The 52866-nt window shown below is 64.8% G+C and carries 50 protein-coding genes and 1 tRNA gene; 34 read left to right on the forward strand and 17 right to left on the reverse strand.

Translation table 11 applies throughout. The features are described from left to right. Positions 1 to 75: 75 nt before the first annotated feature. From panC to pcnB, 4 genes are read right to left on the reverse strand one after another with little or no spacing between them, the layout of a single operon-like run. Positions 76 to 921: a pantoate--beta-alanine ligase gene (gene panC / locus VGM61_RS02325; protein WP_331521095.1), complete on the reverse strand. Its 846-nt coding sequence runs from the start codon at positions 919 to 921 to the stop codon at positions 76 to 78. 9 nt (positions 922 to 930) lie between these two features. Beyond that, positions 931 to 1770, reverse strand: coding sequence for a 3-methyl-2-oxobutanoate hydroxymethyltransferase (gene panB / locus VGM61_RS02330; protein ID WP_331521097.1), 840 nt, complete (start codon positions 1768 to 1770; stop codon positions 931 to 933). Positions 1771 to 1828: 58 nt separating this feature from the next. Next, entirely contained in the window at positions 1829 to 2320 is a 492-nt protein-coding gene (gene folK / locus VGM61_RS02335) for a 2-amino-4-hydroxy-6-hydroxymethyldihydropteridine diphosphokinase (RefSeq protein ID WP_331521098.1), read from the reverse strand. Between the two features lie 2 nt (positions 2321 to 2322). Then, on the reverse strand, positions 2323 to 3684 hold the full coding sequence (pcnB, locus tag VGM61_RS02340) for a polynucleotide adenylyltransferase PcnB (protein WP_331521099.1): 1362 nt from the start codon (positions 3682 to 3684) through the stop codon (positions 2323 to 2325). A 138-nt stretch (positions 3685 to 3822) separates the two neighbouring features. Between pcnB and VGM61_RS02345 the strand changes: the two genes are divergently transcribed. Both VGM61_RS02345 and fdxA read left to right on the forward strand, forming a co-directional pair. Then, positions 3823 to 3898, forward strand: a tRNA-Glu gene (locus tag VGM61_RS02345). A gap of 22 nt (positions 3899 to 3920) precedes the next feature. Next, on the forward strand, positions 3921 to 4244 hold the full coding sequence (gene fdxA / locus VGM61_RS02350; protein ID WP_331521100.1) for a ferredoxin FdxA: 324 nt from the start codon (positions 3921 to 3923) through the stop codon (positions 4242 to 4244). Between the two features lie 110 nt (positions 4245 to 4354). On the opposite strand, the gene VGM61_RS02355 is transcribed toward fdxA, so the two are convergent. Beyond that, on the reverse strand, positions 4355 to 4912 hold the full coding sequence (locus tag VGM61_RS02355; protein WP_331521101.1) for a hypothetical protein: 558 nt from the start codon (positions 4910 to 4912) through the stop codon (positions 4355 to 4357). 37 nt (positions 4913 to 4949) lie between these two features. Next, a complete protein-coding gene (dapA, locus tag VGM61_RS02360; protein ID WP_331521141.1) occupies positions 4950 to 5834 on the reverse strand; it encodes a 4-hydroxy-tetrahydrodipicolinate synthase in 885 nt (294 codons plus the stop codon). 124 nt (positions 5835 to 5958) lie between these two features. Here dapA and VGM61_RS02365 point away from each other — a divergent pair, with 124 nt between their 5' ends. The 8 genes from VGM61_RS02365 to VGM61_RS02400 all read left to right on the forward strand — a co-directional run bounded on the left by VGM61_RS02365 (position 5959) and on the right by VGM61_RS02400 (position 14421). After that, complete coding sequence (locus tag VGM61_RS02365) at positions 5959 to 6522, forward strand: glycine cleavage system protein R (protein WP_331521142.1); 564 nt, start codon at positions 5959 to 5961, stop codon at positions 6520 to 6522. Between the two features lie 43 nt (positions 6523 to 6565). Then, positions 6566 to 7027 (forward strand): peroxiredoxin, encoded by a 462-nt coding sequence (locus tag VGM61_RS02370; protein WP_331521102.1) that lies wholly within the window; start codon positions 6566 to 6568, stop codon positions 7025 to 7027. Between the two features lie 40 nt (positions 7028 to 7067). Next, complete coding sequence (locus VGM61_RS02375; protein WP_331521103.1) at positions 7068 to 8447, forward strand: PhoH family protein; 1380 nt, start codon at positions 7068 to 7070, stop codon at positions 8445 to 8447. A gap of 219 nt (positions 8448 to 8666) precedes the next feature. Next, the gene (locus tag VGM61_RS02380) at positions 8667 to 9593 is read left to right on the forward strand and encodes an aspartyl/asparaginyl beta-hydroxylase domain-containing protein (protein WP_331521143.1); all 927 of its coding nucleotides are present in this window, start codon (positions 8667 to 8669) and stop codon (positions 9591 to 9593) included. A 103-nt stretch (positions 9594 to 9696) separates the two neighbouring features. Continuing rightward, positions 9697 to 10704, forward strand: coding sequence for a glutathione S-transferase family protein (locus tag VGM61_RS02385; RefSeq protein WP_331521104.1), 1008 nt, complete (start codon positions 9697 to 9699; stop codon positions 10702 to 10704). Positions 10705 to 10779: 75 nt separating this feature from the next. Next, positions 10780 to 11784, forward strand: a complete 1005-nt coding sequence (gnd, locus tag VGM61_RS02390; RefSeq protein ID WP_331521105.1) for a phosphogluconate dehydrogenase (NAD(+)-dependent, decarboxylating) — start codon at positions 10780 to 10782, stop codon at positions 11782 to 11784. Between the two features lie 97 nt (positions 11785 to 11881). After that, positions 11882 to 14122 carry a DNA topoisomerase IV subunit A gene (gene parC / locus VGM61_RS02395; protein WP_331521144.1) on the forward strand — a complete coding sequence of 747 codons (2241 nt, stop codon included), beginning with the start codon at positions 11882 to 11884 and terminating at the stop codon, positions 14120 to 14122. Continuing rightward, the gene (locus VGM61_RS02400) at positions 14122 to 14421 is read left to right on the forward strand and encodes an acyl carrier protein (RefSeq protein WP_331521106.1); all 300 of its coding nucleotides are present in this window, start codon (positions 14122 to 14124) and stop codon (positions 14419 to 14421) included. Before parC ends, VGM61_RS02400 begins: the two co-directional genes overlap by 1 nt. On the opposite strand, the gene VGM61_RS02405 is transcribed toward VGM61_RS02400, so the two are convergent. Next, positions 14408 to 14896: an 8-oxo-dGTP diphosphatase gene (locus VGM61_RS02405; protein WP_331521107.1), complete on the reverse strand. Its 489-nt coding sequence runs from the start codon at positions 14894 to 14896 to the stop codon at positions 14408 to 14410. The two genes, VGM61_RS02400 and VGM61_RS02405, sit on opposite strands and share 14 nt — an antisense overlap. 79 nt (positions 14897 to 14975) lie before the next feature. Between VGM61_RS02405 and VGM61_RS02410 the strand changes: the two genes are divergently transcribed. After that, on the forward strand, positions 14976 to 15779 hold the full coding sequence (locus VGM61_RS02410; protein WP_414694783.1) for a phosphodiester glycosidase family protein: 804 nt from the start codon (positions 14976 to 14978) through the stop codon (positions 15777 to 15779). Beyond that, positions 15776 to 18160 (forward strand): penicillin acylase family protein, encoded by a 2385-nt coding sequence (locus VGM61_RS02415; RefSeq protein ID WP_331521108.1) that lies wholly within the window; start codon positions 15776 to 15778, stop codon positions 18158 to 18160. Before VGM61_RS02410 ends, VGM61_RS02415 begins: the two co-directional genes overlap by 4 nt. Here VGM61_RS02415 and dapE read toward each other — a convergent pair. Genes dapE through map form a run of 6 tightly spaced genes read right to left on the reverse strand, consistent with a single transcriptional unit; the run spans position 18157 to position 24157 of the window. After that, complete coding sequence (gene dapE, locus VGM61_RS02420; protein WP_331521109.1) at positions 18157 to 19287, reverse strand: succinyl-diaminopimelate desuccinylase; 1131 nt, start codon at positions 19285 to 19287, stop codon at positions 18157 to 18159. The genes VGM61_RS02415 and dapE overlap by 4 nt on opposite strands. 46 nt (positions 19288 to 19333) lie before the next feature. Further along, entirely contained in the window at positions 19334 to 19468 is a 135-nt protein-coding gene (locus VGM61_RS02425) for a DUF2165 family protein (protein WP_331521110.1), read from the reverse strand. Positions 19469 to 19486: 18 nt separating this feature from the next. Continuing rightward, positions 19487 to 19849, reverse strand: coding sequence for a Spx/MgsR family RNA polymerase-binding regulatory protein (locus VGM61_RS02430; protein ID WP_331521111.1), 363 nt, complete (start codon positions 19847 to 19849; stop codon positions 19487 to 19489). Then, positions 19849 to 20679: a 2,3,4,5-tetrahydropyridine-2,6-dicarboxylate N-succinyltransferase gene (dapD, locus tag VGM61_RS02435; protein WP_331521146.1), complete on the reverse strand. Its 831-nt coding sequence runs from the start codon at positions 20677 to 20679 to the stop codon at positions 19849 to 19851. Before dapD ends, VGM61_RS02430 begins: the two co-directional genes overlap by 1 nt. Beyond that, positions 20666 to 23332 carry a [protein-PII] uridylyltransferase gene (gene glnD / locus VGM61_RS02440; protein ID WP_331521112.1) on the reverse strand — a complete coding sequence of 889 codons (2667 nt, stop codon included), beginning with the start codon at positions 23330 to 23332 and terminating at the stop codon, positions 20666 to 20668. Before glnD ends, dapD begins: the two co-directional genes overlap by 14 nt. Positions 23333 to 23389: 57 nt before the next feature. After that, a complete protein-coding gene (gene map, locus VGM61_RS02445) occupies positions 23390 to 24157 on the reverse strand; it encodes a type I methionyl aminopeptidase (RefSeq protein ID WP_331521113.1) in 768 nt (255 codons plus the stop codon). A 338-nt stretch (positions 24158 to 24495) separates the two neighbouring features. Here map and rpsB point away from each other — a divergent pair, with 338 nt between their 5' ends. Beyond that, positions 24496 to 25365, forward strand: coding sequence for a 30S ribosomal protein S2 (rpsB, locus tag VGM61_RS02450; RefSeq protein WP_331521114.1), 870 nt, complete (start codon positions 24496 to 24498; stop codon positions 25363 to 25365). Positions 25366 to 25445: 80 nt separating this feature from the next. Continuing rightward, positions 25446 to 26324, forward strand: a complete 879-nt coding sequence (gene tsf, locus VGM61_RS02455) for a translation elongation factor Ts (RefSeq protein WP_331521115.1) — start codon at positions 25446 to 25448, stop codon at positions 26322 to 26324. Positions 26325 to 26407: 83 nt separating this feature from the next. Here tsf and VGM61_RS02460 read toward each other — a convergent pair whose 3' ends face one another. Next, positions 26408 to 28126, reverse strand: a complete 1719-nt coding sequence (locus tag VGM61_RS02460; RefSeq protein ID WP_331521116.1) for an alpha/beta fold hydrolase — start codon at positions 28124 to 28126, stop codon at positions 26408 to 26410. Between the two features lie 234 nt (positions 28127 to 28360). Here VGM61_RS02460 and pyrH point away from each other — a divergent pair, with 234 nt between their 5' ends. From pyrH to VGM61_RS02550, 18 genes are all read left to right on the forward strand, one after another. Further along, positions 28361 to 29083, forward strand: coding sequence for a UMP kinase (gene pyrH, locus VGM61_RS02465; protein WP_331521117.1), 723 nt, complete (start codon positions 28361 to 28363; stop codon positions 29081 to 29083). 60 nt (positions 29084 to 29143) lie between these two features. Beyond that, a complete protein-coding gene (frr, locus tag VGM61_RS02470; RefSeq protein WP_331521118.1) occupies positions 29144 to 29701 on the forward strand; it encodes a ribosome recycling factor in 558 nt (185 codons plus the stop codon). Between the two features lie 26 nt (positions 29702 to 29727). Continuing rightward, entirely contained in the window at positions 29728 to 30483 is a 756-nt protein-coding gene (gene uppS / locus VGM61_RS02475) for a polyprenyl diphosphate synthase (RefSeq protein WP_331521119.1), read from the forward strand. Beyond that, complete coding sequence (locus VGM61_RS02480) at positions 30476 to 31294, forward strand: phosphatidate cytidylyltransferase (RefSeq protein WP_331521120.1); 819 nt, start codon at positions 30476 to 30478, stop codon at positions 31292 to 31294. Before uppS ends, VGM61_RS02480 begins: the two co-directional genes overlap by 8 nt. A 5-nt stretch (positions 31295 to 31299) precedes the next feature. Continuing rightward, entirely contained in the window at positions 31300 to 32478 is a 1179-nt protein-coding gene (locus tag VGM61_RS02485; RefSeq protein ID WP_331521121.1) for a 1-deoxy-D-xylulose-5-phosphate reductoisomerase, read from the forward strand. 32 nt (positions 32479 to 32510) lie between these two features. Beyond that, positions 32511 to 33851, forward strand: a complete 1341-nt coding sequence (gene rseP / locus VGM61_RS02490) for an RIP metalloprotease RseP (RefSeq protein ID WP_331521122.1) — start codon at positions 32511 to 32513, stop codon at positions 33849 to 33851. A 147-nt stretch (positions 33852 to 33998) separates the two neighbouring features. Then, positions 33999 to 36392: an outer membrane protein assembly factor BamA gene (bamA, locus tag VGM61_RS02495; protein WP_331521123.1), complete on the forward strand. Its 2394-nt coding sequence runs from the start codon at positions 33999 to 34001 to the stop codon at positions 36390 to 36392. Between the two features lie 95 nt (positions 36393 to 36487). Next, positions 36488 to 37519, forward strand: coding sequence for a UDP-3-O-(3-hydroxymyristoyl)glucosamine N-acyltransferase (gene lpxD / locus VGM61_RS02500; protein WP_331521124.1), 1032 nt, complete (start codon positions 36488 to 36490; stop codon positions 37517 to 37519). Next, entirely contained in the window at positions 37512 to 37982 is a 471-nt protein-coding gene (gene fabZ, locus VGM61_RS02505) for a 3-hydroxyacyl-ACP dehydratase FabZ (protein ID WP_331521126.1), read from the forward strand. Before lpxD ends, fabZ begins: the two co-directional genes overlap by 8 nt. Before the next feature lie 21 nt (positions 37983 to 38003). Beyond that, the gene (lpxA, locus tag VGM61_RS02510) at positions 38004 to 38777 is read left to right on the forward strand and encodes an acyl-ACP--UDP-N-acetylglucosamine O-acyltransferase (protein ID WP_331521127.1); all 774 of its coding nucleotides are present in this window, start codon (positions 38004 to 38006) and stop codon (positions 38775 to 38777) included. A 3-nt stretch (positions 38778 to 38780) separates the two neighbouring features. Then, positions 38781 to 39992 (forward strand): lipid-A-disaccharide synthase, encoded by a 1212-nt coding sequence (gene lpxB / locus VGM61_RS02515; RefSeq protein WP_331521128.1) that lies wholly within the window; start codon positions 38781 to 38783, stop codon positions 39990 to 39992. Beyond that, complete coding sequence (gene rnhB, locus VGM61_RS02520) at positions 39979 to 40614, forward strand: ribonuclease HII (RefSeq protein ID WP_331521129.1); 636 nt, start codon at positions 39979 to 39981, stop codon at positions 40612 to 40614. The genes lpxB and rnhB overlap by 14 nt, the downstream gene beginning before the upstream one ends. Before the next feature lie 8 nt (positions 40615 to 40622). Then, on the forward strand, positions 40623 to 44162 hold the full coding sequence (dnaE, locus tag VGM61_RS02525) for a DNA polymerase III subunit alpha (protein WP_331521130.1): 3540 nt from the start codon (positions 40623 to 40625) through the stop codon (positions 44160 to 44162). Between the two features lie 115 nt (positions 44163 to 44277). Then, complete coding sequence (locus tag VGM61_RS02530; RefSeq protein ID WP_331521131.1) at positions 44278 to 45234, forward strand: acetyl-CoA carboxylase carboxyltransferase subunit alpha; 957 nt, start codon at positions 44278 to 44280, stop codon at positions 45232 to 45234. 41 nt (positions 45235 to 45275) lie between these two features. Next, the gene (locus VGM61_RS02535; RefSeq protein WP_331521132.1) at positions 45276 to 46010 is read left to right on the forward strand and encodes an NYN domain-containing protein; all 735 of its coding nucleotides are present in this window, start codon (positions 45276 to 45278) and stop codon (positions 46008 to 46010) included. Beyond that, positions 46007 to 47266 carry a tRNA lysidine(34) synthetase TilS gene (gene tilS / locus VGM61_RS02540; protein ID WP_331521133.1) on the forward strand — a complete coding sequence of 420 codons (1260 nt, stop codon included), beginning with the start codon at positions 46007 to 46009 and terminating at the stop codon, positions 47264 to 47266. The genes VGM61_RS02535 and tilS overlap by 4 nt, the downstream gene beginning before the upstream one ends. A 32-nt stretch (positions 47267 to 47298) precedes the next feature. Further along, positions 47299 to 47544: an exodeoxyribonuclease VII small subunit gene (locus VGM61_RS02545; protein WP_250625526.1), complete on the forward strand. Its 246-nt coding sequence runs from the start codon at positions 47299 to 47301 to the stop codon at positions 47542 to 47544. Then, a complete protein-coding gene (locus VGM61_RS02550; protein ID WP_331521134.1) occupies positions 47528 to 48427 on the forward strand; it encodes a farnesyl diphosphate synthase in 900 nt (299 codons plus the stop codon). Before VGM61_RS02545 ends, VGM61_RS02550 begins: the two co-directional genes overlap by 17 nt. Here the strand turns inward: VGM61_RS02550 and VGM61_RS02555 are convergent. Together VGM61_RS02555 and pmbA are read right to left on the reverse strand one after the other, a co-directional pair. Then, positions 48420 to 48815, reverse strand: coding sequence for a DUF4870 domain-containing protein (locus VGM61_RS02555; RefSeq protein WP_331521135.1), 396 nt, complete (start codon positions 48813 to 48815; stop codon positions 48420 to 48422). The two genes, VGM61_RS02550 and VGM61_RS02555, sit on opposite strands and share 8 nt — an antisense overlap. Positions 48816 to 48886: 71 nt before the next feature. After that, entirely contained in the window at positions 48887 to 50239 is a 1353-nt protein-coding gene (gene pmbA, locus VGM61_RS02560; RefSeq protein WP_331521136.1) for a metalloprotease PmbA, read from the reverse strand. A 118-nt stretch (positions 50240 to 50357) separates the two neighbouring features. Between pmbA and VGM61_RS02565 the strand changes: the two genes are divergently transcribed. Both VGM61_RS02565 and yjgA read left to right on the forward strand, forming a co-directional pair. Continuing rightward, on the forward strand, positions 50358 to 50588 hold the full coding sequence (locus tag VGM61_RS02565) for a DUF1653 domain-containing protein (protein ID WP_331521137.1): 231 nt from the start codon (positions 50358 to 50360) through the stop codon (positions 50586 to 50588). Between the two features lie 14 nt (positions 50589 to 50602). Further along, complete coding sequence (gene yjgA, locus VGM61_RS02570) at positions 50603 to 51172, forward strand: ribosome biogenesis factor YjgA (protein ID WP_331521147.1); 570 nt, start codon at positions 50603 to 50605, stop codon at positions 51170 to 51172. A gap of 14 nt (positions 51173 to 51186) precedes the next feature. On the opposite strand, the gene tldD is transcribed toward yjgA, so the two are convergent. Beyond that, complete coding sequence (gene tldD / locus VGM61_RS02575) at positions 51187 to 52626, reverse strand: metalloprotease TldD (RefSeq protein ID WP_331521139.1); 1440 nt, start codon at positions 52624 to 52626, stop codon at positions 51187 to 51189. Between the last annotated feature and the right edge of the window lie 240 nt (positions 52627 to 52866).

Here is a 52866-nt window from a genome sequence, read left to right on the forward strand (position 1 = left end):
CATGCGCTGGCGAAAGGTTAAGCAGCGCCAGTCGGGCCAGAAGATGGGGACCGGGCCTTGTCGATCAAGGGGATATCAGTCAAATGGCAGGTTGTCGATCAGGCGGGTGCTGCCCAGCCTGGCGGCGGCCAGGGCCACCAGACCCGTGCGTTCGTCATCAGCGGGCTCGGCTAAGTCTTCTTCCCGGCGGATCACGATGTAGTCGGGCACGAATCCGGCCCGCTGCAGGCGGGCGGACGCGGCCTGCTCGATGGCCAGGCGGGCGTGGCCCTGACCGAACAGCGCCTTCATCTGCTTCAGCGCCGCCGCCAGCTGGGGCGCGCGGGTCTGCTCGGCGGGGGTGAGGTACTGGTTGCGCGAGCTCAGTGCCAGACCATCGGCATCGCGCAGGGTAGCTCCTGCCATCACCTTCACCGGCAGGGCCAGGTCGCGCACCATCCGCTCGATCACCTTCAGTTGCTGGAAATCCTTCTGACCGAACACCGCGATGTCGGGCTGGACCAGGCTGAAGAGCTTGTTCACCACGGTGGCCACGCCATCAAAATGCCCCGGCCGGTGGGCGCCTTCGAGTGTTTCGCTCACACCAGGCACATGGATGCTGACGCTGTTTTCAGCGCCGAACGGATAGAGCGTGGACACTTCCGGTGCGAACAGCAGGTCGATATCCAGTTCCGCCAGGCCGGCCTGGTCTTGCGCCATGGTGCGCGGGTAGCGCTCGAAATCCTCACCCGGCCCGAACTGGGTGGGATTGACGAAAATGCTCGCTACCACGCGATCGGTGCGGGCGCGGGCCAGCTTCAGCAGCGAGTGGTGGCCCGCGTGCAGGTTACCCATGGTCGGCACGAAGCCGATGGTCTGGCCCGCCTGGCGCCAGCCGCGGACCATGGCCCGCAGGGCGGCGGCGTCTTGCACGGTTTGCATAAGACTCTTCTAGAAGCTGTGTTCGGGAGCAGGGAAGGCGCCGCTGCGCACATCCTTCGCATAGGCGTCGATCGCCGCTGCCACACTGTCACGCCCGGCAAGGAAATCCTTGCTGAACCGGGGTCGCTTGCCGGGAGTAAGGCCCAGCATGTCGTAGACCACCAGCACCTGGCCATCACAGCCGGCGCCCGCGCCGATGCCGATCACCGGGATATCCAGCTCCGCGGTGATGCGCCCGGCCAAGGCCGAAGGAACGCACTCCAGGACAAGCATGTCGGCTCCGGCGCGTTGCACCGCGTGAGCATCGGCCATAAGACGTGCCGCGGCTTCTTCACCCTTGCCCTGCACCCTGTAGCCGCCGAACTTGTGTACCGACTGCGGGGTAAGGCCCAGGTGCGCGCATACCGGAATGGCCCGGTCGGCCAGGGCGGCGATCACTTCGCAGATGTGCCCGGCGCCCTCGATCTTCACCATCGCAGCGCCTCCCTCGGCCACCAGGCGCGTGGCCGTGGCCATGGCCGTTGCCACGTCGCGGTCGCTCATGAAGGGAAGGTCCGCCACCAGCAAGGTGGACTTCAACCCCCGGGACACCGCAGCCGTGTGGTAGACCATGTGATCGACCGTTACCGGCAACGTGCTGCCATGCCCCTGCACCACCATGCCCAACGAATCGCCCACCAGGGCGACGTCGATCCCGGCCGCCTCCAGTTGCGCGGCAAAGCTCGCGTCGTAGGCGGTCAACATGGTGATGCGGGTTTTCTCCTGCTTCATGGCCCGCAGGGCGGGCACCGTCACGGCCTTGCGCGCGGGGACATTCGAATCTTGCGCGTACACGTGGCGCTCCGTCATGAAGTTGAAACGAAGGATTATCCTGCCGCAACGCAGCAAAGCTCAAGGACGGCGTGCGTCAGCCCAGGCGCTCACAACCGGTAGCATCTACCCGGGCCATTAGCGACGCCACCGTCCCCTGCCCCGGGACCTCAAGCTCCGGATCGATGTCGGCCAGCGGCAGCAGCACGAAGGCGCGGCTTCCGATGCGCGGGTGCGGGAGCTGCAGATGCGGCACGTCGCATACCGTATCGCCGTAAAGCAGCAAGTCCAGGTCGAGCGTGCGCGGGCCCCAGCGCACGCCTGGCCGGATCCGGCCAAAGGCGCGTTCGGTGGCCAGCAAGGCTTCGAGAAGGTCCGGGGCGGTAAGCCGGGTGCGCAGGCGCACCGCGGCGTTGACGTAATCGGGTTGGGGTACCGGCCCCCAGGGCGGAGACCGGTAATCAGCCGAGCGGATGAGCAGCTCGCATCCGGGCAGACCCCCCAGGGCCTGGATGGCCTGGGCAATGGTGGCGCGGGAATCACCCAGGTTACTGCCCAGTCCCACATGGGCAAGCACGGCCACCGGCATGGTCAGGATTCTGCCTTGCCACCCTTGGGTCGACGCGTACGCCGGCGGCGGCGCACGGGCGGACGTTCAGGCGTGAGTGGCTTGTCGTCCGGTGACGGTGGCAGCGGGCCACCCCCGAGGGCTGCAGCCAGCATCTCCTGCGGCAATGCCTGGGCGTGCTGCCACCACGCCCCCAACTGCGCCATGGCAGCGGATTCCGGTGCCCTGAGCACCAGGAAATCAAAGGCCGCGCGAAAACGCGGGTGGGCCATCAGGCGGAACACCCGCTTACGCTGCACCTGCTCGAAACGCGGCTGCAAGGCCCAGATTTCTTCCATGGTCAGGGTGAAGCGGCGCGGTATCGCCACGCGCTGGCACTGCTCGCCCACCACCCGCACCGCCGCCCGTTGCCAGGCTTCGGTGGGCTCGATGCCACGGGCTATCCAGTCGACGGCCTGGTCGCGCACCTCGCCCCATAGCAACACGGCGAACAGGAAGGCCGGGGTAACCGACTTGCCTTCGATCACGCGTACGTCGGTATTGGCCAGGCCCTGCTCCACCAGCGAACGAAGGGCCTGGTCGCCGCGCTGGAGCGCGCGGGCGGTAGCCGGGAACAGGAACTTCAGCAGGCCGCAGGCCTCGAGCATGCGGAAGCTCTTCAGGCCGTGCCCGGACAGGAACAACTTCAGCGATTCATCGTAAAGGCGTGCAGATGCCGCCCCGGCCAGCAGGTAGCCCAAGTCCTCGAACGGCGCGGCGGCGGCCGGGTCGATCCTGAAATCGAGTTTCGCCGCCAGCCGGGCCGCGCGGAGCATACGCACCGGATCCTCGCGGTAGCGCAGCACCGGATCGCCGATCAGGCGCATGCTGCGGTCGGCGAGGTCCTGCATGCCGCCGACATAATCGCGCACGGAAAAATCGGCGATATCGTAGTAGAGCGCATTGACGCGGAAGTCGCGGCGGACGGCGTCTTCCTCGATGCTGCCCCAGATGTTGTCGCGCACGATGCGGCCGTCGACGATATGGCGGTCGCCGCCCTCGGCGCCTTCCTCGCCCAGGCCGCGGAAGGTCGCCACCTCGATGATCTCGGGGCCGAACACCACGTGCGCCAGGCGGAAACGCCGCCCGATAAGCCGGCAGTTACGGAAGAGCTTCTTGACCTCATCCGGCGTGGCATTGGTGGCCACGTCGAAATCCTTCGGGTGTCCACCGAGCAGCAGGTCGCGCACCGCGCCGCCCACCAGGAACGCGGAGTAGCCTGATTCATGGAGCCGGTAAAGCACCCGCAGCGCGGCCTTGGAGATGTTCTTGCGCGAAATGGAGTGCTGCTCGCGCGGGATGATCCGTGGCGCGGTGGCGGCGTCGTTCCTTGGGTCGGAGTTCAAGCGTTGGTAGTCCTTGCGGGCGCCCCGCGCCCGACATTTTCTTAATGTAACCAAACTTTCCGCCGCTTACGATGGTGAGTGGTAGCGCCATTGCCGGGCGGATGATTTCCGTTATACTACCGCGCTTCGTCGTACCCCGCTCCCTTCGTCTAGTGGCCCAGGACACCGCCCTCTCAAGGCGGGAACACGAGTTCGAGTCTCGTAGGGAGCACCACTTACCGCTGCTTGGCGCCCGCATGACCTTTGTCGTCACCGACAACTGCATCAAGTGCAAATACACCGATTGCGTCGAAGTCTGCCCAGTCGATGCCTTCCATGAAGGCCCGAACTTCCTCGTTATCAATCCGGACGAGTGCATTGATTGCACCCTTTGCGAACCGGAATGCCCGATCAATGCCATCTACCCCGAGGACGACGTCCCCGGCGGCCAGGAAGGCTTCGTCGCGCTCAACGCGGAACTTGCCAAATCCTGGCCGGTGATCACCGAGCGCAAGGACGGCCTGCCCGACGCCAAGGACTGGGAAGGCAAGCCCGGCAAGCTCGACCTGCTGGAAAAATAAGCTGCGGCGGGTGTCATTGAACGCCTGGCGCGTTGAATGTCCCGGTATCGTACCGTCAAGAAAACCCCGCTCATCAAGGCGGGGTTTTCTTTTACCAGTGGTCCGCTGACTTACTTGGCGAGGCGGCCGCGCAGCGACTCGATCACCTTGGTGACGGCGGCGCCATCACCCTGGGCGCTCACCTGGCTGCCCGTGCCGCTGGCCACTACCGAAACGGTGAGCTTGCGGGCATCGGGCGAAGACGCGTCGGAGGATTGCTTCGACTTGCCGTTGAACATGCGCTTGAACATACCCGGCTTCTTCGCATCGATGGTCTGCTGCGACACGGCCAGATCGTAGGTATGGGCGTTGTCGTCGTGTGCCGTGACCTGGCCCAGGTCGCCGGTGTTGAAAGCCTCGCCCACGCGCTTGTAGACGTCATCAACCGTGCCGGGCATGACGAAGCTGTCGGTGGTTTCACGTGGCCGGTTGGCCTGGCCCGCACCCGGTTCCGGGACCACCAGGGCAGCGCTGGTCGAGGGCGTATCCAGGCCCGGCGGAATCTCCAGCGGGCTCTCCTGCTGCGCCTTGTCCCAGGCCTTGTGCGAACGGAACATGCCGCAGCCGGTCAGCAGGACGGCGGACATGGCCACGGCGGGCACGGCCAGGAGGAGCGAATTTTTCTTCATGAAGAGGTTCCGTAAGGGGAAAAACGCCTGCGTTGAATCAGGCCGCAGTCGCCAATGGTGCCAGAGAGCCAAGCTTTTCGCGCAAACGGGCCCGGTCAGGGCCCTCCACCAGCGCTACCAAGGGCAGCCGCGGGGTATCCAGCCCCAGCCCCAGCTCCGCCAGCCCGGCCTTGACCGCGATGGGGTTGGGAGCGCAGTTGAGCGCCTGGACCAGCGACGCCAGCGGAGCGCCGTAGGCCCCGGTGTCGCCGGCCCGCGAAGCATCGCAGAACGCCCGGAAGGCCCGAGGCACAAGGTTGGCGACGACCGAGATCACCCCGGCGGCGCCCGACAGCATGGCCTGGTGGGCCGTGCCGTCGTCGCCGGACAGATAGACGAAATCCGCGCGCACAAGTTCCGCAAGGGCTGAAATACGTGCTGCATCGCCCTGCGCTTCCTTGATGCCGACGATGGCCGGATGGTCGCGCAGCAGCGCCACGGTGGCAGGCTCGATGTCGCAGCCGGTGCGCGGGGGGACGTTGTAGAGCAGCACCGGCAGGCCGCCCTGGTCGGCCACTTCGGTAAAATGGCGGCGCATGCCTTCCTGGGTGGGACGCACGTAAAACGGTGCCACCACCAGGGCAGCGTCCGCGCCCAGGGACTTCGCCCGTCGGGTCAGCGCGATGGTTTTCGTGGTGCCCGCCTCGCCCGTACCTGCGATCACCGGCACACGACCGGCAACGCGGTCGACCGCGAACGAGAGCAGCAGGTCGAATTCCCCGTGCTCGAGGAAATGCGATTCACCGGTGGATCCGGCCACCACCACACCCTGCGTGCCGCCCTCGAGCTGGTATTCCAGCAGGCGTCCAAAGGCGTCGAGGTCGAGTTCGCCGGACGCCGAGAAAGGCGTCGCCAGCGCGCAGATGCTTCCGGAAATGGTCAACGTGGAGCCCAACGGGAAAGGAGAAACGTACATCGTGCATGTTACTTGCGGGGTCCTCGCGCGGGCAAGTAAGCTGGCCCGAGGCCAAGGCCGCGCGTCGCACGGCCCCTTCTCCAGGTAGTACATTTTGAATCCTTCCGCGCAGCGCGCAGCCCCTTCGGACAACCACCTGCTGATCCAGACCCTGTCCCCCGCGCAGCGCGCCCCCCTGCTGGCCCTGACCCGGCGCATTGCCGATTCCGGCTGCAACCTGGCCGACGCGCGGGTTTCGACCATCGGCAACGACACATCGGTGATGCTGCTAGCGTCCGGCGCCTGGGACGCGGTGGCCAAGCTGGAAACGGCACTGGGCAAATTCGCCCGGGACGAAGATGTCCAGCTGATCCACTATCGCACCACACCGCGCGAGCCCACCGCGCACCTGTTGCCCTACCTGGTGGAAGTGATCGCCGCCGACCGCCCGGGGATCCTGGTGAAGATCGTGGAATTCTTTTCACGGCGCGATATCAGCATCGAGCAACTCACTTCCATGCGGTACCAGGCCATGCAAACGGGCGCGGATATGTTCCAGGCTCAGATCACCATTGGTATTCCCGCCGAAACTCACATCGCCGCGCTGCGCGATGATTTCCTCGAGCTATGCGATGGGCTCAACCTCGATGCGATCATGGATCCGGTCAAGTTCTGAAAAACCCCTTGCCAAGAACCCGCGTTAGGGGTATCCAAGCAACATGGTCGAAGTAGGCAAGAAAGTCGGGGCGTTGAAGGGTCACACGGGAAGCGGGCAGACGCTTTCCCTGTCGTCGCTGAAGGGCAAGTGGGTGGTGGTTTATTTCTACCCGAAGGACAGCACGCCCGGATGCACCACCGAGGCCCAGGGCTTCCGCGATGCCTACGACGAATTTCGCGAACGCAACGCCGAAGTCATCGGCGTGTCACGTGATTCTGAGAAATCACATGCGAACTTCGCCTCAAAGCAGTCACTGCCATTTCCCCTTATCGCCGATACCGACGAAACCTGGTGCAACGCCTTCGGCGTGATTGCCGAAAAAGTGCTGTACGGCAAGCGCCACATGGGCGTGGTGCGCTCCACCTTCCTCATCGACCCCGACGGCAAGCTCGTCCAGGAATGGCGCAACATCAAGGTTGCCGGCCACGTCGATGCCGTGCTGGAAAGGATTCCGCCACGCTAATCCATCCGCACTACATCCCAACGCACGAGGTCAACCACGCATGACCGTAGCTAAGCGTATCTATGCCCTGGATACCAATGTGCTGCTGCACGATCCGACCTCCCTGTACCGCTTCGAGGAACACGACGTCTTCATCCCGATGACGGTGCTTGAAGAACTCGACGAAAAAAAGAAAGGCTCATCGGAAGTTTCGCGCAACGGGCGGCAAGTCAGCCGCTTCCTCAACGAACTGATCGAGCAAGGTAACGGCCACGGCATCGCCGATGGCATTCCACTGCAAAGCCCCGGTGGGCTGAACCTCAAACGCGGCATGGCCGTGGGCCGGCTGCACTTCCAGCAGCGCATCACCGCCACCAACGGCAAGGCCGACAACCAGATCCTGGCGTCGGTGATCGACCTGCGCGATGAGAACCCCGACGCATTGGTGATCCTGGTCACCAAGGACATCAACCTTCGCATCAAGGCCACCATCTTCGGCATCCATGCCGAGGACTACGAAAACGACCGCGCGCTGGACGACTTCGCGCTGCTGTTCACAGGCTCGGAGGAAACCGGCGAGGACTTCTGGGACCGCCACCCCGAGGTTCGTTCCTGGACCGAGCGCGGCCGCACGTATTACGAGCTCACCAAACGCGAAGACGAAGACTGGTACCCGAATGAGTGCCTGTATCTTCCCGGCGAGAATTCCGTCGAACTGCGCGTGCTCACCCTCGACGGCGACCGCGCCACGCTGGTGCTGCTGGACGACCACTCCCACGCCAACCACGCGGTATGGGGCATCGCCGCGCGCAATCGCGAACAGAATTTCGCCCTGAACCTGCTGATGGATCCGGACGTCGATTTCGTCACCCTGCTGGGTACCGCCGGCACCGGCAAGACATTGCTGGCGCTAGCGGCGGGACTGGCCCAGGTAATGGACCAGCAGCGCTACCGCGAGATCATCATGACCCGCGCCACGGTGTCGGTAGGCGAGGACATCGGCTTCCTTCCCGGCACCGAGGAAGAAAAGATGACGCCGTGGATGGGGGCGCTCACCGACAACCTCGAAGTGCTTGCCAACCCCGAGGAAGGTGGTTCCTGGGGCCGCCAGGCCACCAATGACCTGCTTGCCTCGCGGGTGAAGATCCGCTCGCTGAACTTCATGCGCGGCCGCACTTTTCTGTCGCGCTACCTGATCATCGACGAGGCGCAGAATCTCACGCCCAAGCAGATGAAGACGCTGATCACCCGGGCTGGCCCAGGCACCAAGATCGTCTGCCTGGGCAACGTGGAGCAGATCGACACGCCGTACCTCACCGAAACGACATCGGGCCTGACCTACGCAGTAGACCGCTTCAAGCAGTGGGCGCATTCGGGCCACATCACCTTGCGCCGCGGTGAACGCTCGCGCCTGGCCGACTTCGCCTCCGAAGCGCTGTAGATCCCGGTCGAAGGGGTTTCCCGTGTAACGCCCCGCGGTCCCGCAAGGGACGCGGGGCTGCCTGCGTCTATCCGGGATGCCGGTCCGGGCCCAGGCGGCGTTATCATGGACACTCGCCGCTGGGCCCGGCCCGGTTGAACCGGGGCCCAGTCGCCCTGACCTCCCCTATCGTCACCCAGGTACCCAAGCGCCCCGATGAACCTGCTAGGCCCCCGTTTCATCATCCTGTACGTGTTGCTGGCCTTCGCCCTTTGCGTGCTGCTGGTGCACCTGCGCGGGCGCTCACGGCTGCGCTTCGACCGCCAGCTGGTGGACCACTCGGCTATCTTCGCGCCGTACAACCTTTTGATGTACGCCTTCTCCGCGGTGCCGGCACGACCGATCCTTGACCGCCGCGGTTTTCCGCAGCTCGATCCGCTGCAGCAGAACTGGCAGGTGATCCGAGCCGAAGCGATGCACCTCTTCGACGAAGGTTTCATCAAAGCGGCGGAGAAGCACGCCGATGCCAGCTTCAATTCGTTCTTCAAGCAGGGCTGGAAGCGCTTTTACCTGAAGTGGTACGGCGAGCCTCTGGCCTCGGCCGAAGCGCTATGCCCGAACACGGTAAAGCTGCTCAATTCGATCCCCAACGTGAAGGCGGCGATGTTCGCCCTGCTGCCGCCGGGCTCGAAGCTCAATCCGCATCGCGATCCGTTCGCAGGATCGCTTCGCTACCATCTGGGTCTTATCACGCCCAACTCCGACGATTGCCGTATTTTCGTCGATGGCCAGATGCACAGCTGGCGCGACGGCGAGGACATCGTCTTCGACGAAACCTATGTGCATTGGGCCGAGAACCGCACCGACCAGACACGCGTGATCCTGTTCGCCGACGTCGAGCGCCCTTTGCGCACGAAGCTGATGAGCGCGATCAATCATCGCGTCGGTGCCTTCATGGGTTCCATCACCGCCTCGCCCAATGCCGACGACGGCAAGGAAGACGTGGGCTTGGTCAACCGCATGTTCGCGCTCAACGCCCGTGGCCGCGAACGCAGCAAGCGCTTCAAGAAGAAGAACCCGAAACTGTTCCGCGCCATCAAGTACGTAGGCATCGTGTTGGCGCTATGGGTGATCTTCCTTGCACCCTACCCGTTCTATAAAGGCTAGCGTTCTACAAGAGCCAGGTTCGGCGCCATAGGCCGTCAAGCCTAGATGTCAAATTCATCGTCGTGGCCACACCATCGCTAGACCAGACGATGAGATCACCGCGATGGGCTACCTGAACGAAGGACACTGGACCCGGCAGGTCCTGGTCCAGGAGAAGAACTCCGGCCGCTTCGTTCGGGAGGAAAGCCAGTTCCGCCACTGGGTGACCGCCGATGGCAGCCCCGGCCCGACCGGCGAGGGTGGCTTCCGTGCCGAACCCGGCCGCTACCACCTGTATATCGCCCGTGCCTGTCCCTGGGCCCACCGCGCGATGATCTTCCGGACATTGAAAGGGCTGGACGGCCTCATCGATTACTCCGTGCTGCACTGGCTGATGGGCGAGGACGGCTGGACCTTCGAGCCCGCACCCGGGGTCACCGGGGACAAGCTGCATGGCTCACGCTTCCTCTACCAGCTTTACCAGCGGGCGATCCCGGACATCACCGGCCGCTCCACGGTGCCCGTGCTATGGGATGTTCAGCGCGAGACCATCGTCAGCAATGAATCGGCCGACATCATCCGCATGTTCAACAGCGCCTTCGACAGCGTTGGCGCGAAGCTGGGCGACTATTACCCCGGTCCCCTGCACGAGGAGATCGACGCGGTGAATGCGCGCGTGTACGACACGCTCAACAATGGCGTGTACAAGGCAGGCTTCGCCACCACGCAGGAAGCGTATGAACTTGCGATTGGCCCATTGTTCGACACCATGGACTGGCTCGAGGAACACTTGGCCGACCGGCCCTGGCTGTGCGGCGAGGTTCAAACCGAGGCCGACTGGCGCCTGTTCACCACCCTGTTGCGTTTCGACCTGGTCTACCACGGCCATTTCAAGTGCAATGTGCGGCGCCTGGTGGACTACCCGCGCCTGTGGCAATACACCTGCGCGATGTACCAGCAGCCGGGCATCGCCGACACGGTGGATATCGACCACATCAAGAAGCACTACTACATGAGCCATCGCCAGATAAACCCCAGCGGCATCGTTCCGGTGGGTCCGGATATCGATTTCAACGCGGCGACCGAATGGGGCCGCCCGCGCGTGGTGGTGGATTTCGGCCAGCCCGCGTAAACGGCGGCTTGACCCTTCGACCGCTATGCTGGGGGCCTTTGCCTCTCCCTACCCCACATCATAAGGATCGACACGATGGAACTTGGACTGATTGGGCTCGGCCGCATGGGCGGCAATATCGTGCGCCGCTTGCTCCGCGACGGCCACCAGTGCGTGGTGTATGACGTCAGCGCCGAGGCCCGCGAGGCCGTGGCCAAAGACGGCGCCACCGCGGTCAATTCCGTCGAGGCCCTGGTGCAGACGCTCAAGGGGCCGCGCGCGGTGTGGGTGATGCTCCCCGCCGGCGAGATCACCGAGAAAACCGTCGCCCAGCTGGGTGGACTGCTGTCCGAAGGCGACACCGTGATCGACGGCGGCAACACGTTCTATCGCGATGACGTGCGCCGTACGAAGCAATTGAAGACCCGGGGCATCGACTACATCGACGTGGGTACGTCCGGCGGCGTCTGGGGCCTGGAGCGCGGCTATTGCATGATGATCGGCGGCGACAAGGCCCAGGTGGACCGCCTTGACCCGATCTTCGCAACGTTAGCCCCGGGTAACGGCGACATTCCCCGGACCGCTGGCCGCGAAGGCCGCGATACGCGGGTGGAACAGGGCTACATGCACACCGGCCCGGCGGGCTCGGGGCATTTCGTCAAGATGGTCCACAACGGCATCGAGTACGGCCTGATGCAGGCTTACGCCGAGGGCTTCGATATCCTGCGCAACCGCAACAAGACCACCCTGGCCGAGGACGACCGCTTCGATCTGGACGTGGCCGACATTTCCGAGGTGTGGCGCCGCGGCAGCGTGGTGTCCTCGTGGCTTCTGGACCTCTGCGCCAGCGCCCTGGCCAGGGCGCCGGAGCTGGACGGGTTCTCCGGCTTCGTCGACGACTCCGGCGAAGGCCGCTGGACCATCAACGCCGCCATCGAGGAAGCGGTGCCCGCGGAGGTCCTCAGCTCCGCGCTGTACGCCCGCTTCCGCTCGCGCCAGGAGCACACCTTCGCCGAGCGGATGTTGTCGGCCATGCGACTGGGCTTCGGCGGCCACGTGGAAGGCCGGGGCGCCCCGCCAAAGCAGGGCGAGGCTTCCTGATCAAGGCGTTAGCAGGGGCAGGCCGGCCGATCTCACCCCTTAAGACGTAGCCATGGCACCATTCGGGGCTTGAGCATCACGGATTGCCATGCCCCCGATGACCCTGCAAGCCAACTACGAACAGATCCCGCTTCGCGAATATGCCGAGCGCGCGTACCTGGATTACTCCATGTACGTGGTACTGGACCGTGCCCTGCCCTTCGTCGGCGATGGGCTCAAGCCCGTCCAGCGCCGCATCATTTACGCCATGAGCGAGCTGGGCCTTGCCGCCACGGCGAAGCCGAAGAAGTCCGCCCGTACCATCGGTGATGTGATCGGCAAGTTCCATCCCCACGGCGACAGCGCCTGCTACGAGGCGATGGTGCTGATGGCCCAGCCGTTCTCGTACCGGTATCCGCTGGTGGACGGCCAGGGCAATTTCGGATCGCCCGACGACCCAAAAAGCTTTGCCGCGATGCGCTATACCGAATCGCGCCTCACCCCGATCGCCGAGGTGCTGCTGTCGGAGCTTGGCCAGGGCACGGTGGAATGGGTGCCCAATTTCGACGGCACCATGGATGAGCCCTCGTGGCTTCCTGCGCGCGTGCCGCACGTGCTGCTCAACGGTTCCATGGGCATTGCCGTGGGCATGGCCACCGACATCCCGCCGCACAACCTGCGGGAAGTCGCCAGCGCCTGCATCCGCCTGCTGGATGATCCCGACGCCACGGTGGCGGACCTGTGCGAACACGTGCTGGCGCCGGATTACCCCACGCCCGCCGAGATCATTACCCCGCGCGCGGAATTGCTCTCGATGTACCAGACGGGCACGGGCTCCCTGCGCGCTCGGGCAATCTACCGCCGCGAGGAAAACAACATCGTCATCACGGCGCTGCCTCACCAGGTATCGCCCTCGAAGATCCTCGAGCAACTCGCAGCCCAAATGCGCGCGAAGAAGCTGCCGATGATCGAAGACCTTCGCGACGAGTCCGACCACGAGAATCCGATCCGCCTGGTGCTGGTGCCGCGTTCGACGCGCATCGATGCCGATGAGTTGATGCCGCACCTGTTCGCCACCACCGATCTTGAGAAGAGCTTCCGCGTCAACCTCAACATGATCGGGCTTGATGGCCGCCCGCAGGTGAAGGATCTGAAGATGATCCTTTCCGAGTGGCTGCGCTTTCGCACCGACACCGTCACCAAGCGCCTGAGCCATCGCCTGGCCAAGGTCGAGCGACGCCTGCACCTGCTCGAAGGCTTGCGCATCGCCTACCTCAATCTGGACGAAGTAATCCGTATCGTCCGCACCGAGGACGAACCCAAGCCGGTTCTAATCGCCCGCTTCCGTCTTTCCGAAGAACAGGCCGACTACATCCTCGAAACCCGCCTGCGCCAGCTGGCACGGCTCGAGGAGATGAAGATCACCGCCGAAGCGGACCAACTCGAGGAAGAACGCGCGCGCATCAACGTGCTGCTGAAATCGCCGGCCAAGCTGAAGGGCCTGATCAAGGAAGAACTCCGCCATGACGCTGAAAAACATGGCGACGAACGGCGCTCGCCACTGGTGTCGCGCAACGCTGCGCAGGCACTGGACGAAAGCGCCCTGGTAACGTCCGAACCCGTCACCGTGGTGCTATCGGCCAAGGGCTGGGCACGCGCGGCCAAGGGCCATGACATCGACGCCGAAGGGCTCTCCTACCGCGAAGGCGATAGCCTCCTGGCCGCGGTACGTGCGCGTACCACGCAACAGGTGGCCTTCATCGATTCCACCGGCCGCAGTTATTCCACGCCGGCCCACACGCTGCCTTCCGCGCGTGGCAACGGCGAACCCCTGACCGGCCGTTTCAGCCCGCCCTCGGGTGCGCGCATGGACGCCGTGGTTGCCGGCGACAACGACACGCGGCTGGTACTGGCCACCGATTTCGGCTACGGCTTCGTCACCCGCTTCGAGGCCCTCACCGGACGCAACAAGGCCGGCAAGCAGATCATCAGCCTGGCCGACGGTGCACGTGTGCTGCAGCCGGCGATCAGCGCCGATCCCTCGCGCGATCGCATCGTGGTGGTCACCACCGAAGGGCATCTGCTGATGTTCTCGGTAGCCGAATTGCCTGAACTGGACAAGGGCAAGGGCAACAAGCTGGTGGAAATTCCCAAGGCCAAACTGGTGTCGGGCGAGGAGCGCGTGGCCGGCGTGGCCGTGGTCACCGAGTCAAAGGGTGAGGTCACCCTGTACGCTGGCGCGCGCAAACTTACCCTGCGCTGGGCGGACCTCGTCGAATACGGCGGCAACCGTGCCGGTCGCGGCGGCTTGTTGCCCCGCGGGCTGCGCCGCGTTGAACGGATCGAGACCACCGGCTGATGGATCGCGCCACGCTCCAGGTCGAAATCGCCGCCATGATCGCGCGGGACATCGGCACCGATGTCGCCGTGGTCACGGCCGAATCGAGCCTGCGCGACCTGGGCGTGGATTCCCTCACCGCGGTATCGCTATGCATGGGCATCGAACGCCAGTACCAGGTGCAGATCTTCGAGCCTACGTTAAGCCGCGACCTGCGCGTAGGGGAGATAGTAGCTGTCACCCTGGCTGCACTCGAACGCCGCCACGTGGTGGATGACATGCGCCCGGCCGTCCAGGCACCGCGCCCTAGAACCGGCTGAATGCCCAACTCTGCATGCGGCCGTCCTTATAGGGCATCACACCATGGAAAGGACGCGGGTCGCCATCGAAGATCAACGGCAGGAAATGCCGGTCGCCTTCCCACATGGGAAGGTCGTACATCGCTTCCAGGGGCACCCATTCCAGGGTGCCCTCTTCGTTTTCGCTCCAGGCCTGTCCGGTGAAACCGTCGATCAGGAAGATGAAGCCGAGCCAGTCCTCGCCCTGCTTGCCAAAGCCCGGCCAGTTGATGGTGCCGCGCAACTGCATCGAGGTGCATTCGATGCCCGCTTCTTCGGCGATCTCGCGGCGCATGCACTCGGCAATGTCTTCGTTCAGCTCCATCTTGCCGCCCAGGCCGTTGTACTTGCCAAGGTGCTGGTCGTCCGGCCGGGCATTGCGATGTACCAGCAGCACGCGCTTGCCATCGGTGGAGAGTACATAGCCCAAAGTAGCGGCGATCGGGGTATAGGGCATCGTCTGGTCGAACGCGGGAAAACCGCGAGTTTACAACGCCCCCTTGCCAGCCGCCTGGCCACCCCGCCACAGTAGGCTCATGACGTTCCCGAAATTACCCGCGTCGACGCGACGCCTGCCCCGCCGCCTCGCCGCAGGCCTGCTTGTGCTGCTCACCGCTGTCCCCGCCGCCCATGCAGTGCAAAGCCAGCGCATGGTGTTCGAGGACCTCGGGTTCCGCATCGTCCGCGTGGACCTTCGCCGCGACCTGCTTGAGCTGCACTGGAAGGACAGCTCAGGCAAGCCTTTCGGTGACGTCGAAGCACTCAGGGCCTGGGGGCAGGTCCAGGGCCGGCGCCTGGCCTTTGCCACCAACGCGGGCATCTACGACCGCAATTTCGCCCCGCTGGGCCTGTACGTCGAGGACGGTCGTCAGCGCGTGCCGCTGAACCTGGCCCGCGGCAACCCGGCATCCGGGAATTTTTCCCTGCTGCCCAACGGTGTCTTCGCTGTCGATGCCCAGGGCAAGGCCCATGTGATGACCAGCCAGGCATGGAAGGCGGCGGCCCTGCCCACTCCTCGCCTGGCGACGCAATCAGGGCCGATGCTGCTGATCGACGGGTCGGTGAATCCAGCCTTCACCGATGCTTCGGAAAGCATGAAATGGCGCAGCGGCGTATGTGCGGTGTCTGGCGATGAAGTGGTATTCGCCGTATCGGAGTCGCCGGTGAATTTCCACGTCTTCGCCCGGCTGTTCCGCGACCGGCTGCAATGCCGTGACGCCTTGTTCCTCGATGGCACCATCTCGCAGGCCTATGTCGACGGCCAGGGCTACGTGGGTGCACCGCCCTTCATGCTTAAACCCTACGCCGGCATTTTCGCGGTGTTCGACAAGGCGCCATGAACCGCCGCGTCGCCCTGACCGCGCCGACCGCCTCCCGCCGACGGCGCTGGCCGAAGATCGTCGGCGGCCTGCTGGTGCTGGTATTGCTACTGGGGGCAGGCGTGGCCGGCTATGGCTGGTGGCAGTTGTCCGGCAGCCTGCCGCAGCTCGACGGCCATCGCCATGTCGCGGGCCTTGGTGCGCGCACCACCATCACCCGCGACGCCCTGGGCACGGTGACGGTGGAAGGCGCCAATCGCCGCGACGTGGCCTATGCGCTGGGCTTCGTCCACGGGCAGGAGCGCTATTTCCAGATGGACCTGCAACGACGGGCGGCAGCGGGTGAGTTATCCGAGCTCGTCGGTACCGGTGCCATCGACCGCGACCTCGACGTCCGTCGGCATCGCTTGCGCAGCGTCGCCGAAGCAGCGCTTGCCCAGCTTCCCGACGACCAACGCTCGATACTCGATGCCTACCGCGATGGCGTGAATGCCGGGCTCGCGGCGCTGCGCGTGCCGCCCTTCGAATACCTGCTACTGCGCCAGAAACCGGTGCCGTGGCGCAGCGAGGACAGCCTGCTGAGCACGGCGGCGATGTACCTGGACCTCAACGCCAACGGCGAGAACAAACGCGAACTGGCACTGGCACAGTTACACGCCACCTTTCCGCGCGTGGTGGTCCATTTTCTCACCGCGCCTGACGGCCGCTGGGAATCGCCGCTGCAGGGCGTGGCCTCGCCGCCACCCTATATTCCCGAAAGTACGGATATGGACTTCCGACACGCCGACATGAAAGCAACGCCTGTGTCGGCAAGCAGCGTGCCGCCGGAAGCGGGCAAGCCAGGAAGCAACAGTTTCGCAGTGTCGGGCAAGCTCACCGGCACCGGGGCTGCCATCGTCGCTGGTGACATGCACCTGGGCCTGCGTACGCCCGACATCTGGTTCCGTGCGCGGCTGCGCTACCCCGACTCCACCGCCCCTGGCGGCATCCGCGATCTCAACGGTGTCACCCTGCCCGGCACGCCGGCGCTGGTGGCCGGCTCCAATGGTCAGGTGGCCTGGGCCTTCACCAACAGCTACGGCGACTGGGCCGACTGGGTACGCGTACCCACCGAGCCTGTCACCCATCATGACGAAGTGATCCATGTGCACGGGGCGGCTGACCGCCACCTGGACGTCGCCCAGACCCGCTTCGGGCCGATTCTCGCACGGGACACCGACGGCGCTCCGCTGGCATTGTCGTGGATCGGCCAGTTGCCCCGCGCCTACAACATGGCGTTGATGAAGCTGGAGCAGGCCCCGAACGTCGACGCCGCGCTCACCGTCGCCCCACTCGCCGGTATCCCGCCGCAGAACGTCCTGGTTGGCGATACCCAGGGCCGCGTGGCATGGACCATCGTCGGCAACAGCATCCCCGTGCGCTCGGACTATAACGCCTTGCTGCCATCGGACTGGTCGGTGCCGGGCACCGGCTGGACAGGTTTCCTTGCACCTGCCGACTATCCCCGCATCACCGGCCGCGACCGCCTGTGGACGGCCAACAATCGCGTGGTCGCGGGCCACGACCTCGCCGTGCTGGGCAATGGCGGTCATGATGTCGGCGCCCGCGCACAGCAGATCGCCGACGACCTGGATGCACGCGCCAGCTTCGCGCCGGGCGACATGCTCTCGATCCAACTCGACGACCGCGCTGTATTCCTGACCCGCTGGCAACAGCTGTTGCAGGCAACGCTTGCGCGCAGCAACGACGAGGGCCTGTCGCAGTTGCGCGTACTCACTGAACGATGGAGCGCACGGGCAGACACCGGTAACGTCGACTACCGCCTGGTGCGCGCCTTCCGCGAAAACGTGCGCGCCGCCGTGCTTGCACCCTTCGTCGAACGGGTAGCCGCGCGATTCCCGGGCTTTGCGTGGCCTCACGACATCCAAACCGAAGGCGCGGTGTGGGCGATGGTGCAGCAACAGCCGCCGAACCTGCTCGACCCACGCTACGCCGACTGGAACGACTTGCTCCGGGCTGCCGCGCAAAAAGTGGTCGACGACCTCGGCAGCCAGCCCGGCGGGCTTGCCGCGCGCACCTGGGGAGAAGCCAATACGGCGGCCATCGTGCATCCGCTTTCGCGCGCGCTGCCGGCGTTCGTGGCTAGGTTCATCGACATGCCGCGCGAACCGCTGCCCGGCGACCGCGACATGCCACGCGTGCAGGCGCCAGCCTTCGGCGCCTCGGAGCGGTTCGGCATCATGCCCGGCCACGAGGACATCAGTTACCTGCAGATGCCCGGCGGACAATCGGACCATCCACTCTCGCCGTTCCATGGCAGCGGGCACCATGATTGGGTCGTAGGGCGCGCTACGCCGCTGCTGCCGGGGCCAGCGGTGTATACGCTTGAGCTCATACCCTAAGCGAACATCCGCAGCATGATGTCGCTGTACAGGCTGGGCAGGCGTTCGAGGTCGGCCACGGATACGCATTCGTCGACTTTGTGGATCGTCGCGTTCACTGGGCCTACTTCCACTACCTCCGCACCCATTGGCGCAATGAAGCGTCCATCGGACGTGCCGCCACCGGTGCTCTGCTCGGGCTCTTCGCCGCGCAAGGCGCGGCAGGCATCCACGACCACTTCGCGCAGGCGGCCGCCCACGGGTGTCAGGAACGGTGCACCTGAAGTGGACCACTCGATGGATGCATCGACACCATGACGAGCCAGGATGGCTTGGACCCGAGCCTGCAGGTCGGCCGCCGCGCTCACCGTGCCATAGCGGAAATTCACCAGCGCCACCAGCTCACCCGGGATCACATTGTTGGCGCCGGTGCCTGAGTTGATGTTCGATACCTGGAACGAGGTGGGTGGGAAATCTTCGTTGCCTTCGTCCCAGCATTGGGCCGCAAGTTCAGTCAGGGCCGGTGCGAAGGCATGGATCGGATTCAGGGCCTTGTCCGGATAGGCCACATGGCCCTGCATCCCACGTACGTGCAGCGTCCCTGACAGTGATCCGCGTCGGCCAACGCGTATGAGGTCGCCAAGCGTGGTCTTCGCCGACGGCTCGCCCACCACGCAATGGTCGATGCGCACGCCTTCGGCCAGGAAAGTCTCCACCACGCGCTTGACACCGTCGGTGGCCACGCCTTCCTCGTCGCTGGTGATGAGGAGCGCCACCGTGCCGGGATGGTCCGGATGCGCACGGACGAAATCTTCCAGCGCCACCACCATCGCCGCGACCGAGCCCTTCATGTCCGCCGCACCGCGACCGAAAAGCCTTCCCCCACGTAACGCAGGTTCGAATGGCGGACTGGTCCAGCTGCCTTCGGGACCCGTGGGGACCACGTCGGTATGGCCCAGGAATGCGAGCACCGGCCCACCCGCGCCGTGCGTGGCCCACAGGTTGTCGACCTCACCGAAACGCATGTGTCTGCAGGTAAAACCTGCCGCGGCGAGCCGTGCCGAAATGAGTGCCTGGCAGCCTTTGTCGCTGGGTGTCACGGACGGGCGGCGGATCAATTCGCAGGCTAGATCGAGGACATCGGACATGGCAAGCATCGTTCGCGGGGCAATCGTCACAGCCTACCGGCTGGTGTCAGCGATGCAAGCTGTCGTCTTCGCCTATGCCAAGGAAGGCCAGCATGCCTCCCAGGCATATCAGGAAACGAAACGCGCTCGAAATGCCATTCCATTGCGACGACATCCACATGCCGAACCATTCGCCACCCACCAGCTTCGAGCCTGGAGCCTAGCCCTCGGCAAAAAGTCCCTTGAAACCGTTGTCGGTGAAACCCACGCTCACCGGCTCACCTTCACGCACAACCACCGGGCGCCGGATCAGCGCGGGGTATTCTTTCAGCAGTAATGTCCACTCAGGATCGCTGCGCGGATCTTTACGCTGAGGCAGAAGATTGCGCCAGGTGGTGCTGGACTTGTTCACCAGCTTCTCCCAGCCGCCGAGCTCGGCAGCCCAGGCCTTGAGCGTGGCCGCCGGCACCGGCTGCGCGCGATAGTCCACGAACGCATGGTCCACCTCGAAGCGACCGAGCCAGTTGCGTGCCTTCTTGCAGGTGTCGCAGTTGGGCAGGCCGTAGAGCGTGACCGTTGCCATCAGGCGTCGCCCGCGCGCAGCAGTTCGTTGATGCCGGTCTTGCTCCGCGTTTTCTCATCCACCTGCTTGACGATCACCGCGGCGTACAGGCTGTGGCTGCCGTCTTTGGCTGGCAGGGAACCCGCCACCACCACGCTGCCCGCGGGCACACGGCCATAGCTGACCTCGCCCGTGGCGCGGTTGTAGATGCGGGTGGACTGGCCCAGGAACACGCCCATGCCGATCACGCTGCCCTTCTCCACCACCACGCCTTCCACCACTTCCGAGCGAGCGCCGATGAAGCAGTTGTCTTCGATGATGGTGGGATTGGCCTGCAGCGGTTCAAGCACGCCGCCAATACCCACGCCGCCGGAAAGATGCACGCCCCTGCCGATCTGCGCGCATGAACCCACCGTGGCCCAGGTATCGATCATGCTGCCGGCGCCCACGTACGCGCCGATATTGGTATAGCTGGGCATCAGCACCGCGTCCCGCGCGATGTGCGCGCCACGCCGCACGATGGCACCAGGCACCACCCGTGCACCCACCTGGCCGAAGGTGGTGTCGTCCGCACCGCCGAAGCGCACCGGCACCTTGTCGAACGCCGCGGCCACACCGCCGTCCATCACCCGGTTGCCGTTGATGCGGAAGTACAGCAGCACCGCTTTCTTGATCCACGCGTTGACCTTCCAGCCGCCTTGCCCATCGGGTTCGGCCACGCGGTGTTCACCGGATTCGAGCAGGTCAAGTACCTGTTCCACCGCCGGGCGCAGGTGCGTATCGATTTCCGTCTGGGCCAGGTCGTTGCGGCGTTCGAAGGCGTCGTCGATCAGGGTCTCAAGCGTTTGCATCTGCATGGGGTACTTCGGTCCTCGGTGTATGTCCGACGTGCCGCAGCAGCGCCTGGCGCAGGATTTCCCGGCGGTTGGCGGACAGCGGTTTGTCGTGACGGTCGGTCAATTGGAAAAAGTCTTCGACGCGCTCGCCGAAGGTGGCGATCCGCGCATCATGCACGCGAACCTTCGCTTCGGCCAAGGCCTGTGCCACTGCGGCAAGCAATCCCGGGCGATCAGTGCATACCAATGCCAGCTGCGTGCGCTCCCCCATATCGGTGAATTCCACGCGCGGCGCCATCTGGAAATGCCGAAGGTGGCGTGATAGTCCACGCTTGGCAAGTTGTGCAACACGGGTGTCGCTGAGCGCCTTGCACATCCGCGTGCGTAATTCTTCGGCGCGCTGCAGGCTGGCCGGCGCCTGGGAATCGGATTCAAGCAAAAGGAAGGTATCCAGCGCCATGCCCGTTGGCGAGGAAAGGATCCGCGCCTCGACCACGGAAAAACGCAGGCGGTCCAGCACCGCCGTGACCGTGGCAAAAAGTCCATCGCGATCGGGCGTGTAAAGGAAAAGCTCCGTGCTGCCGCGGACGGAAAACGGGTGGACTTCCACCACCGGCCGTACCTTGCCTGCGCGCATGATCGCAGCCGTCTGCCAGGCGATCTGCTCGGGCCGGTGGCGCAGGAAGGAGAGCTCGAGAAAATCGGACCATATCCGCTCCACCGCGGCTGCGCCCACGTCAGGCGACACCAGCATCGCCATTGCGCGTTCGCGGCAATCGCGCGCGCGCGCATCGGCAAGCTGGCCCATGGCCTGGTCGCTGCGCAGTGCGTAACGCGTGGAAGTGTAGAGGTCGGCCATCAGGCGGTCCTTCCACGCGTTCCATAGCTTCGGACTGGTGCCGATGATGTCGGCGATGGTCAGCAGGTACAGGTTGTCCAGGTGTTCCCAGTCGCCCACGAGGCCAGCAAACCGCTGCACCACGTCAGCGTCGGTGATGTCCTGGCGCTGCGCCGTGGTGCTCATCAACAGGTGCCAGCGGACCAGCCAGCCCACCAGCGCGATGTCTTCGGCCGGCAGGCCCAGCCGCTTGCCGAAGGCATGGGCTTCTTCTTCGCCCAGCACCGAATGATCGCCGCCGCGGCCTTTGGCGATGTCGTGGAACAGGGCAGCCAGCAACAACAGCTCCGGCTTGTCGAGCGTCGGCCAGATCTCCACTGCAACGGGAAATTCGCCACGTGAGCCTGGATCGGCGAAACGAGCGACGTTGCGAAGCACGCGCAAGGTGTGTTCGTCCACGGTGAACATGTGGAAGAGGTCGTACTGCATGCGGCCGACGATCTTGCCGAAGGCCGGGATGATGGCGGCAAGCAGGCCATACCGGTTCATCCGCCATAACGCTTCCACGGCCGGCGCGCCGCGCCGCAGCAGCTTAAGGAAACTGGAAAGCACTGCGGGGTCGTCGGCCAGCTTGCCATCGTGCAACGAGACGGCATGCTGGATTCGCCGCATGGCCTGGGCGGTGAAGCCAGTGATGCCCGGCTCGTCCAGCCGCGTGATGAAGATGTCGACCAGGGCCGCGGGGTGGTTGACGAAGAGCTCTGCATCGCGCAAGGCGAGGCGGTTATCAAAGCGCACGTAGTCCTGCCCGACCGCGCGCGGCTCGGCGGCTGGCTCGAGCATTTCCTCGAACCGCTCGATCACCTGCACCCCGGCACGTTCGATCGTGCTGGCGGCGCGGTAGTAGCCCTGCATGAATTGTTCGACGCCGAGGTTTTTCTCGTGTTCGTCCTCGAAGCCCAGGCGCGCGGCGATCGCCCGCTGGTAATCGAAAAGCAGGCGCTCTTCGGCACGGCCAGCTTCCAGGTGCAGGGCGAAGCGATAGCGGCGGAGGGTTTGCTCCGCGCGCAGCAGCGCATCGCATTCGACCTGGTCGAGCAGGCCCTCGTGAACCATGGTGTCGAAGTCCGGCGCGTTGGCCAGGCGCCGGCCCAGCCAGCGCATGGCGTCGAGCGAGCGCAGGCCCCCGGGGCCATCCTTGAGGTTGGGTTCGAGGTTGTGCGCGGTATCGTCGAAGCGTGCGTGGCGGGCATCGCGCTCACGCAGGCGCACCGCCAGGTATTCCCGCGGGGGCCACACGGCGGGATCTTCAAGGATGCCGCGTAAGCTGGTTTCCAGGATGGGCTGGCCCACCAGGCGGCGGGCGTCGATCAGGCTGGTGAAGACGGTGGCGTCGCGCATCGCCAGCGCGCGGCATTCGTCGATCTCACGCACGGCATGGCCGGGCTTGATACCGATGTCCCACAGGCACGCGAAGAAATTCTCCAGCGCACGGTACAGCGGCGGCGAGGTTTCCCCGACGATGGCCAGCAAGTCGACGTCCGACCGGGGAAACAGCAGGCCGCGGCCGTAACCGCCCACGGCGAACAGGGCGGCGGCCGCAAGGTCGCCCAGGCAGGCCTTCCACGCATGCACCACGACCTTGTCGATGGCCTCGCTGCGGCGGCGGGACAGCGCCGTGGCGTCACCGCCCTCATCGAAGGCGGTGGCGATGGCCCGTTCGGTGTCCCCGAGCAGCTGCCTCAGGGCCTTGCGCGCTTCCGGCGACACGCCCGAACGCGGCACCACGGCCGGCAGGCGGGGCAAGGGCGGCAGCGCAGGTGCAGTCATGGGGCCTCGTCAGCGTGGAGCTTAGGTTGCCCTGCCCTTTCAAACGGCGGGGTTACGTTAGGCGGCGTCCGGCCAGGGGGTGAGGATTTCAAAGCCTGATTCGGTCACGGCCACCGTGTGCTCCCACTGGGCCGAGAGCGAGTGGTCCTTGGTAACCACTGTCCAGCCATCAGGCAGCTGCTTGGTCTGCGGCCTGCCGGCGTTGATCATCGGCTCGACGGTGAAGGTCATGCCCGGTTTCAGCTCCAGGCCCGTGCCGCTGCGGCCGTAATGCAGCACCTGCGGCTCGTCGTGGTAGACCTTGCCGATGCCGTGGCCACAGTACTCGCGGACCACCGAATAACCCGCGGCCTCGGCGTGCTTCTGGATGGCCGCGCCGACATCGCCCAGGGTGGCGCCGGGTTTGACCGCGCCGATACCGAGCATCATGGCCTCGTAGGTGGTGTCCACCAGCCGCTTGGCCAGTACCCCGGGGGTGCCGACGAAATACATCCGGCTGGTATCGCCATGCCAGCCGTCCTTGATCACGGTGACGTCGATATTGACGATATCGCCGTCCTTCAGGACCTTCGACTCGGTGGGAATACCGTGGCAGATCACATGGTTGACCGAGGTGCAGACGGTCTTGGGAAAGCCGCGGTAGCCGACATTGGCGGGAACCGCCTTCTGGACGTCCACGATGTAATCGTGGGCCAGGCGGTCCAGGTGCTCGGTGGTCACGCCGGGCTTGACGTGCTCCTTGAGCATGGCCAGGACATCAGCGGCAAGGGCTCCAGCCACACGCATGGCCTGGATTTCTTCGGGGGTTTTGGGGATGACTGCCATAATGAACCCAAATGTGGCCTACCGGCCGGCATTTCCAGCAACTTGCCGCGGATAACGCCGTCCAGCTATAATTAGCGAGTTATGCGCGTCGCACTACACCCGTGAAACGGGCCCGCGGGCGCATGGCGAAACACGATTGTAACCGCCCGGACGCTCCAATGGTCCGTGGCGTAAGCCATCGGCGGCGCAAGCCGCAAACCAACGCCACACACGTGCCGGCACCGTTTTCGGGGTGCCGCGGGCCTCCCGCCAGGGGGTACCGCGGTCGAAACCGGGGGCACGTGGAGGTCCCAACCCCCTTCGATCCCTTAGGGATCGAGCTTCAAAGGAATAACGAAATGCCCCAGGTCACCATGCGCCAGATGCTCGAAGCCGGCGTCCACTTCGGCCACCAGACCCGTTACTGGAACCCGAAGATGGCCCCGTATATCTTCGGCGCCCGCGGCAAGATCCACATCATCAACCTCGAGAAGACCCTCCCGCTCTTCACCGATGCGATGAACTATCTTTCGGGCCTGGCCCAGAAGCGCGGCACCATCCTCTTCGTCGGCACCAAGCGCTCGGCGCGCGAGACGCTGGCCGAAGAGGCCGCCCGCGCCGGCCAGCCCTTCGTCACCGCCCGCTGGCTCGGCGGCATGCTCACCAACTTCCGCACGGTCAAGCAGTCAGTGGCCCGCCTGAAGGAACTGGAAGCGGCCGAAACCGACGGTTCGTTCGAGAAGCTGGTCAAGCACGAAGTGCTGGCCCGCCGCCGCGAGCGCGACAAGCTGCAGAACTCGCTGGGCGGCATCAAGGACATGAACCGCCTCCCGGACGCCCTGTTCGTGATCGACATCGGCCACGAAGACATCGCCGTGCAGGAAGCGAAGAAGCTTGGTATCCCGGTGATCGCCGTGGTCGACACCAACTACGATCCGGGCCTGGTCGACTACGCCATCCCGGGTAACGACGACGCCATCCGCGCCATCCAGCTGTACGCCCGCGCCGCCGCCGACGCCATCCTGGAAGGCAAGGCCGCTGCGCCCAACGCCGGTGCCGGCGATGCCAACGACTTCGTCGAGCTCGACGAGGAAGGCAATCCGGTAGCCAAGGAAGACCGCAAGCCTGCTCCTCGCCGCAACGACCGTGACCGCAACGACCGTGGCCCGGCCCGCAAGGGTGCGCCGCGTGACGGCGGCCGTGGTTCGCGCGACGGCGCCAGCGCCTGATAGATAAGCACCACCCGCGCGCGGGGCGGCATTAACCAGCCGCTCCGCGCAGCGAAAGCATCTCCCAAGAGGATTTTTCCGTGACCCAGATTTCCGCACAGATGGTGAAGGAACTGCGCGAGCGTTCCGGCGCCGGCATGATGGAGTGCAAGAAGGCACTCGTCGAGAACAACGGCGACCTCGAAGTCTCTATCGAGTGGCTGCGCAAGAACGGCCTGGCCAAGGCCGACAAGAAGGCCGACCGCGTCGCCGCCGATGGCCGCGTAGTGGCCGCGCAGGGCAATGGCACGGCCGTGCTGGTCGAAGTCAACAGCGAGACCGACTTCGTCGCCAAGGCCCCCAACTTTGTCGCCTTCACCAACGAGATCGCGGACATTGCGCTGAAGTCCGGCGCAACCGACATCGCTGCCCTCAATGGCGCGGCCTCTCCCGCCGGCGGCACGGTGGAAGATTCCGTGAAGTCGCAGATCGCCACCATCGGCGAGAAGATCGAGCTGCGCCGCATGGTGCAGGTCAAGGCTGACGGCCCGCTGGCCACGTATTCGCACGGCGGCCGCATCGGCGTGATCGTGGCGCTGAAGGGCGGCTCGGAAGAGCTCGCCAAGGGCATCGCCATGCACGTGGCGGCGATGAACCCGGCGCACATCAAGCCCGAGGACGTCCCGGCCGAGTTCGTGGCCAAGGAAAAGGAAATCGCCCTCAGCCAGATGACCGACAAGGACAAGGCGAAGCCCGCCGAAATCCTCGAGAAGATCATCTCGGGCAAGATCAACAAGATCATTTCCGACGTCACCCTGGTCGGCCAGCCGTACGTGCTCGATACCAACATCACCGTGGGCGAGGCGCTGAAGAAGGAAGGCGCCGACGTCGTCTCCGTGGTACGCCTGGGTGTCGGCGAAGGCATCGAGAAAGTCCAGGAAGACTACCTGGCTGAAGTAGCCAAGGCGATGCAGGGTTAAACGCACGCCATGCTGGATAGAAAAAGGCCGCGCATGTCGCGGCCTTTTTTGTGACGCCTTCCTGGATCATCTCCTCAACGGAGCTAGAGCAGACCCTTCGAAGTACTCAATTCCCGCATCCGTTGACGTAGCAGATCAGCACGATCCGCATCTGCATAAGGCTGCGCGGATCTTTCAGCGACACTCATCTCGCCGGGCTGCGGTGTTTCACAATGAGTCATCCGCCCAGGAAACGTGCCCTCCAACAGGAAGTCCGCGACCTTCGCATCGACGCATTGAGTCAGCTGCGGAAAAAGTCCATGAGTAAGATTGTTCTCGACCTGGATCATTCTGGCATTCTGCGTGAAGTCAAATGCTTTCATGGCCCCGGATGATGATGTGATCGGATCATGGCTGGCCTGCAGCATCAACAAGCCCTCAGTTTGGGCTATGGCACCAAAATCCCGTGGTTCAACAACCGGTAATGCCCAATCGTGACACGGCTGCTGTAGACCATGGCCGCCTCGCAACGAATATTGCGCACTTCCGGCGAACATCTGGCTGCGCCAGAAATCCGGATCATTTTGGCTAGATGTATCGTTGCAAACTACTGCCCTGTAGACAGATTCCTCTTCCTCAAGCTCAAAAGGCTGCTCCGGCCGTGGAGGATTGTCAGAAAAATGCCACCTCGCTGCGTTCTTGGCGTAAATGCCAGCATTGGCATCGGTCTCTCCAAGCTCATCGAAATATCGATCTACATGCATCAACGTAGCATCCAGGTCGATGTCAGGATGTGCGGCCAGGATTCGCTCGACGAGCAAAACACCGGCAACGACACGTGCACTGAATTCCAGTTGTTTGTTATCGGCGGAAAGCGCCCAAAATCTGTTCTTGCTCCTCAACTGAGGTCGTACCTGGCGGTAGTCCTGAATGATCTTTACCGGATCCGAACCCAGGTGGAAACGTTCGGGATGAGACGCCATGAACGGAATCAGGGTTTCCTCAAAAGCACGCTGAAATGCTTCCGGCTGATCCAGTAGCGCTTCGTCGAAACTACCCGTCCAATTCATATTGCTGTCCAGCAACATCCTTCCAGTGTGCTCAGGAAACGTGGCCGCATACCAGGCGCCAAGCCATGTCCCATAGGAAACTCCGAAGTAGTTCAGCCGAGCGTCCCCCACCGCCGCCCGCGCCAGATCCATATCCCGTAGCGCCTGGTCGGTATTGATCAGCGCCGCATGTGGCTGGTTCTGGCAGGCAGAGGACTCAAGTCGCGCATTGAATTCAATATTGGCGAGGTTGGCCTCACCCGGATCGACGTCGAACGATTCCGTCGCTTTTCGAGCGATGTTGCTACGACACTTGAAGAGCCATTGGCCAGCCAACCCACGAGGTTCGATCGCCATGATGTCGTAGCGGTCGACGATGTCCCGCTGAAAGCGAGCGATGGGATGCGCCGGGTCGGCCATGCTGAAGAGGGCCCCCATACTTGCCGCAAAGCCCGTCGCACTGCCACCCGGGCCTCCCGGGTTAACGAACAGCGAACCTATGCGTTGATCCGGCTTCCCGGCCAGCACCCGAAGCATGGGTAGCGCCACTTTTCCCTTACCCGGATCGTGATGATCTCGCGGTACCCGAAGCGCAGCGCATTGCAGCCGATCACCCAACTCCGGGTACTTATCGACAAGGTCAGGAGAACATTGCCCCCATTCAAGGGCACCGCTTGCCCGGACGGCGTCCGGGCTGAGACCAAGCGACAATGCTGCAATCATAAGGCCCAAGACGGCGCGACCACTCGATGAAGCTCTACTTGCCTGGGACATTTTTCAAGTCTTCCATGACGAGGGTTCACCCTCAAACCTAAAGTCTCGTCGCGCCAAGGTTCACTGAAAAGCGGGATCTTCCTAGGATACGTGTAGGCGACGGCGGCCTCGACTTATAACAATTTGTGTTCGCTGATACTTTCACATCCCAGCCATCGAAGGACTCTGAAGACTCCCGGGCTAGCCGGGGTTCGATTACAATGTGGCTGTTTTGCCCCACAAATCGGAGACCCCATGAGCAAACCAGTGAAACACCGCCGCATCCTGCTCAAACTCTCCGGTGAAGCCCTGATGGGGGCCGAAGACTATGGCATCGACCCGAAGGTCATCGGCAGTCTGGCCCGCGAGATCATCGAAGTGCAGCGGGCCGGCATACAGGTGGGCGTGGTGATCGGCGGCGGGAATATCTTCCGTGGCGCAGGCCTGGCCAAGGCTGGCATGGACCGCGTCACCGGCGACCACATGGGCATGTTGGCCACGGTGATGAACGCGCTGGCCATGCAGGACGCCATCGAGAAAGCCGGCGGCGATGCACGCACCATGAGCGCGATCAAGATCAACGAGGTCTGTGAAGACTTCATCCGTCGCCGCGCCATCCGCCATCTGGAAAAGGGCCGCATCGTGCTCTTCGCCGCCGGCACCGGCAACCCCTTTTTCACCACCGATTCCGCCGCCGCCCTGCGTGCCATCGAAATCGGCGCGGACCTTCTGCTCAAGGCCACCAAGGTGGACGGCATCTACACCGCCGATCCCAAGCGCGACCCCACCGCCCGCCGCTACGAGCACGTGAGCTACAACCAGGTGATCGAGCACCGGCTGGAAGTGATGGATACCGCCGCCATCGCCCTGTGCCGCGACCACAAGATGCCCATGCGCATCTACGACATGACGGTGCCCGGCAACCTCATGCGGCTCATGCACGGTGAACACATCGGCACCCTGGTCGACGCCTCCTGACACCCTGCGCCCCCCGGCTTGCTATAATCCCCGGCTACCTTGGCTGGCCGGAATCGCCCCATGATCGACGACATCAAGTCCGACGCCCAGACCCGCATGGGCAAGAGCATCGACTCGCTTCGCCACGACCTGCTGCGCCTGCGCACCGGTCGTGCCAGCACAGCCCTGGTCGATGGTCTGAAGGTGTCCTATTACGGCTCCGACACCCCGGTGAACCAGGTGGCCACGGTGTCCCTGGCCGATTCGCGCTCGATCATCATCACGCCGTTCGACAAAAGCCTGGTGGGTCCGATTGAAAAAGCCATCATGGCGTCGGACATCGGCATCACGCCCAATACCGCAGGCGTAGTGATCCGCCTGAACATGCCGCCGCTCACCGAGGAGCGCCGCAAGGAGCTGGCCAAGCACGTGGCGGCGGAAGGCGAGAACGCCAAGATCGCCATCCGCAATGTGCGTCGCGATGCCATGCAGCAGATCAAGGAAATGCTGAAGGAAAAGCTCATCACCGAAGACGACGAGCATCGCGCCGACGACGACGTGCAGAAGCTCACCGACCGCTTCGTGAAGGAAGTGGACCAGGTCTGCAAGACCAAGGAAGAAGAGCTGATGGCGCTCTGAGAAGCGCGCCGGCGGCTTAATTCCTCATGACCGGATCCGCCATCGGGCGCGTGCCGCGCCACCTGGCCATCGTCATGGACGGGAACGGCCGTTGGGCGAAACAACGCCGGCGCCCACGCAGCTTCGGTCATCGCGCCGGCCAGAAAGCCGTGCGCCAGGCCGTGGAGTTCTGCCTTCGGGCAGGCATTGAATCGCTCACCCTGTTCGCATTCTCCAGCGAAAACTGGCAGCGACCGCCCACCGAAGTGCGTGCACTGATGGAATTGTTCGTGCACGCGCTCGAGCGCGAGGTCGAACAACTGCACCAGAACGGCGTGCGCATCCGCTTCGTCGGCAACCTCGACGCCTTCGAACCGGCCCTGCGCGAGGGCATGCTCAAGGCCATGCGCCATACTCAGGGCAATACGGCCCTGAACATGAACGTAGCGGTGAATTACGGTGGTCGCTGGGACATCGCCCAGGCCGCGCAGGCGGCCGCACGGGCCATGGCCCGCGGCGACATCGCAGCCGAAGCCATCGACGAGGCATGGCTGGGCCAGCACATGTGCCTGGCCGGCCAGCCGCCGCTCGACCTCTTCATCCGTACCGGCGGCGAACACCGCGTCAGCAACTTCCTGTTGTGGCAGCTGGCCTACGCTGAACTGTACTTTACCGATACCCTCTGGCCCGACGTCGACCAGGCTGTGCTTGCCGACGCCCTGGCCGATTACGCTGGACGCGAACGCCGCTTCGGCCGTACCGGTGCGCAGGTCACACGCACCTCCAAGGACACCCATGCTTAAGCAGCGCGTCGTCACCGCCCTGATCCTGCTGCCGATCGCCCTGGCGGTCATCCTGGTCGTGCCCACGCCCTGGTTCGCCCCGGTTGCGGCCCTGGTGTTCCTGGGCGGCGCCTGGGAATGGAGCGCGCTGGCCGGTGTCCGGTCGACAGCCCTGCGCGTGGTCTATCTGGGCGCGGTTGCGGCACTGATGGTGCTGTGCTGGGTCATCCGCGGCAACAGCGGGTGGGCTTTCATCCTTGGTCTGGGCGTGGCCTGGTGGGTAGCCTGTTGCTTCTGGTTGCGACATTTCAGCTTCGCCGCTGCCCCGAACACTGAGAATTCCTGGTTGAAGGCTGCCGTAGGGATGCTGGTGGTCGTCACCACATGGGTCGCGCTGGCCTCGATCCATGGCGGCGGTCCGAACGGACACTACTGGACGCTGCTCTCCCTGGTCATCGTCTGGGTCGCCGATACCGGCGCCTATTTCAGCGGCCGCTTCTTCGGCAAGCGTAAACTCGCCCCCACCATAAGCCCGGGCAAGACCTGGGCCGGCGTGTACGGCGCCCTGGTGGCCGGTGCGGCGGTCGCGGTCGGTGGCGGATGGATGCTGGGCGTGACCGACGCGCGCCTGGGCGGCATGGCCGTGCTGGGTGTACTGGTGGTGGGCGCATCGGTGGTCGGCGATCTTTTCGAGAGCCTGCTCAAGCGCCATGCCCAGGTGAAGGATTCAGGCACCCTGTTCCCGGGCCACGGCGGGCTACTCGACCGTATGGACAGTGTTTTCGCCGCCCTGCCGGTGTTTGCCGCCGGCAAACTGCTGTTGGGCCTGTGAACACCGTGCGCAACATTGCGGTCCTGGGTGCCACCGGCTCCATCGGTACCAGCACGCTGGATGTCATCGCGCGGCACCCGGAGCGCTTCACTGCCAGCGTGCTGGCCGCCCACAGCAAAGTGGACGAGCTGGTCGCCCTTTGCGTGCGTTTCCGGCCCCGGCTGGCCGTGATCGCCGATGCAGCGCTCGAGAACGAACTGACCCGCAAGCTCCGCCATGCCGGCGTCAACTGCGCCGTGGCCGGCGGGCCGGACGCGGTCACCGCCGCAGCCTCCGGCGACCTTTGCGACACCGTGGTCGCCGCCATCGTCGGCGCCGCGGGGCTGGAATCCACCCTCGCCGCGGCCCGGGCCGGCAAGCGCCTGCTGCTGGCCAACAAGGAATCCATCGTCCTGGCAGGGCCCCTGCTGCTGGCGGCCCTGCGAGAGGGCGGCGGCGATCTGGTGCCAATAGATTCGGAACACAACGCGATCTTCCAGTGCCTGCCTGGCGGTCGCCCGGCGCTGGCTGCCGCAGGTGTGCGGCGGATCATCCTGACAGCCTCCGGCGGCCCGTTCCGCGGCCGTACCCGGGCGGACCTGGCCGCCATCACACCGGCCCAGGCCGTGGCCCATCCACGCTGGTCGATGGGACCGAAGATCTCAGTAGATTCCGCCACCTTGATGAACAAGGGCCTGGAGGTGATCGAGGCGCATTATCTCTTCGCCGCCGCGCCTGACGACATCGAGGTGCTGGTGCACCCCCAGAGCCTGGTGCACTCGATGGTGGAATACATCGATGGCTCGGTGCTGGCCCAACTGGGCAATCCCGACATGCGTACGGCCCTGGCGCATGCGCTGGCCTATCCTGAACGGATCGAGGCGGGCGTCACCCCACTGGATCTCGCCGCAGCCGGCAGGCTGGACTTCGAAGCCCCCGATACCGACACCTTCCGCTGCCTGGCGCTCGCCTTCGCGGCCCTGCGCGCCGGCGGCGACGCCACGGCGATCCTGAACGCCGCCAACGAGGTGGCCGTGGCGGCCTTCCTGGGCGGTACCCTCCACTTCCTGGGCATCGCCGACATCGTCGAGGCGGTACTTGCGGAACTGCCGCCCGAACCCGTGGTCGATATCCCGACCCTCGTGGCGCGGGACGGGGCGGCGCGGGCTGCAGCGCGCCGGGTGCTCAGCCGCGCTTACTGCTAATATTGCCCGACACTTACGGCGCTTCCTGATACATGAGTCCATTCTTCGGTTCGATATTCTGGTTGGCCGTCACGCTCGGCGTGCTGGTGACCTTCCACGAGTTCGGCCATTACTGGGTCGCCCGCCGTTGCGGCGTGCGCGTATTGCGCTTCTCCGTCGGCTTCGGCCGGGCCATCTGGCGCCGCGTCGGCCGCGATGGCACCGAATACCAGATTGCCGCCATCCCGCTGGGTGGCTACGTAAAAATGCTCGACGCCCGCGAGGGCGATGTCGACCCGGCTGACCAGGGCCGCGAATTCACCGCCAAGCCGGTCTGGCAGCGCATTGCCATCGTGGTGGCGGGTCCTGCATTCAACCTGCTGTTCACCATCGTTGCCTTGTGGGCCATGTTCATCATCGGTCGCCCGGACATGGCACCGCTGGTCAGCCCCGATCCCGCAGGCATGGCGGCACAGGCGGGCCTTCGTGAAGGCGACCGGCTGGTTTCGGTCAACGGTAACCAGGTCAGCACCTGGAGCACGGCGCTGGAGGCCCTCTCCAATGGCCTGCTCAACCACGAGGCGCTGCCCGTGCACGTTCGTGGCCAGGACGGCAGCGAGCGCAATGTAGTGCTGCCCCTGCAGAACCTGGACAACAGCCAGGACATCGGCAAAGGCTTCGAGGCCCTGGGGCTGGACGCCTTCCGCCCGGCAATCGTCGATAGCCTGCGTCCGGGCGACCCGGCCGCACTGGCCGGCGTGAAGGCCGGTGACCTGATCACCTCGGTCAATGGCCAGGCAGTGGGCGATTTCACCGACTTCATGAAACTGCTGCCCAAGGCGGCGGAAAAGAACCCGAACGTGCACCTGGGCGTGCACCGCGGCAACCAGAACCTCACCCTCGCCGTCACCGCCCGCCGCTCCACCGAGGACGGCACCACCCGCTGGATCGTCGGCGTGATGGGCCGCGCCGGCGAGGAAGCCACCGAGCGCTATGCGCCGGTGCCAGCCCTGGGCCAGGCTCTGAAGGCCACCTGGACCAGCACCAAGACCACCTTCAACCTGATCGGCAAGATGGCCTCGGGCCAGGCCTCGACCAAGAACCTTTCAGGCGTGGTCGGCATCGCGGAGGCCGCGAATGATTCAGCAGGCCGCGGTGTCGCCTGGTTCCTCAATTTCCTGGCGATGGTGTCCTTAAGCCTTGCCATCCTCAACATGCTGCCGATCCCGGTCTTGGACGGCGGACACCTGCTGTATTACCTTATTGAGTTGGTCAAGGGCAGCCCGGTCAGCGAACGAACGATGATTGCCGGCCAGTACGTGGGCCTGGCCTTGCTGTTCACGCTGATGGGCCTGGCTTTCTTCAACGACATTCATCGTCACTTCGTTTCGTGACCGTGACTTCGGGGCCCGGCGCCAGCGCCATCGGTTTTGCGGCTTTACCCTCCTCTTCTTGCGTTGCCGGCCTTGTGCCTGCCACGCGCGAATATCAAGCGCCCGGTTTCGTCGCCGGTCGCCACGATTAACCTTACGGAATCGACGATGAAGCGTATCGCCGCCCTGATCTTGCTCGCCTCCCTCTCCGCGCAGGCCCTTGCCTTTGAACCGTTTGTCGTTTCCGATATCCGCATCGATGGCCTGACCCGCATCGCCCAGGGTACGGTGCTGAGCTACCTGCCGATCGAGAAAGGGGACACCCTCACCGACGATCGCGTCCAGGCCGCCATCCGTGCCCTCTACCAGACCAAATTCTTCTCGGACGTAGAAGTCGATCGCCAGGGCAGCATCATGGTGATCAAGGTCGTCGAGCGCCCGGCCATCGCCAAGCTCACCCTGCGCGGCAACAAGGACATCAAGGAAGACGACCTGCGCAAAGGCCTGAAGGAAATCGGCCTGTCGGAAGGTGAAACCTTCGACCGCCTGTCGCTCGACCGCGTGCAGCAGGAGCTGATCCGCCAGTACTACAACCGCGGCAAGTACAACGTATCGGTCGATCCGCACGTTACACGCCTTGACCGCAACCGCGTGGCGATCGACATCGAGATCCGCGAAGGCAAGGCGGCGAAGATCCGCGAGATCAACGTGGTCGGCAACAAGGTCTTTACCGACAAGCAGATTCGCAGCGGCTTCGAACAGAACACCTCGAACTGGCTGTCGTGGTATTCCAAAGACGACCAATACTCCCGCGAGAAGCTCTCCGGCGACCTGGAAAAACTCGGCTCCTACTACATGGACCGCGGTTATGCCGACTTCGGTATCGACTCCACGCAGGTCACCATCGCCCCCGACAAGCGCGAGATGTACATCAGCGCTTCGGTGAAGGAAGGCGAGATCTACACCGTGTCGGACGTCAAGCTTCTTGGCGAGCTGATCCTGCCTGAGGACATCCTGCGCAAGCTGGTCTTCATCCACAAGGGCGAGACCTTCAACCGCAAGGCCATCGAAGCGAGCTCCGATGCCATCAAGGGCATCCTGGCCAACCTCGGTTACGCCTTCGCCAAGGTCACGCCGATCCCGAAGCTCGACCGCGACAAGCGCACCGTCGACCTCACGCTCTTCATCGAGCCCGGCAAGCGCGTGTACGTGCGCCGCGTGATCTTCCAGGGCAACACCCGCACCGAAGACGACGTGATGCGTCGCGAGCTGCGTCAGCTCGAGGGCACCTGGTATTCCCAGGCCGCGCTCGACCGCTCCAAGACGCGCCTTGACCGCCTGGGTTACTTCAAGACGGTGAAGATCGACAAGGCACTGGTGCCGGGCACCGATGACCAGGTAGACGTCACGGTAAAGGTGGAAGAACAGTCCGCCGGCAGCCTGATGTTCGGTGTGGGTTACTCGCAGTACTCAGGCATCATCCTGTCCGCCTCGGTGTCGCAGAACAACTTCCTGGGCACGGGCGACCGCTTCTCCGTCGGCGCTGAAACCTCCGACTACTACAAGCGCGTGAATGCCTCGTACGTGAACCCGTACCTCACCGATTCGGGCATCGCGCTGGGCTATAACGCCACGTACTCGAAGCTGGACTACGGCGATACCGACTTCGCCAACTACACCTACAGCACCACGGCGTTCTCCAGCTACCTGAACATCCCGGTGACCGATTTCGACTCCGTCACCGCGGGCCTGGGCATTTCCAGCAACAAGATCAACACATCGCCGGGCTTCACCCCGCAGGATCTGATCAACTACCAGAACAAGGTAGGCAACCAGACCATCCACTCGTGGACGGCGAACCTGGGCTGGTCGCACGACACCCGCAACGGCTACTGGGCGCCCACGCGCGGTGGCGTGATGAGCGTGTCGAGCGAAATCGCCCTGCCCGGCTCCACGGTCAACTACTACACGATCAACACGGATCTGGGTCATTACTGGCCGGTCGGCCGCGGTTTCGTGCTGTACCTGGACGGCAAGCTTGGCTACGGAAATACCTACGGTTCGGACAAAGACCTCGCCTTCCCGTTCTGGAACAACTTCTTCTCAGGCGGCGTGCGCGACGTGCGTGGTTTCCAGGACAACACGCTTGGCCCGAAGCTGTGCTCCGGCGTGATGCAGGATCCGAAGTTCCCGAACGACCCGACCAAGCAGATCAGCGTCCCGCCCAATGCCAAGGGCCAGTGCACCGACAGCTACTACAACTACGCCCAGCCGATCGGTGGCGCGTTCAAGGTGCTTGGTACCGCGCAGGTGTTCCTGCCGCTGCCATTCCTGAAGGATGTGAACACCGCACGCGTGTCCTGGTTCATGGACGTGGGCAACGTGTATTCGAACTTCGGCGCCTTCAAGGCCAAGGATCTTCGCGCCTCCACCGGTCTGTCGCTGCAGTGGCAGGCTCCGATCGGACCGTTGATCATCAACTTTGCCATCCCGTTCCGCGACCAGGACGAAGACAAGCACTACGAAGAGCGCATCCAGTTCACCTTCGGCAGCCAGTTCTAAACCAGCGCTGTCGCGCAGGCGTACTACCATCGCGGGGTGGCATGGGCGCGAAACCCATGCCACCCTTTCTTTTTTCCTGAACGCGGGAACGGACCATGAGCGGACCCAGGCCCTATGCGCTGGCCGAGCTTGCGCAGATGTTCGAGCTGGAAGCCCGCGGCGACGGCGACACGCGGGTAGACGGCGTGGGCACGCTGGCGGCGGCCACCCCCAGCCAGCTCACCTTCCTCTCCAACACGAAATACACATCCCAGCTGGCGGCAAGCCGGGCCGGTATCGTGGTGCTGCGCGCCGATGACGCCGACGCGCGCCAGGGTGCCAGCCTGATCGCCCGCGATCCCTACGTGGCCTACGCCAAGATCGCCGCACTGTTCGAAGGCCTGCCCGCCTACCCGCCGGGCATCCATCCCAGCGCCGTGGTGTCACCCTCCGCCCGCGTGGCGATGAGCGCCAGCATCGGCCCCTGCTGCGTGGTCGAAGACAACGCCGTGATCGACGAGGGTGCGGTACTGGGGCCTCACTGCATGGTGGGCGCCGGCTGCATCGTCGGCGCGCAAAGCCGCCTGGTGGCCCGCGTCACCCTGGTCACCAGCGTGACCCTGGGCAAGCGCGTGATCGTCCACCCGGGAGCGGTGATCGGTTCGGACGGGTTTGGCCTGGCCTTCGACCGCGACCACTGGATCAAGCTGCCGCAGCTCGGTGGCGTGCGCATCGGCGACGACTGCGAGATCGGCGCCAACACCACCATCGACCGCGGTGCGCTGGAGGACACCGTGCTTGAGGAAGATGTCCGCCTGGACAACCAGATCCAGATTGCCCACAACGTATACGTGGGAGCACACACGGCCATGGCCGGCTGCGCGGCGGTGGCCGGCAGCGCGAAAATCGGCCGTTACTGCATGGTCGGCGGCAATGCCGGCATCCTGGGGCACCTTGAGATTGCCGACCGCGTTACCATTACCGCCAAGAGCCTGGTGACCAGCTCGATTTCCGAGCCTGGTGAATATTCTTCGGGTACTCCGTTGCAGGAAAACCGCCGATGGCGGCGCAACGCGGCCCGCTTCAAGCACCTGGACGAGTACGCGCGCCGCGTGGCGGCGCTGGAAAAGGATAAGAAACATGAATGAGCAGGGCCCGGGCGTGACACTACCCGTCGACATCGAACACATCCAGCGCTTGCTGCCGCATCGCTATCCGTTCCTGCTGGTCGACCGCGTACTAGAATTCACAGCCGGCGAAACCATCGTTGCGATCAAGAACGTCACCAGCAACGAACCGTTCTTCCAGGGTCACTTCCCCGGCCATCCGGTGATGCCCGGCGTGCTGATCGTCGAAGCACTGGCGCAGGCCTCGGGCCTGTTGATCCAGCTCACCGCCGCGGCGGGCAGCTGCCTGGAAAACCCGCTTTTCTACCTGGTGAAGGTCGATAAGGCCCGCTTTAACGCACCGGTGGTACCCGGCGACCAACTCCGCATGGAAGTACGCCTGAAGCGGATGATCCGCGGCATGGGCATCTTCGAGGCCCGCGCGCTGGTCGATGGCGAGGAAGTGGCCAGCTGCGAGCTGATGAGCGCGCGTCGCGCAGACTGACCGAAGGAACCGGCACCAGCCATGATCCATCCGACCGCGCAAATCGACCCCACCGCCCGCATCGACGCGGGCGTCACCATCGGTGCCTACACCATCGTCGGCGCCGACGTATCCATCGGCGAGGGCACCGTCATCGGCCCGCACGTGGTGATCGAAGGCCCCACCCGCATGGGCCGCGACAACCGCGTCTCGCAGTTCGCGTCCATCGGCGGCCCGCCGCAGGACAAGAAATTCTCAGGCGAACGTACCGAGCTTGAGATCGGCGACCGCAACCTCATCCGCGAATTCGTCACCATCAACCGTGGCACCGGCGAGGGCGGCAGCCTCACCCGCATTGGCAACGACAACTGGCTGCTGGCCTACGTGCACATCGCCCACGACTGCATCGTGGGCAACAACGTGGTGTTCTCCAACTACTCCGCGCTGGCCGGGCATGCAGAAATCGGCGACTGGACGATCCTTTCCGGATATTCAGGTGTGCACCAGTTCTGCAAGGTGGGCGCGCATGCGTTCATCGGCATGGGCTGCCTGGTGGGTTCAGACGTCCCACCCTTCGTGATGATGGCCAACGAGGCCCGCGGCCGTCCCCGCGGCATCAACAGCGAGGGCCTGAAGCGCCGCGGCTTCGACGCTACGCGCATCTCGGCCATCAAGCGCGCCTACCGCACGCTGTTCATGGCGGGCCTGCCGCTGGCCGAAGCCCGCGAGCAACTGGAAAGCCAGGCGCGGGAAAGCGAAGACGTGCGTGAAATGCTCGCCTTCCTTGACCGCAGCGAGCGCTCGCTCGCGCGTTAGGACATGGCGCCCACCCGCACAACGGGCTCGCCCGTCATCGCCATCCTGGCGGGAGAGGAATCCGGCGACCAGCTGGGTGGCGACCTGATCGCCGCCCTGCGCCGCCGCTATCCCGATGCCCGGTTCGTCGGCATTGGCGGTACGCGCATGCAGGCCCAGGGGCTCGATTCCTGGTTCGACATGCGCGAGCTCTCCCTGTTCGGCTTTGCCGAAGTGATCAAACACCTGCCGCGCCTTCTGAAGCTGCGCCGCGCGCTGGTGGCAAGGCTCATCGCGCTCAAACCCGACGTCGTGGTCGGTATCGACGCCCCGGATTTCAACCTGGGGGTGGAGGAGCGTGTCCGCCGCGCCGGGCTGCGCACGGTGCACTATGTCAGCCCGTCGGTGTGGGCCTGGCGCGAGAAGCGCGCCGAGAAAATCGGCCGCGCCGCCGACCGCGTGCTGTGCCTGTTCCCGATGGAGCCGCCGATCTATGCCCGGCACAAGGTGGACGCACGCTTCGTGGGCCATCCGCTGGCCGACCGTTTCCCACTGGTCGCCGACCGCATCGCCGCCCGTGTCCGCCTGGGCCTGCCGCAGGACGCCCCCGTGCTGGCCGTGCTGCCGGGCAGCCGCCGCAGTGAACTGGAGCGCCTGGGGTCAAGTTTCCTCGACGCGGCGCGCAAGATCGCCGAGGCCATGCCTGCCCTGCGCGTGGTGATTCCCGCGGCCAACACCGCTGCCATGGCCATCATCGATGGGATGATCATCCGCGCTCCGTTTCCGGGCACACCCCCGCTGGTACTGCAGAACCACGCCCACGACAGCATGCTGGCCGCCGATGTCGTACTGCTGGCCTCGGGCACGGCCACGCTCGAAGCCATGCTGGCCAAGCGGCCGATGGTGGTGGGCTACAAGGTATCGCCGATCAGCTATCGCATCGCGCGTGCGATGAACATGCTGAAAACCGACGTCTACGCCCTGCCGAACATCCTGGCGCGCGCGTGCGGCCTGGGCCGCGAACGCCTGGTCCCTGAGCTGATGCAGGACGATTTCACCACGGAAAAACTCACGGCAGCCACGCTCGCCCTGCTGCGCGACCCCGAGCGACGCGGCAATATCGTGGCTGCCTTCGAATACCTGCACAATGCACTGCGCGGCAGCCTGGAAGGCGACGCCGCCGACCACGCCGCCGAAGCCATCGCCGAGATCATCACACCCCATGCCACGCCGTAGGAACGCCAGCCGCGAACTCGATCCCGGGACGATCTTTGCCGGTGTCGACGAAGCCGGCCGCGGTCCGTTGGCAGGTCCCGTGGTGGTGGCAGCGGTGATCCTGGATGCCAGCCGTCCGATCCGCGGCCTGAATGATTCCAAGCAGCTCACCGAAGATCGCCGCGAGGTGCTCTATGGGCGCATCGTCGAACGCGCCGTGGCTTGGTCGGTGGTGTTCGTCGAGCGGGAGGAAATCGACCGGGTGAACATCTTCCAGGCCACCATGCTGGGCATGACGCGCGCGCTGATGCAGCTGGCCGTGGTCCCTCAGTTCGCGCTGGTCGACGGCAACCACCTGCCGCGTACGTTGCCTTGTCCGGCGCGCGCGGTAATTGGTGGCGATGCTTTGGAACCTGCCATCAGTGCAGCCTCGATCCTGGCCAAGGTCAGCCGTGACCGCCACATGCACTTGCTGGAACTTAAGTATCCCGGTTACGGCTTCGCCCGGCACAAAGGCTATGCCGTGCCCGAACACTACGAGGCACTGGGGCGTCTGGGTCCATGCCACGAACACCGCCGCAGTTTCGAACCGGTGCGTATCCTGCTTGCACCGGAAACCGTGCAGCTGGTGATGGAAGTCTGATCACCGCCATGTCCACGCCTTTCGCCCACCTGCATCTGCACAGCGAATACTCGCTGGTCGATTCGACCATCCGCATCAAGGCGCTGATCGCTGCGTGCGTGCGTGCCGGCATGCCGGCCGTCGCACTGACCGACGAAAGCAACCTGTTTGCGCTGGTGAAGTTCTACAAGGCCGCCCAGGCTGCAGGCATCAAGCCGATCGCCGGCGCCGATATCTGGGTGGTGGGCCATGACGATCCCCGTCCCTGGCGCCTTACCCTGCTTTGCCAGGACCATGCCGGGTACCTGAACCTTTCGCGCCTTATCTCCAAGGCCTGGCGGGACGGCCAGCACGGTGGCAAGGCTTTCGTCGAAGCCGGCTGGATGACTTCCTCGTCCATGGCTGGGCTGATCGCCATCTGCGGCCGCGAAAGCGAAGCGGCGCGGGTAGCACCTTCCGGCGGCGTCGAAGCGGCGGTGCTCAAGCTCACGCCGCTCGCGCGCCTCTTCCCCGACCGCCTATACCTGGAGCTCACGCGAACCGGCCGCGATGACGAGGAACTGTGGAACAACGCAGCCCTTGCCACGGCCGGTGCGATGGACTTGCCCGTCATCGCCAGCAACGACGTGCGCTTCATCGACCAGGACGATTTCGAATCGCACGAAGCACGCGTGTGCATCAACCAGGGCCGCGTGCTGGCCGACCCGAAGCGCCCGCGCGATTACTCGGCCGAGCAGTACCTGAAAACGCCCGGGGAAATGGCCGAGCTCTTCGCCGACGTCCCCGAGGCGCTTCAAAACACCGTCGAGCTTGCCCGCCGCTGCAACCTGGAACTGAAATTCGGCACGTACTACCTGCCGGATTTCCCCGTTCCGGACGGTCACGACCTGGCCAGCTATATCCGCGTCCGCGCCCGCGAGGGCCTCGCCGAACGCCTGGCCGCGCTCCCGATGGCACCGGGTCGAACGCTGGACGACTACCACGCACGCCTTGAGCGCGAAGTGGACGTAATCGTCAACATGGGCTTTCCCGGCTACTTCCTGATCGTCTCGGACTTCATCGGCTGGGCGAAGGAAAACGGCATTCCCGTGGGACCGGGCCGCGGTTCGGGTGCGGGCTCGCTGGTGGCATGGGCGCTGAACATCACCGACCTGGACCCCCTGCAGTTCGCGTTGCTGTTCGAGCGGTTCCTCAACCCAGAACGCGTGTCGATGCCCGACTTCGACATCGACTTCTGCATGGACCGCCGCGATGAGGTGATCGACTACGTCGCGCGCAAGTATGGCCGCGATCATGTCAGCCAGATCATCACCTACGGCTCGATGGCCGCCAAGGCGGTGCTGCGCGACTCCGGTCGCGTGCTGGGCATGGGCTACGGCCAGGTGGACAAGCTTGCCAAGCTGATCCCCAACCGCCCGCTCGACCTCACCTTGAGCGATGCGCTGGGCATATCGGAGAAGTCGAAGAAGGAACCCGACCGCGTCGTCAAGGATTTCTGCGACCTCTACGAACAGGACGACGAATCACGCTCGCTGATCGACCTGGCCCTGAAGCTGGAAAGCCTCACGCGCAACGCCGGCAAGCACGCCGGTGGCGTGGTCATCGCGCCCACCGCGCTCACCGACTTCGCCCCGCTCTATTGCGAGCCCGGCGGCGGCGGCGTGGTCACGCAGTTCGACAAGGACGACGTGGAAGCCGTGGGCCTGGTGAAGTTCGACTTCCTCGGGCTGCGCACGCTAACCATCATCGACTGGGCGGTGAAGGCGATCAATGTGCGCCGTACGGCCGCGGGCGAAGAGCTCCTTGACATCGCCTCGCTGCCGCTGGACGACGCCCACACCTACGATGAGGTGTTCAAGAAGGCGCAGACGGTGGCGATCTTCCAGTTCGAATCCGCCGGCATGCAACGCCTGCTCAAAGATGCCAAGGCCGACCGCTTCGAAGACATCATCGCGCTGGGTGCGTTGTACCGCCCCGGCCCGATGGACCTGATCCCCAGCTTCTGCGCACGAAAGCATGGCCGCGAAACGGTGGAATACCCCGACCCGCGCGTCGAGCCGATCCTGAAAGAGACCTACGGCATCATGGTCTACCAGGAGCAGGTGATGCAGATGGCGCAGATCGTCGGCGGCTACTCGCTCGGCGGCGCGGACCTGCTCCGCCGTGCCATGGGCAAGAAGAAGCTTGAGGAAATGGCCAAGGAGCGCGCCAAGTTCCGCGAGGGCGCCGCGAAGGATGGCCTGAACGGCGACAAGGCCGATGCCATCTTCGACCTGATGGAAAAATTCGCAGGCTACGGCTTCAACAAGTCGCATGCCGCGGCCTATGCGCTGGTGTCGTACCAGACGGCCTGGCTGAAAGCGCACTACCCCGCCGAGTTCATGGCGGCGACGATCTCCTCGGACATGGACAACACCGACAAGGTGGTGACCTTCCTGGACGAGACGCGCGCGATCGGCATCACCGTGCTGCCGCCGGACGTCAACAGCTCCGGCTGGATGTTCCATGCCACGGAGCCGAAGGTGGTGCGCTACGGCCTGGGTGCGATCAAGGGCGTGGGCCAGGGTGTATGCGAGGCCATCGTGACCGAGCGGGAAGCCGGCGGTCCGTTTACTTCCCTGGTCGATTTCTGCCAGCGCGTGGGCAGCTCAAAGCTCAACAAGCGCACCATGGAAGCCCTGGTGCAGGCAGGCGCACTCACCGGCCTTGGCGTCAACCGCGCCACCATGATGATGCACATCCCCGAGGCGATGAAGGCCGCCGACCAGGATGCGAAGAACCGCGCTGCCGGCCAGGTGGACATCTTCGGCCAGGGCGTGGGCAAGCCGGTTGCGATCCAGCTATCAGGCTCCGTGCCCGAGTGGCCGCTCGAACAACTGCTGCACGGCGAACGCGAGACACTGGGCCATTACCTTTCCGGGCACCCCACCGATCCCTGGGCCGATACCCTGGCGCAGCTCGCCAGCTGCCCGATCGGCGAGATCTCCCAGCGCTACCAGCCGCCGCGCCCGCGGCGCCAGGACGACGACGAGAACGCCAACCGGTTCCGCCGCACGCCGGAAACGCCGTGGACGGTGGCTGGCATGGTGGTGGGCATGCGCAAGCGCGGCGACAGCGATGCCTTCGTCAAGATCGAGGACGGCACCGGGCAGGTCGAGTGCAGCTTCTTCCGCGAGGTATTCACCGAGGCTGCGCCCTTGCTTACGCGCGACCAGCTGATCATCGTCGAGGGCGGCCTGCGCTTCGACGATTTCGCCGGTGGCTATCAGCTTCGGGCGCGTCGGGCCTATTCGCTTTCCGATGCCTGCGAGCACTACGCACGCCTGTTGCGGTTGAAGGTCAACGGCATCGGCCCGGACTTCAACACCCAGCTGCGCCACGTCCTGGCCGGCTACAAGGGCGGCCGTACTCCGCTGATGCTGCTGGGCTACCGGAACACGGTGGCCCAGGCCGACATGGAGTTCGGTGAGGAATGGAAGGTCAAGGCCCTGCCGGACCTTCTCCGGGCACTGCGGGTGATCCCCGGGGTGCTGGGTGCCGAACTTCGCCTTGCCAGGCCGCAGGAATAGCCCACGGCCGGCCCGGTCGGAAGAAAAAGCCCTTCGCCGCAAGACCATACGGCACCGCACACCCAGCGGCGGGCGGCACCGGTATAATTCTCGTTTGGCCCTTTGCGCGTAGACCATGAACCCCAACTTCCTCGATTTCGAACAACCCATCGCCGAACTGGACGCGAAGATCGAAGAGCTTCGCCATGCCAGCCACGGCCAGGCGTTCAACATCGATGAGGAAGTGGGCAAGCTCCGCGAGAAGCTCAAGGTCAAGACGGCGGAAATCTTCCGCAACCTCACCCCATGGCAGATCAGCCAGCTCTCGCGCCATCCGGCGCGGCCGTACACGCTGGACTACATCAACGGCATGTGCGAAGAGTTCCATGAGCTGGCCGGCGACCGCATGTTCGCCGACGACGCCGCCATCGTCGGCGGGCTGGGCCGGATCAACGGCCGTTCGGTGATGATCATCGGCCACCAGAAGGGCCGTGACACCAAAAGCAAGGTCAAGCGCAACTTCGGCATGCCTCGCCCTGAGGGTTATCGCAAGGCGCTGCGCCTGATGAAAATGGCCGAGCAGTTCAGTCTTCCGCTGCTTACCTTTATCGATACCGCCGGTGCATGGCCTGGCATCAATGCCGAGGAACGCGGCCAGTCCGAGGCCATCGCCCACAACCTGATGGAAATGTCCGAGCTTCGCGTGCCGATCATCTGCACCGTCACCGGCGAAGGCGGCTCCGGTGGGGCACTAGCCATCGGCGTGGGCGACCGCACCATCATGCTGCAGTATTCCACCTACTCGGTGATCACCCCTGAAGGCTGCGCCTCGATCCTGTTCAAGAGCGCCGACAAGGCCAAGGATGCAGCTGAATTCATGGGGCTTACCGCTCCTCGCCTGCTGGAGAACGGCCTGATCGACAAGATCGTCCGCGAACCGCTCGGCGGTGCCCACCGCAACCCATCCTCGATGGCCACGCGCCTGAAGGCCGTGCTGATGAACCAGCTCGACGAACTGGAAGCCATGCCGATCGACGACCTGCTGAAAAAGCGCTATGAGCGGCTGCGCGGCTACGGCGCCTACGCCGAGTAAGTGGCATCATCGGGGCTAGTTCGCTACTTGCCGGAGCCCCCATGGCCACCACCAAACTTGCTGTCCTGATCGATGCCGACAATGCATCGCCGGCCATCATCGAAGGCCTGATGGCCGAGGTCGCCATCTATGGCGCTGCGCACGTCAAGCGCATCTACGGCGATTGGACGCGCACCAACCTCTCCGGCTGGAAAGATGCCCTGCCAGCGCACGCCGTGCAGCCGATCCAACAGTTCGCCTACACCAAGGGCAAGAACGCGACCGACTCGGCGATGATCATCGACGCCATGGATCTGCTCTACACCGGGCGGCTCGATGGTTTTTGCCTGGTCTCCAGCGACAGCGACTTCACCCGCCTGGCATCGCGCATCCGCGAATCGGGCCTCACCGTGTTCGGCTTCGGCGAACGCAAGACGCCCGAAGCCTTCCGCATGGCCTGCGACAAGTTCATCTACACCGATGTGTTCATGCGCACCGTTGCCAAGGAAGAACCCAACCAGGCGCCCGTGCAGCGCACGGCAAAGGAACTGCGCTCGGACACGAAGCTGATGAACATGCTGCGCAACGCCATCGACGGCGCCTCCAACGACGACGGCTGGGCCTCCCTCGGCGCCGTCGGCAGTATCCTGAGCAAGCAGTCCACCGACTTCGACTCGCGCAACTACGGCTACAGCAAGCTTTCCGGTCTCCTCAACGGCATCGGCCTGTTCGAGATCGAGGAACAACAGGTAGGCAACGGCAAGGCCGTCTTCGTGCGGGCGAAGTCCAAGCCGTGAACCTGGCGACGGCCCTGGCAGACCTGCCCGCCGACGCCCCGCTTTGTGTCGCCTTCAGTGGCGGCGGCGATTCGATGGCCTTGCTTCACGCACTCGCTGCCATGAGGCCGGCGAAACTGCGCGCCTTGCACGTGAATCATGGACTGCAGCAGGCCAGTGACGACTGGGCCCGACGCTGCGAAACGTTCTGCCATGGCCTGGGCATTCCCCTTACCGTGGTCAGGGTCGTGGTGGATATGATCGGCGGCCAGGGCCCGGAGGCTGCCGCCCGCGACGCGCGCTATACGGCTTTCGCCGCGAACCTCGGTGAAGGAGAAATACTCCTGCTGGCCCACCACCGCGACGACCAGGTTGAAACGGTGCTGCTGAAGCTGCTGCGTGGGGCGGGTCCGGCGGGCCTTGCAGGAATCCGTCCGTCGCGCCCGCTCGGGCACGGCCGCTTGCTCCGGCCGCTGCTCAAGGTTCCCCGGGCACAGCTTCGCAGTTACCTGGATCACCATGGGCTGACTCCCGTGGAGGATCCTTCCAACACCGATCACGCCATGGCCCGCTCCTACCTTCGCGCCGAGATCCTGCCGCGCCTGGCAGGTCACTGGCCCCAGGCGGCCCAAAGCATCGTGCATGCGGCCCACGCCACCGCTGCGGCGGCGGATTTCATCGAAGGGCACTGGCGGCAGGCATGGAAGACCCTCGACCGCGACGGAGCGCTGGATGCCGCCGGCTGGCTGGCCCTGCACGAAGCCTTGCGCGTGCCGCTGCTCGAAGCCTGGCTGCATGGGCGGGGCTTGCGTGCGCCCACCACCGCCCAGCGCTTACAACTGGAGGCACAGATCGCCCACGCCGCAGCCGACCGCGTGCCCTGCGTGGGCTGGAGGGGTACCGACGTACATGTGTGGCGTGGCGCGCTACACGCCGTGCGCCGCCACCCGCCGCTGCCGGCCCACTGGGAAAGCCCCTGGAACGGCGACACGCTCACGGTGCCGGGCGGTGCCACGTTGCAGGCCAGCGCCGGCGCCGACCTGCCCGAACTCACCGTGCGCCTGCGCCTCGGCGGCGAGCGGATCCGTCCCGTCGGCGAGGCCCATACCCGGGAGCTGCGCGACCTCTTCCAGCGCGACGCCGTGCCGCCCTGGCGGCGCCAGCGGCTGCCGCTGCTGTTCCTCGGCGCCGAGCTGGTCGCCGTACCCGGATTATGGTGGTCCGATCAAGCCCTGCCATGGATCCAAAGCGTGCATGTCGCGCATGTAAACGATTGAATCCAAGCCGCTCCTGAGCTAGTTTGTCGCCCATGTCGACTCCCCCTGCCACGCCGTCCGTCGCTGAATTCGAACACTCGCTGGACGAACTCGAACAACTGGTCACGCGCATGGAAGGCAACGAGCTTTCGCTCGATGAGTCACTGTCCTCCTTCGAGCGCGGCATCGGCCTGTATCGCACCTGCCAGCGCGCGCTGGAACAGGCCGAGCAGCGAGTACGCCTGCTGCTTGACCCCGACGCGCCCGATACCGCCGAACCCTTTGAACCTGAATCCTGAGGCCGCGCCGTCGATCGACTCCCTGATCGCACGCGCCGACCAAGCCCTCGCCCAAGCCCTTCCCGCCGAGCACCAGCCCCCCGTCGAACTGCATCGCGCCATGCGCTATGCGGTACTGGGCGGCGGCAAGCGACTACGTCCCTTGCTGGTCTACGCCGCCGGCATCGCGCTGGGCGCGAACCTGGATGCACTGGATGCCGCCGCCTGCGCGGTGGAGTTCATCCATGCCTACTCGCTCGTGCACGACGATCTACCGGCGATGGACGACGACGCCCTGCGCCGCGGCAGGCCTACGTGTCACATCGTCTTCGGCGAAGCCATGGCGATCCTCGCCGGCGATGCCTTGCAGGCCCTGGCCTTCGAAATCCTGGCCGACGCCACCGACATCGATGACGCAGACACGCGCCTGCGCATGCTTCAGGTGCTCGGCCGGGCCTGCGGTGCCGAGGGCATGGCAGGCGGCCAGGCTTTCGATCTCGCCGCGGTGGGGCATCGCCTCAGCCTGGACGAACTTGAGCGCATGCATGATTACAAGACCGGCGCGCTGATCCGGGCCTCGGTGATGCTCGGCGCGCTCGCCAGCGGCTGCCGCGACTCAACCGCTCTCGATGCGCTGGACCGGTTTGGTCGCGCCGTGGGCCTGGCTTTCCAGGTGCGCGATGACATCCTCGATGTCGAAGGCGAGGCCGCCGTGATCGGCAAGACACAGGGCAAGGACGCCGCGGCCGACAAGCCCACCTTCGTCTCGATCATCGGCATGGACGCCTCGCATCACCGCCTGGACGGCCTTGTCGGCGAAGCGCTCGCTGCCATCGAACCGCTGGGCGAACGCGGCCATACCCTGGCCGCACTCGCCCGCTTCGCCGTCGAACGGATCAGTTGACCAGGCGCAGCGCGAACGGGTAACGGTACGTCCCGGACGAGCTCACCCGCGTCGCGGCGATGATGCACATGACCAGGTTGAAGATCCAAAGCACCCAGGTCAGGAACACGCCGATAATGATGATGGTGAGTATCCAGCAGATCACATAGCCGATGATCACGGTGATCTGGAAGTTGAGTGCTTCCTTTGCCTCCGTCACCAGGTACGCCTTCTCGGGGCGGTCCTTGTGGACCAGCCACACGATCAGCGGCACGATGAAGCTGAAGAGGAACCCCGACAGGTGCGTCAGCATGGCCAGGTTGCGGTCGTCGGCCGCGGCTGGCGGTGGAACGGGGTCATACGGTGGCGGCGTGGACGACGGCGGCACCTGGTCCGGCGGTATGCTCATGGCTATTCCTCCCCGCGATCATTCGCATTCCCACTGTCGGCAACCGCCGGGCGCCTGTCAAGGCGCCTAAGTCACTCCCCGGCGATGGTCATCCGCTCGACCAGGATCGACCCGGTAAGTACGTGCGAGCGGTGGTCGACGTCGTTGCCCACCGCCACGATGTTGGCATAGAGGTCACGCAGGTTCGCCGCAATGGTGATTTCCTCGACCGGGAACCGGATTTCACCGTTTTCCACCCAGAAGCCCGACACGCCGCGGGAATAATCACCGGTGATGACCGACACGCCCTGGCCCATGGCCTCGGTCACCAGCAGGCCCGTGCCCAGGCGGCGCAGCATGCCGGTGAAGTCGTCTTCGCCCGTGCGCACAATGAGGTTGTGCACGCCACCGGCATTGCCAGTGGATTGAAGCCCGAGCTTTCGCGCCGAATAGCTGCCCAGGATGTATCTCTGCAATACGCCGCCGGCAACGAGTGCTGAATCCGCCGTAGCCGTGCCCTCGGCATCAAACGCGCTCGAGGCCAGGCCGGCCTTCAGATGCGGCCGCTCATCGATGGCGAACCATTCGGGAAGGATCTGCTTGCCGGCATGGTCGACCAGGAAACTGGCCTTCCGGTACAGCGAGCCGCCACTGACCGCGCCGATCAGGTGGCCAATGAGCGAACGGGCCACTTCCGGCGCGAACAGCACCGGCGCCTGCCTGGTGGTCAGGCGCCGCGCGCCGAGCCTGGCCACCGTACGCTCGGCGGCTTTAAGGCCAATCGCACCCGCGTCGCCGAAGCGGCGCGCATCCCGCACGCTTTCATACCAGTAGTCGCGCTGCATGCCTTCATCGTCACCGGCGATCAACGCCACGGACAGCCCATGCCGGGTGCCACGCTCGCGTCCGACGAAGCCGTGGGAATTGGCATACACCGAGATGCTCTGGCCCGCACTGACGCTGGCGCCGTCGGAATTGGTGATGCCATCGACGGCCCGGCCGCCCTGCTCGACCTCGATGCCCAGCGCAATGGCCTGTTCCACGTCCAGGTCCCATGGGTGGTAGAGATCAAGGTCGGGGAATTCAGTGGCCATGCGCGAAGCGTCGGCGAGCCCGGCGAAGGCATCGGCTTCGGTGTAACGGGCAATGGCGCAGGCCTGCTCGATGGTGGCCTGGAGGGAATCCGGTTGCAGGTCCGCGGTGCTGGCCGAGCCCTTGCGCTGGCCGAAATACACGGTGAGACCGAAACCGCGGTCACGGGTGTGCTCCACCGTCTCCACTTCGCCCAGGCGCACGTTCACGCTCAGCCCGGTGTCGATACTGGCCGAAACCTCCGCCTGGCTGGCACCGGCCGCCAGGGCACGCCGTATGACATCCTCGGCGAGGTTGGCCAGACGGTCGGAATCTTGCAGGCTGGTGTCGGCGACACGGACGACTTGGTTCACTACGTAGGTTCCTGCTTGGGCGACGGGGTAGAATAACGGGCCTCGGCGTGCCCTGCCCGACCCGACATGGGGTCCGGCCCTGCCGATCAAAAGCGCAGCAGCGCCCCGGAACCCCGTCATGACTGTCATCTGCGGCCTCTACCGCCACTACAAGGGAAATCTCTATAGCGTGCTGGGTACCGCCCGGCACAGCGAGACCATGGAGGAACTGGTGGTCTACCGCGCGCTATATGGCGACCACGGCCTGTGGGTACGCCCGGCTTCCATGTTCGTCGAATCGGTGGAGGTGGGCGGCGAATCCGTGCCGCGCTTTGCCTTTACCGAAGCCGGCGAAGGATTCACCTCGTGAGGAACGACAACGACATGACCGATACCGACGAGGATTTCGGCCCCACCCGCACCCAGCAACGCCGCGATGCCCTGGCGGTGTTGGCCTTTGCCAGCCAGCTGTGCGAACTGCCGCCCACGCGCGTAGGCAAGATGAACCTTCCCGACGACGTCCTCACCGAGATCGCCCATGTGCGCCGCATCACCGCGCACGGCGCGCGCAAGCGGCAGCTGGCCTATCTGGCCAAGATCATGCGCCGCCACGACGACTCCGACTTCGACGACGCGCGCGCGGCAATGGGCGAGAACCGCGAGCGCCAGCGGCAGGAAACCGCGGCGATGCACCGGCTGGAAAACCAGCGGGACAAGCTCCTGGCCGATGACGATGCACTGGCGCCGTTCATTGCCGAGCACCCCGATGTCGACCGCCAGCACCTGCGCTCATTGATCCGCCAGGCGCGCAGCGAACGCGAGGCCAACAAACCCCCGCGTGCTTACCGGGAAATTTTCCAGATGCTCAAGGATCTTGCCGGTAGCAACGCCGACGACGAAGCCGATGCACCCGATACCGCCGGAAGCGATATACAAACCGGCAGGGAAAACTAAACCGCGACCTGCTTTCAGGTTGCGGTACCGCCCACCGTCATGTTGTCGATGCGCAAGGTGGGCTGGCCCACACCCACCGGCACGCTCTGGCCATCCTTGCCGCACACGCCCACGCCTTCATCGAGTTTCATGTCGTTACCGATCAGCGACACGCGTGTGAGCGCCTCCGGTCCATTGCCGATCAAGGTAGCGCCCTTCACCGGCCGCGTTACCTTGCCGTCCTCGATCAGGTAGGCCTCACTGGCAGAGAACGTGAACTTGCCGTTGGTGATGTCCACCTGGCCGCCACCGAAATTCACCGCGTACAGGCCACGCTTGACGGAGGCAATGATCTCCTGCGGATCGCGATCGCCATTACGCATGTAGGTGTTGGTCATGCGCGGCATCGGCAGCTGCGCGAACGATTCGCGACGGCCATTGCCGGTGGGCTTGACCCCCATCAGGCGCGCGTTGAGCTTGTCCTGCATGTAGCCACGCAGGATGCCATCTTCGATCAACATGGTGCACTCGGTGGGCGTGCCCTCGTCGTCGATGTTCAGTGACCCGCGGCGCCCCGCCAGCGTGCCATCGTCGACCACAGTCACGCCTTTGGCCGCCACGCGCTCGCCGATGCGCCCGGCAAACGCTGAACTGCCCTTGCGATTGAAGTCGCCTTCCAGGCCGTGGCCGATGGCCTCGTGTAGAAGGATCCCGGGCCAGCCCGGCCCAAGCACCACGGTCATGCCGCCGGCCGGCGCATCCACCGCTTCCAGGTTCACCAGCGCCTGGCGCACGGCCTCGGCCGCGAAGGCGTTGGCGCGGCCGTTCTCGAGCAACTCGCGATAGCCGTAACGGCCGCCGCCGCCGCTATGGCCCTGCTCGCGGCGGCCGTTCTGTTCGACGATCACCTGCACGTTCAGGCGCACCAGCGGGCGCACGTCAGCGGCGAGGGTGCCATCGGAGGCCGCGATCAACACTGTGTCGAGCGTTGCCGACATGCTCACAACCACTTGCTTGACCCGTGGGTCGCGGGCGCGGGCGTAGGCGTCCACTTCGCGCAGGACGGCGATTTTCTCTTCGTTGGGCAGGCTCTCCACCGGATCGATCGCGGGATATAGCGCGCGCCCAGTGGCCAGTGCCAGCGGGCGTCCCTGGCCGGCGCCACCCTGGGCGATCGCGCGTGCTGCGCGCGAGGCCTCGAGCAACTGCGGCAACACAATGTCGTCGGAGTACGAGAAACCTGTCTTCTCGCCAGACATGGCCCTGACGCCAACACCCTGTTCGATCGAATGGTTGCCATCCTTGACGATGCCTTCCTCAAGCACCCAGGACTCGCTGCGCGAATGCTGGAAATAGAGGTCGGCCGCGTCGATCGACGGGCCCATCAGCTGGGAAAATACGCGGTCGAGATCGCCTGTGGCAAGACCGCCTGGCGCAAGCAGGCGGCGTTCGGCGAGGGCTAGGGTGGAATCCATCGTCAGTTCTTGGGCCATGCGGCTGGGGAGACCGCTTACATGGGGCCTGATGCTGGTGGGTTAAACCCGCCGACGCAAGCGGTGGATCTCAGGCGCGGTCGTCTACCGGGGCCTGAGGCTCGGCCTCGACCGATGGCGCACTGGAGGTGCCGCGCCGTGGTTTGCGGTCGGGTGGCCGCGGCGGTAGCGGACGTGCACGTAGCATAAGCGGCCGGCGAGCCGCACGCACGGCGTTCTCAC

Source organism: Pinirhizobacter sp. (assembly GCF_036499745.1).
Taxonomy (GTDB): domain Bacteria; phylum Pseudomonadota; class Gammaproteobacteria; order Xanthomonadales; family Rhodanobacteraceae; genus Pinirhizobacter.

Excerpts from the sequence above, each read along its gene's own strand:
- rseP (WP_331521122.1), top strand. The coding sequence starts at position 32,511 with ATGAGTCCATTCTTCGGTTCGATATTCTGGTTGGCCGTCACGCTCGGC.
- fabZ (WP_331521126.1), top strand. The coding sequence starts at position 37,512 with ATGAATGAGCAGGGCCCGGGCGTGACACTACCCGTCGACATCGAACAC.
- VGM61_RS02430 (WP_331521111.1), bottom strand. The coding sequence starts at position 19,849 with ATGGCAACGGTCACGCTCTACGGCCTGCCCAACTGCGACACCTGCAAG.
- gnd (WP_331521105.1), top strand. The coding sequence starts at position 10,780 with ATGGAACTTGGACTGATTGGGCTCGGCCGCATGGGCGGCAATATCGTG.
- lpxD (WP_331521124.1), top strand. The coding sequence starts at position 36,488 with ATGAGCGGACCCAGGCCCTATGCGCTGGCCGAGCTTGCGCAGATGTTC.
- VGM61_RS02545 (WP_250625526.1), top strand. The coding sequence starts at position 47,299 with ATGTCGACTCCCCCTGCCACGCCGTCCGTCGCTGAATTCGAACACTCG.
- yjgA (WP_331521147.1), top strand. The coding sequence starts at position 50,603 with ATGACCGATACCGACGAGGATTTCGGCCCCACCCGCACCCAGCAACGC.
- lpxA (WP_331521127.1), top strand. The coding sequence starts at position 38,004 with ATGATCCATCCGACCGCGCAAATCGACCCCACCGCCCGCATCGACGCG.
- fdxA (WP_331521100.1), top strand. The coding sequence starts at position 3,921 with ATGACCTTTGTCGTCACCGACAACTGCATCAAGTGCAAATACACCGAT.
- dnaE (WP_331521130.1), top strand. The coding sequence starts at position 40,623 with ATGTCCACGCCTTTCGCCCACCTGCATCTGCACAGCGAATACTCGCTG.
- dapE (WP_331521109.1), bottom strand. The coding sequence starts at position 19,287 with ATGTCCGATGTCCTCGATCTAGCCTGCGAATTGATCCGCCGCCCGTCC.
- folK (WP_331521098.1), bottom strand. The coding sequence starts at position 2,320 with ATGCCGGTGGCCGTGCTTGCCCATGTGGGACTGGGCAGTAACCTGGGT.
- VGM61_RS02555 (WP_331521135.1), bottom strand. The coding sequence starts at position 48,815 with ATGAGCATACCGCCGGACCAGGTGCCGCCGTCGTCCACGCCGCCACCG.
- VGM61_RS02400 (WP_331521106.1), top strand. The coding sequence starts at position 14,122 with ATGGATCGCGCCACGCTCCAGGTCGAAATCGCCGCCATGATCGCGCGG.
- parC (WP_331521144.1), top strand. The coding sequence starts at position 11,882 with ATGACCCTGCAAGCCAACTACGAACAGATCCCGCTTCGCGAATATGCC.
- VGM61_RS02375 (WP_331521103.1), top strand. The coding sequence starts at position 7,068 with ATGACCGTAGCTAAGCGTATCTATGCCCTGGATACCAATGTGCTGCTG.
- VGM61_RS02410 (WP_414694783.1), top strand. The coding sequence starts at position 14,976 with ATGACGTTCCCGAAATTACCCGCGTCGACGCGACGCCTGCCCCGCCGC.
- VGM61_RS02565 (WP_331521137.1), top strand. The coding sequence starts at position 50,358 with ATGACTGTCATCTGCGGCCTCTACCGCCACTACAAGGGAAATCTCTAT.
- lpxB (WP_331521128.1), top strand. The coding sequence starts at position 38,781 with ATGGCGCCCACCCGCACAACGGGCTCGCCCGTCATCGCCATCCTGGCG.
- VGM61_RS02530 (WP_331521131.1), top strand. The coding sequence starts at position 44,278 with ATGAACCCCAACTTCCTCGATTTCGAACAACCCATCGCCGAACTGGAC.
- panB (WP_331521097.1), bottom strand. The coding sequence starts at position 1,770 with ATGACGGAGCGCCACGTGTACGCGCAAGATTCGAATGTCCCCGCGCGC.
- pyrH (WP_331521117.1), top strand. The coding sequence starts at position 28,361 with ATGAGCAAACCAGTGAAACACCGCCGCATCCTGCTCAAACTCTCCGGT.
- frr (WP_331521118.1), top strand. The coding sequence starts at position 29,144 with ATGATCGACGACATCAAGTCCGACGCCCAGACCCGCATGGGCAAGAGC.
- bamA (WP_331521123.1), top strand. The coding sequence starts at position 33,999 with ATGAAGCGTATCGCCGCCCTGATCTTGCTCGCCTCCCTCTCCGCGCAG.
- VGM61_RS02535 (WP_331521132.1), top strand. The coding sequence starts at position 45,276 with ATGGCCACCACCAAACTTGCTGTCCTGATCGATGCCGACAATGCATCG.
- VGM61_RS02460 (WP_331521116.1), bottom strand. The coding sequence starts at position 28,126 with ATGTCCCAGGCAAGTAGAGCTTCATCGAGTGGTCGCGCCGTCTTGGGC.
- map (WP_331521113.1), bottom strand. The coding sequence starts at position 24,157 with ATGGCAGTCATCCCCAAAACCCCCGAAGAAATCCAGGCCATGCGTGTG.
- glnD (WP_331521112.1), bottom strand. The coding sequence starts at position 23,332 with ATGACTGCACCTGCGCTGCCGCCCTTGCCCCGCCTGCCGGCCGTGGTG.
- VGM61_RS02385 (WP_331521104.1), top strand. The coding sequence starts at position 9,697 with ATGGGCTACCTGAACGAAGGACACTGGACCCGGCAGGTCCTGGTCCAG.
- tldD (WP_331521139.1), bottom strand. The coding sequence starts at position 52,626 with ATGGATTCCACCCTAGCCCTCGCCGAACGCCGCCTGCTTGCGCCAGGC.
- dapD (WP_331521146.1), bottom strand. The coding sequence starts at position 20,679 with ATGCAAACGCTTGAGACCCTGATCGACGACGCCTTCGAACGCCGCAAC.
- VGM61_RS02355 (WP_331521101.1), bottom strand. The coding sequence starts at position 4,912 with ATGAAGAAAAATTCGCTCCTCCTGGCCGTGCCCGCCGTGGCCATGTCC.
- VGM61_RS02370 (WP_331521102.1), top strand. The coding sequence starts at position 6,566 with ATGGTCGAAGTAGGCAAGAAAGTCGGGGCGTTGAAGGGTCACACGGGA.
- rpsB (WP_331521114.1), top strand. The coding sequence starts at position 24,496 with ATGCCCCAGGTCACCATGCGCCAGATGCTCGAAGCCGGCGTCCACTTC.
- rnhB (WP_331521129.1), top strand. The coding sequence starts at position 39,979 with ATGCCACGCCGTAGGAACGCCAGCCGCGAACTCGATCCCGGGACGATC.
- VGM61_RS02415 (WP_331521108.1), top strand. The coding sequence starts at position 15,776 with ATGAACCGCCGCGTCGCCCTGACCGCGCCGACCGCCTCCCGCCGACGG.
- VGM61_RS02480 (WP_331521120.1), top strand. The coding sequence starts at position 30,476 with ATGCTTAAGCAGCGCGTCGTCACCGCCCTGATCCTGCTGCCGATCGCC.
- uppS (WP_331521119.1), top strand. The coding sequence starts at position 29,728 with ATGACCGGATCCGCCATCGGGCGCGTGCCGCGCCACCTGGCCATCGTC.
- panC (WP_331521095.1), bottom strand. The coding sequence starts at position 921 with ATGCAAACCGTGCAAGACGCCGCCGCCCTGCGGGCCATGGTCCGCGGC.
- VGM61_RS02405 (WP_331521107.1), bottom strand. The coding sequence starts at position 14,896 with ATGCCCTATACCCCGATCGCCGCTACTTTGGGCTATGTACTCTCCACC.